Below are 57,671 nucleotides of genomic sequence, written 5' to 3'. Positions count from 1 at the left end.
ACGATAATTTTTCTAACCTAAACAATATGTATATTTGCATTAGGTGGAACATATTGCCACAAGTGCATTTTACATTATAATTCAATAAAAAATATTCTACAAATAGATTGGCCATAATTTTACAATGTTTTTTTTGATATTGAGGTGCTTACGTGTTAATTATAGGATTGACTGGTTCTATTGGTACGGGAAAAACAACGGTAGCAAAATTTTTAATAAAAGAAAAAATTCCAGTCATCAGTTCTGACGATATAGTTAATAAGCTATATCATCATGAAGCTGTAGATATAATTGGGAAAAATTTTCCTGGATCAATCCAAAATAGCAGGGTTAATAAATCTTATTTACTTGAAGTATTACAAAAATCACCTGAAAAATTAAAAATTCTTGAAAGAATCGTACATCCAATGGTTAGGATGTATGAAAAAAAACTTTTACATGAGATGTCCTGTAGGGGGGAAAAAATAGTTTTTTTCGAGACACCGTTGCTTTTTGAAACTAATAAAGAGCCTTTGTTTGATGCAGTAGTTGTTGTAACTTGTAATTTTGAAACTCAACGTAAGCGTGTTTTATCGAGAAAAACCCATACTGAGGAAAGTTTTCTTTTTATTTTATCCAAGCAAATGAACGAAAAAGATAAGGTATCTCGCGCTGATTATGTTATAAATACAGAAGGAAAAATTGAGGAAATAGAAAAGGAAATTAAAAAGATGCTGCAGTTTATTTTCAAAAAAAGTAATGTTAAAAAACAAAATGCGTAAAATAATATTTGATATAGAAACGACAGGTCTTGATAAAAAAAATGATCGAATAATTGAAATTGGCGCCGTTGAACTACTAGACTATTCTAAAACTGGTCGAACTTTTCAAGTTTTTCTTTCCCCAGATGGAAAAAAAGTCAATCCTGAGGCTCTTAAATTACATGGCATAACCGATGAATTTTTGAGGGATAAACCGTTTTTCTCTGCAATTTTTCCTGAATTTTGGGATTTTTTTAATGATAAAAATGCTGAATGGATAGCTCATAATGCTAAATTTGACGTTGGCTTTATAAATGCTGAATTACAAAGAATAAACAAGGATCCTTTAGATCCATCAAGAATCGTTGATACTCTGTCCATCGCACGACGTAAACATCCCTCTTCTAGAAATGATTTAAATTCCCTTTGTAAACGATATGGAATAACCATTTCACATCGATCAAAACATGGAGCTCTGTTGGACTCCCATCTTCTTGCAGATGTTTATGTTCAAATGATGGTTGGAGGATCACAGATAGATTTCGGATTTAAAGCTAACGAAGATTTTCTTTTTGGAAAAGATGAAAATATAGCTCAGAATATTTCTTTCCTAAAAAGAGAGAAACCCCTTTCTTTAAGAATAACAGAAGAAGAAATAGCGGAACATACCAAAACAATTCAAATGATCGGAAAAAATTCTATTTGGAATCGGTATACTTCATCTAATCAATAAATCTATATATCAGGTTATTCCTTGTTTTCTATCGAAGATTGTTTTTGTTGAAATAACTGTAGAAAATCAATCTTATCAATCATAAGAGGAGGAAAACCACCATCTCTTATAGTATTGGAAATAATCTGTCTTACAAAAGGAAAAAGGAGTTGAGGACATTCAACAAATAGAATTTGCGAAATGTGTTCTTTTGGAAAATTAAAAACTTGGAAAATACCGCTATACGCAACTTCTAAGCGAAAAATTATTTTTTCGTCGTTTTTAGCTTCAATATCAAATGAAAGAACAACATCAAAATTAGTTTCAGAAATAGAATTTACATTAACTTGTACATTGATTTGTATTGCGGGTTTTTTGTTTTGAATATCAGCAAAACAGTAAGGTGCATTAGGAGATTCGAAGGATAAGTCCTTAATATACTGATTTAAAACAGTAAAAACTTGCTGTCCTTTTTGGTTTTTTTTCCCATTTTTTATCCTTTTATAAAAATTAAACCCGAATGTTTAACATTTGAATTTGAATAACACAACCCTTGCCTATGGAAATAGAAACAGGTATTATAATGACACTTGTCTTGATAAGTTTGGATATGAATTTTTTTTTAAAAAGATCAATGTATTTGCAATCTTTTAAAACAAGAAATATTTTTTTTGATAACTTCTCACTTATTTTATATACTAAATTTAGAAGTTGTTGTTATGATCGGTATATTCAAGCTTTACAGAAATGGTTTTAATGATAATGTATTTAGGTGATTTTTTGATACTTTTATGTTTTTTTATAGCAGTTTTCGTTATTCTGAAGTTACGCAGTGCTTTAGGAAAAAGAACGGGACATGAAAAACCGTTATCAGGGTTTTCTCCTGAACAACGAAAAAAATCCATTTTTTCTCCAAAGGGCGATGGATGGAATGTTGTATCCTTAAATAAAGGGAAAAAAGAAGATGTCTTAGATTCCATCAATGGGTTATTCCCTGTTGGTACTCGGCTGAATAAAGTTTTTCGAGACATTGTGTCCATCTATTCTGGTTTTGATCCCAAGGATTTTCTAAATGGAGTTCGGGATTCTTACGGTGTAATAGTAGATTCTTTTTTTGAAGGAAATATTCTTAAAATTGAAAAATTAATTGATAGTAAGGTTTATCAAGACTTCGCCGATTCACTTTTAATACAAAAGTCCAGTGAAAAAGTTATTAAATCAAGTCTTGTGGGTTTAGATGACCTAAAAATTGTTAATGCAAGCGTAGAAGGAAATAATATTTACATCACAACTCGTATAGTTGGACAATTTATTTCTGCTTCCTATGATAAAAATAATGCTTTGATTGCTGGTGATCCTGAAATTTTCGGCAAAGTCGTTGATGTTTGGACTTTTGTTCGTAATATTTCTTCTAGCAATCCTAATTGGATATTAATTTCCACAAAACCAGGGGAATAATGTTTATTCCCCCTTTTTTTTGTTACGGCGTTTTGATTATACCAATCAAGTCGTTTTTTGAAGATTTGAAAGTTTCTAAAAAATATGAACAATAATATTCAAAACTCCAGTTACAGCGCTGATTCAATACAAATTTTAAAAGGTTTGGATGCTGTTAAGAAAAGACCTTCTATGTATATAGGTGATACAGACGACGGATCTGGATTGCACCATATGGTTTATGAGGTTTTAGACAATGCTATTGATGAGGCATTGGAAGGATATGCGGATATTATTAATGTTACGTTGAATATGGATGGTTCATGTACGGTAAGCGATAACGGACGCGGTATTCCAACGGATATTCATAAAGAAGAAGGGATTTCCGCTACAGAAGTTATTATGACTAGGTTGCATGCAGGAGGTAAATTTGATCAAAACTCCTATAAAGTATCAGGAGGGTTGCATGGTGTTGGTGTTTCTGTAGTTAATGCGCTTTCCTCATGGTTAAAATTACGAATTAAGCGTGAAGGAAAAATTTATGAAATGTCCTTTATTAATGGAATAGTTGATTCTCCATTGGTTGTTGTAGGTGATGCTGGTAAAGATACTGGTACAGAAATTACTTTTTTGCCTAACAGTGATATTTTTTCCATCCACGATTTTGATTGTGATGTTTTAAAACACAGATTGAGAGAGCTTTCTTTCTTGAATTCTGGTGTTCATATTTCTTTGGTAGATAAACGATGTTCTGATCCCCGTGAAATAAAATTGTTTTATGAGGGTGGTATAGAGGCTTTTGTTTGTTATTTAGATAGACACAAAAAACCATTGATACAAAATCCCATTAGAATCCAAGGAATGCGCGATGAAATTAGTGTTGATTTGGCAATGAGATGGAATGATGGGTATCATGAAAATGTTTTGTGTTTTACCAATAATATTCCTCAAAAAGATGGTGGAACCCATTTGGCAGGTTTACGTTCTGCGTTAACTCGTCAAATTACTTCTTATGTAGAAAAAAGTTTTGGTTCTAAAAAGGATAAAAGATCCGTCGTTGGTGATGATTGTAGAGAGGGATTTACATCTGTTCTTTCTATAAAAATTTCCGATCCAAGATTTTCCTCTCAAACCAAAGAAAAACTCGTATCTTCGGAAGTACGTTCTGTTGTAGAAGGTCTTGTTACTGATGGTCTTTCTTCTTGGTTAGAGGAACATCCATCTGAAGCAAAAATTATAGTTAAAAAAGTTTTAGAGGCTTCTATGGTGAGAGATGCAGCACGACGTGCTCGGGATCTTACGCGTCGTAAAGGTGTTTTAGATATAGCGTCTCTTCCAGGAAAATTAGCTGATTGTTCAGAAAGGGATCCTAAAAAATCAGAGTTATTCTTAGTTGAGGGTGATTCTGCTGGTGGTTCTGCAAAACAAGGTCGTTCACGCGAAAATCAAGCTATTTTACCCTTACGAGGAAAAATTTTAAATGTAGAGCGTGCTCGATTTGATAAAATGTTATCTAGTCAAGAAATAGGAACTTTGATTACCGCTCTTGGTACGGGAATAGGTCAAGATAGTTTTGATATAAAAAAATTACGCTATCATAAAATTATTATTATGACAGATGCTGATGTCGATGGAGCCCATATTCGAACTCTTCTTTTAACATTTTTTTTCAGACAGATGCCTTCTTTAATCCAAAATGGGTTTTTATACATCATAAAACCACCTCTCTATGGTATAACGAGAGGAAAATCCTTACAGTATGTTAAGGATGAAGAATCTCTTGAGGATTATCTCATTAATCAAGCTTTATCAGAAGAAATAGAGCTTTCTTTTGGTTCTACAAAAATAACTGGAAACGATTTACGTAGTTTTATTGATGATGCTTTAAAAATAGATAAGCTTATTAAAAGTTTTTATCCAAGTTATGATAAAATATTTATTGAACAAGTGGTAATTTCTGGTATTTTTAATTGCGAAAATACTCAACAAATTAATGAAGATCTTGCTTCTAAATTAGCAAATAGGTTAAATTTAATCGCAGAAAAATCTGAGGTTTGGTCTGGTAGTATTGTAGATAGTGGTAATATACTTGTTAAACGTGTTGTTCGTGGTGTGCAGGAACAATTTATTCTTAATGGATCTTCTATTTTTGCGTTTGGATCTCGATATAAAAGAATTTTTTCAAAAAGAATCGAAGAAAATTATTTAACGATTTCACATTTGATTTGTAATGGAAATAAAATAAAAATAGTAGGACCTTGTTCTTTGTTAGATACAATATTTTCTATAGGACGCAAAGGGGTTTCTATGCAGCGTTATAAAGGGTTAGGGGAAATGAATGCTAGCCAACTCTGGGATACTACACTAAACCCTGAAGCTCGTTCCCTATTGCGTGTTAAAATAACTGATGCTTCTCAAGCTGATGACGTTTTTTCCCGTTTAATGGGTGATGAAGTAGAACCACGCCGCGAATTTATACAGGAAAATTCACTATCGGCTACTATTGATATATAAATTAAGATATCTCACTTCTTTTCTTCTAGCTGTAAAAAATATTATATTTTTTATTAAAACAACTTTTTTATTACATCGTTGGAAATTATATTAGAAATAAATAAATTTATTGTAATTTAAAAATATAAATCAATTGCTTTTTCTTTTTTAAGATCATTAATAAGTTCCGTAATGGGTAATCCTACTACAGCAAAATAACTTCCTTTAATAGAACTAAATAGCTGAATACCATCCTTGTCAATTTGATAAGAACCTACGCTGAGTAAAGCTTTTTTCCCTATTTTTTTTAGATAAAATTTAATAAATTCTTGAGAAAATTTATACATAGTTAACTGTGCTACAGAAATATGATGGTGTAAAATCTTCCCATTTTTTACTAAGACATATGCACTGCCAATACGATGTTTTTTTCCTGATAATTGCAGTAAATTTTTCTCAGCTTCTTTCATATCTATAGGCTTATGATAAATAACATTTCCTAAAGACATTGTCTGGTCGCATCCTATAACAATAGATTGAGGGTACCGACTACTTACTTCCAAAGCTTTTTTTTCTGCTAGTATAAGTGCAATTTTTTCAGAATTTTTTTTATGAGATATTTCTAAATCTTTTTCTATTTTTCTTTCATCAATTTCAGGTTTTACAACCGAAAAATGAATACCAGAATTTTTCATTATCATTTTACGTGACAAGCTAGAAGATGCTAAAATAATAGATTTTGACATAATTCAATCATACATAAACCATTTATTAAGAATAAAAATATACAATAGTTTTATTCTTATGAATAGCGTTTTTTTCACAGGTATATTCTTTTTACATGAAAAGATCTTTCTAAAAAAATCCCTTCCTGTTAAAAACTAAAAAATTTATCCACTTATTTTCAATTTATTATATAAAAAAATAATTTTATGAATATATGTTAATAAAAAGTTATTTTTTTTCTTCACATCTTATTCACATAATTTAAACTATAAAAATGCACTAAGTGTTCGATTTTCCCTTTTTTATCGGGATCAAATGTGTTTATGATAAAAAAGTGTTTTTCTTATTGTTTATAGATTCTTGATCTTATAAATCTAATACAATGTGAATAAAAAATAATTCCCACTTTTTACACACTATAATAATAATAATAATAAATCTTTATAAAAATATTTAATTATTTATGAACAAGCAAAAACAAAAAATACTTCAAGTTTTAAAAGGAAATATAATTACTCCTCCCCCTATTTGGCTTATGCGACAAGCGGGAAGGTATTTACCTGAATATAGAGAAATACGTAAAAAAAATAAAAATTTTCTAAATATGTGTTATACACCTGAATATGTGGTTGAAATAACAATGCAACCAATACATCGATATAAATTCGATGCTGCAATTTTATTTTCTGATATTCTTGTTATACCCGATGCTCTTGGTAGAAATGTTCGTTTTATAGAAAATGAAGGTCCAAAAATGGATCCTATAACTGTCAAAGAAATTTACGGATTAAATCCCAATATTGATTTTATTTTAAATTATCTTTCATCAATATTTAAATCAATTTCTATTTTGCGAAAAAAATTACCAAATAATATAACTTTAATTGGTTTTTGTGGTGCACCTTGGACTGTTGCATCATATATGATATCTGGTTGTCCTACAAAAGATCATACAGAAACTAGAATTTTCGCTTACCAAAATAATCATGCATTTAATTGGCTTTTGGATTTTTTATCTGATATTTCGGCGGAATATTTAATAGCTCAGATTCGTTCTGGTGTTGATGTAATCCAAATATTTGATACACATGCTGGTTTTCTTGGTGAGTGTGAATTTGAAAATTATGCTGCTAAACCAGTTGGTCGTATAATATCTGCAGTACGCAAAAAATGTCCAAATGCTCAAATTATTACTTTTGCTAAAGGTGCTGGATATATGCTTAAAAACTATCGACAGTTGACTGATTCTAATGCTATAAGTTTAGATTGGTCTGTACCCTTATCGTTTGCATTTGATCTTCAAAAAGAAGGACCTGTTCAAGGAAACCTTGATCCAATGCGTTTAGTTGTTGGAAATAAAGTTATGAAAGATGGAGTAAAAGCAATTTTAGATACATTGGGTTCTGGTCCTCTTATTTTTAATCTTGGACACGGTATTACTCCACAAGTTGATCCTAAAAATGTTTTAGATTTGGTTGAAACCGTACGTTCAGGAAAGAATTAATGAAATTTTTAGTTTCGGATTCAACAGGGAAAAAAGCTCAAATTATAGCTTCTATTGCTTTATTTCTTTTTCTCGTTTTAGTTCTATTTTATTTCTTTTTTTTTACGCTTCAATTTAATTTATGTATTAAAAGTATACATATCATATCTATAATATCTTGGATGGCAGGATTACTTTATATGCCAAGAATTTTCCTCTATCATAGTTTAGCAAGTCCAGAAACAGACCAATACAAGACTTTTGGAATTATGGAAGAGAGACTTTTTAAGGTTATTATGAATCCAGCTATGATATTATCATGGATATGTGGTTTATATTTGATATGGACAGTACCTTACACTCAAATCGGATGGTTTCGTATAAAGATGATCTTTACTCTTTTGTTATCATCCTACCATGTTTATTTGGCGTTTTTAATAAGGGATTTTAAAAATAAGAAATCACGTTATAGTCCTAAATATTTCAAAATAATAAATGAAATACCAACTGTGATTATGATTGTTATTGTATTTTTATCTATTATAAAACCTTTTTGATTTTTTTGATATTTTTTTTGATTTTATGTTTTTTTTTTGTAGTTTAGTCAAAAATTATTATCAGTCAGTTTGTTTATTTGTTGATTGATATTTTTTAAATATGGATTTCTTTTCATATTTTCTTTCTTCCGTGTTTATACGTTTTTCGTATTGTTCTTAAATATATCTAAGGTGGTTTAATCTAATGTCTGAAATGAAGCTTCAAGAGCTTAAAAATAAGTCTCCAACTAAACTTCTTGCTTTTGCTGAATCACTTGAAATAGAAAATGCTAATGTTATGCGTAAACAAGAGCTTATGTTTTCTATATTAAAGGTTTTGTCTGGTCGGGATGTTGAAATTATAGGTGAAGGGGTTGTTGAAGTTCTTCAAGATGGTTTTGGATTTTTACGTTCTCCTGATGCTAATTATTTGGCAGGTCCAGATGATATTTATGTTTCTCCTTCCCAAATTAGAAGTTTTTCTTTAAAAACAGGCGATACGGTTGAAGGGCCAATTCGTGCTCCTAAAGAAGGTGAAAGATATTTTGCTCTTTTAAAAGTAAATTCTATTAATTTTGATGTTCCAGAAAGAGTAAGGAATAAGATACATTTTGATAATTTGACACCACTATATCCAGATCAAAGATTTAATATGGAGTTAAATGATCTGGAAAAAAAAGATATATCTTCTCGTGTTATTGATTTAATAGCTCCTATTGGAAAAGGGCAAAGAAGTTTGATAGTTGCCCCTCCCCGTACGGGTAAGACAATGCTTCTTCAAAGTATAGCTCATTCAATAAAAAACAATCATCCAGAATGTTATTTGATTGTATTACTTATTGATGAAAGACCGGAAGAAGTAACTGATATGCAGAGATCAGTACAGGGAGAAGTAATATCTTCAACATTTGATGAATCTGCTGCTCGACATGTACAGGTAGCTGAAATGGTTATTTCAAAAGCTAAGTGTCTGGTTGAATATGGACTTGATGTTGTTATATTATTAGACTCTATTACCCGTTTATGTCGTGCTTATAATGTTTTAATGCCATCTTCGGGAAAGATTTTAACTGGAGGGGTTGATGCAAATGCGCTCCAACGTCCAAAAAGATTTTTTGGTGCGGCGAGAAATATAAAAGAGGGGGGATCTCTCACAATTATTGGTACAGCATTGGTTGATACTGGAAGTCGTATGGATGAGGTAATATTTGAAGAATTTAAAGGAACTGGTAACTCTGAAATCGTTTTAGAAAGAAAAATAGCAGATAAGCGTATTTTTCCTGCTATGGATATTATTAAATCTGGAACTCGTAAAGAAGATTTATTGGTAGAGAGACAAGATCTTCAAAAAGTCTTCATGTTGCGACGTATTGTTTCTTCTATGAATAGTTCTGATGCTATAGAATTTTTAATTGATAAATTAAAACAAACTAAAGATAACAAAGAGTTCTTTTATTTGATGAACAAACAAAACTAATTTAAAAAATATTTTTAAGTGTTTTAATTGGTAGAAAAATAATCACTTATGAATTATGAAAAAAAAACAATTTTTGCTTTGTCGAGTGGTATTCTTCCTTCTGCTATCTCTGTAATTCGTTTATCTGGTTCTTCTTGTTTTCAAGTTTGTGAATTTATTTGCAAGAAAAAAAATCCTTTGCCACGTGTAGCATCTTTGAGATTTTTCTATGGTTTTGATGGTAGAATATTAGATAAAGGTTTGCTTATTCTTTTTCCTTCACCAAAATCATTTACGGGGGAGGATTGTGCTGAATTTCATGTTCATGGTGGAATTTCTGTTGTAGATGGCATTTTAGAAGAATTAGCAAAAATGCCGAATTTACGTCGTGCAAATCCTGGAGAATTTTCTCGTAGGGCTTTTGAAAATGGTAAAATTGATTTACTTGAAGCAGAAAGTCTAGCTGATTTGATTTCTTCGGAAACTGAGATGCAGCGTCGTCTTTCTATGGAAGGAATGTCTGGAAAACTCTCTAATTTATATAATGGATGGATAAACAAATTAACTTATGTACGTTCCTTTATAGAAGCTGATTTGGATTTTTCAGATGAAGAAGATGTTCAAAAATTTTCTTCTAAAGAAATTTGGAATGATATTTTATTACTTAAAGATGAGATTTCTTCCCATATATCCCAAGGGAAATTAGGGGAAATTATTCGTAATGGTTATAAAATTGTTATTTTAGGAAATTCTAATGCAGGGAAATCTAGTTTACTGAATGCATTAGCAAAAAGAGATGTTGCGATAGTTACTGATGTTCCTGGTACAACTCGTGATGTTATTACAATAGATTTAGATTTAGGTGGATATCTTGTTAAAATATCAGATACTGCTGGTATTCGTGAAACAAATAGCATTGTTGAAAAAGAAGGTATAAAAAGAGCATTTCGTGAAGTAGAAAATGCTGATTTAATTTTATTACTGGAAGAAATATCCTCAAAAACAGAAATTTTATTTCCAAAAAATATTGCTTTTATTTTTATTGGAACAAAAAGTGATCTTTATGATAACTCTTTTAAAGAGTATGATCATCTTATATCTAGCGTTACAGGAGAAGGGTTAGAAGAGTTGATAAATAAAATAAAAAATATTATTTCTAATAAATTTAAGACAAATTCTATGTTTATCCCAAGTCATAAAAGGCATTTAGATCATTTGTCTCAAGCTGTAAAATATTTAGAGGATGCTTCTTCAGGTGAAAAAGATTGTGGTTTAGATATTATTGCTGAAAATTTACGTTTAGCATCTATTTCTTTAGGGAGAATAACAGGAAATGTTGATGTGGAACAATTACTTGATATTATATTTTCAAAATTTTGTATTGGTAAATAATTACTTTTGGAATATGAGGTAAATTGTGTTAAAGTCATGTTATGATGTTATTGTTATTGGTGGAGGACATGCCGGTTGTGAAGCAGCATCTGCAGCGGCAAGGATAGGAGCTTCTACTGCACTTATAACTCATAAAATTTCTACTATAGGGTCTATGTCTTGTAATCCAGCTATTGGAGGGCTTGGAAAAGGACATCTTGTTAGAGAAATAGATGCTTTAGATGGTTTAATGGGACGTGTTGCAGATGCTTCTGGTATTCAATTTCGTATATTAAATATTAAAAAAGGACCCGCAGTGCGCGGTCCACGTACCCAAGCAGATCGAGAATTATATCGTTTAGCAATGCAAAGGGAAATTTTATCTCAAGAAAATATAGATGTAATTCAAGGAGAAGTAACTGATTTTAATGTAAAAGATGATAAAATTTCTTCTATACTAATGCAAGATGGGACTATGATACGTTGTTCTACATTAGTTTTGACGACGGGAACATTTTTAAGGGGTATTATTTATATAGGAAAATCAAAAATTCCAGCAGGTAGGATGGGTGATCCCCCATCAAATTGTCTATTTAATAGTTTTATGCAATTTGATTTTGATATGGGGCGTCTTAAAACAGGAACCCCTGCTCGACTTGATGGACGAACTATTATCTGGGAAAAAACTGAAAAACAATACGCAGATAAGAATTTAGTCCCTTTTTCTTTTATGACTGATAAAATAACTAATAAGCAAATTGCATGTGGAATTACTAGAACTAATTTTGAAACACATCGTATTATTACTGAAAATATAAAACATTCTTCAATCTATTCAGGTGATATTAAGTCGCGTGGTCCTCGATACTGTCCATCAATAGAAGATAAAATTATTAGGTTTGGAGAACGTAATGGTCATCAGGTTTTTTTAGAACCAGAAGGACTTTGTACTCATGTGGTTTATCCCAACGGTATATCTACGGCTTTACCAGAAGAAATACAACATCAATTTATTCGTACAATTCCAGGATTAGAAAAAGTAGAGATTATTTCTCCGGGATATGCAATTGAATATGATTATGTAAATCCAGAGGAATTATATCCAACTTTAGAAACAAAAAAAATTACCGGATTGTTTTTAGCTGGGCAAATTAATGGAACAACAGGATACGAAGAGGCAGCCGCTCAAGGATTAGTTGCGGGTATAAATTCTGCTCGAAAATCTAAAGGATTAGATTGTGTTTGTTTTAGTCGTACTGATTCTTATATTGGGGTTATGATAGACGACTTAACTTCTAAGGGTGTTGTGGAACCTTACAGGATGTTTACTTCTCGTGCAGAATATCGCCTTTCTCTTCGCACAGAAAATGCTGATAATCGTTTAACCCCTATAGGGATGGAGTTGGGATGTATTGGAAAGGAAAGAAGAGAACGTTTTAAAAATTATATACAGGAATATAATTTGCTGCGGGATCTGTTAAAATCAGTTATTATAACTTCTAAAAATATTGCTTCCACTTCCATACCTTTAAAACAGGATGGAAAAATTCGCAATGCTTATGATCTTTTATCGTATCCAGATTTTTCTATTAAAAATCTTTTTTCAATATACCCTGATGCTTGTAAATTTTCTTCAATTGTTCTTGAAAGACTTAAGATTGAATCTTCTTATGATGTTTATACAAAAAGACAAATGGTAGAGGCAAAAGAAATTAAATTTGAAGAAAAAAGACTTATTCCAAATGATTTTGATTATTCTTCTCTTCCCGCGCTTTCAAATGAATTAAAAGAAAAGTTATCTTGTGTAAAACCTTTTAATTTATTACAAGCTTCGAAAATTGAAGGTATGACTCCTGCTGCTTTAAATTTACTTTTGATTTATATTAAAAAGAACACTTCTATAAAAGAAAATAAAATGGTTTAATATGAAATATTACGATTCGAGTAATATATTGAGAACAAATTATTTTTTAAAAACATATAATGTTTCACGTGAAACATTAGAAAAATTAGAATATTTTTATTTTTATTTTTAAAATGGTCTAAAGTAATAAATTTGGTATCACCTTCTACAGTAGAAGATTTTTGGAAGCGTCATATTGAAGATAGTCTTCGAGTCTTTCAATTACATCCTTATTCTTCTGTTTGGGTTGATTTGGGTAGTGGAGGTGGTTTTCCTGGAATTGTTACATCTATCCAACTTGCGGAAATTAAAGGAGGGTGGGTTAATTTAATTGAATCTAATAACAAAAAAGCTGGTTTTTTGCGGTATGTTCTTAAACAAACTGAAGCTCGAGGCAAGGTTTTTTCTTGTCGTATTCAAGAAGCATCAAAACTAATTGAAAAATGTGATATTATATCTGCTAGAGCTTTGGCAAATCTTGATATTCTTTTAGAATATAGTTTTCCGTGGTTTTCTAAAAACAATAATATTAAAGCTTTTTTCTATAAAGGATGTAATTATCAGTTAGAAATTAATAAAGCACAATCTCGGTGGGATTTTTCTTTTATAAAACATAATAGTCTTATTGAAAATGAATCTGTTATTTTAGAAATATCTCGTTTGAAACGTATTTTAACATTTTGAATACGAAAAGGTATATACCATGGAAGAAAAAAATACTCGAATTATTACTATAGCTAATCAAAAAGGGGGTGTAGGAAAAACCACCACAGCTATTAATCTTTCTACTGCTTTAGCAGCTATTGGGGAAAATGTTTTGTTAATAGATTTAGATCCCCAAGGTAATGCAAGTACTGGTCTCGGGATTGAATTGCAGGATAGAGAATACTCTTCGTATGAAGTCTTAATTGGAGAAAAGGGAGTTGATCAAGTTTTGATTAATACTTCTATTCCCAACTTATCAATTATTCCTTCTACTATGGATTTATTAGGTATAGAAATGAGATTGGGTGGAGAAAAAGATAGGTTATTCCGCCTTGATAAAGCTTTGAATGTTAAGTTAAATAAAAAATTTTCTTATATTTTTTTAGATTGTCCTCCTTCGTTCAATTTGTTAACTATGAATGCTATGGTGGCGGCTGATTCAATATTAGTTCCACTTCAATGTGAATTTTTTGCTTTAGAAGGATTAAGTCAGCTTTTAGAAACGGTTGAAGAAGTACGTCGTACAGTTAATTTGGAACTTGATATACAAGGTATTATACTAACTATGTTTGATTCTCGAAATAGTTTATCTCAACAAGTTGTGTCAGATGTTAGAAAAAATCTTGGAGAAAAAGTATATAATACAGTTATACCAAGAAATGTTAGAATTTCTGAAGCACCTTCTTATGGTAAACCCGCTATTATATATGACTTAAAATGTGCAGGAAGTCAGGCTTATTTAAAATTAGCTTCAGAAATAATACAACAAGAACGTCAAAGAAAAGAAGATACTTAGTTTAAGGATAAGGAATGTCAAATAATAACTCTAAACGTAGACTTGGTCGTGGACTTGCTGCTCTTATAGGAGAAGTTAATCAACCCACTGATTCTTATGAAAAAAAAACAGAAAAACCTTCTGAATATCAAAATCATATATCTATTCACTCTATAGTTCCTAATCCTCACAATCCTAGAGATTGTTTTGATTCAGAAGAATTAGAAGAACTTTCTAAGTCAATTCTTTCTCATGGTATACTACAACCAATAATCGTACGGGAAGTAGACAATGGATTGTATAAAATAATTGCAGGTGAAAGACGTTTTCGAGCAGCTAAAAAAGCTTCTTTGTCGAAGATACCAGTAATTATTCGTGATATAGATGATAAACATTCTCTTGAAATAGCTATTGTGGAAAATGTACAACGTAAAGACTTAAACCCTTTGGAAGAAGCTTTAGGTTACGAACAATTGATTTCTGAATATGGATATACACAGAATGATCTTGGATCAATTATAGGAAAAAGTCGTAGTCATATTTCAAATATCTTAAGAATTTTAAAATTACCTGATTCTGTTAAAAAAATGATTCTAAAAGGAGAACTTTCTTTAGGACATGCTCGTGCTTTAATTTTAACTTCTGACCCTTTATCTCTAGCAGAAATTATTATTTCTAAAAAAATGTCAGTACGTGATACAGAAGAATTAGTCAAAGAAACAGAAAATAAAGGAATAAATTTAAAAAAATCTTTTAAAAAAGATGTTGTTCAAAAAAATGATTTTGCTATTTTAGAAAAAAAAATATCTTCTAAACTTGGTTTAAATGTGTCTATAAAACATCTAAATAATAGAGGACAAGTTTGTATTAAATATAAAACAAATGAGCAATTAGATCTAATATGTTCTTTATTAGAAAAAATTGAATCTTAACTATTTTTTAACGTTTCTGTATTTTGTGAGCTGTTTGTGAAATTAACAATATAATTTGAAATATAATACTTTTTTCAAGAGATCTTTTTTTTCGTAGAAGATGGATTTCTTGATTAATTTTATGTAATATTTTTTTTATAATATTTTTATTCCAAATTTGTAAAAACTTTTGTAATAATAATCTCTTTTTAGGAATACGAGTTTTTTCAAATTTTTGGATTGTTTTTTCAATAGATATTTCAAGAAATTCACTTTCTATATAAATTTTCTCTAACAATTGGAATTTTTGTAAGAATCCATTTAATAACGCATGTGGAGACATTTTTGATCCAAAAAAAAATTCAGCCATTATAATGGCATTATAGGTATCTCCTTGCATAGTAGTCTCAATAATTTCTTCAATATATAATATATGTGTATCGCAGATTATATCCTTTACATGTTTTTCTGTTATAAGAATATCTTCTAAGCAATAAGATGCTAGTTTTTGCAGTTCAATTCGAGAAGCAATACGATCTCCTCCTAAGTTTTCAAATAATGCTTGTTTTCCTTCTATTGATATTTGTTTTTGATCTAAGCAAAGTTCTTCTTTTATTAAATTTATTAAGTCTATAGGGCTGTCGGGATAACAAGATATAGAAAGAACAGATGTAAATTTTTCTGCTATTTTTCTTAGGATATTATATTTTTTTGGTTCGTTTGACGTAATAATAATCAGGTTATTATTTATATTTTTTGAAATAATTTCTTCTAAACAAGTTAAAACTTTTTTTTCAGCGGATAAGTTTTCAATTAAAATAATTTTTTTTCGTTAAATAAACTGATTGACTTTACTTCATTCCATAATATTTCTGGGTTTTCTTGAATGTCTAAAGCATTTAGAACAACAAAATAAAATTGATCATGGTGTAAAACACCTATTCTTTTTTTGAATTGATTAACTAATTCAAATATTAATCCTTTATCTGATCCATAAAAAATGAATACAAAATAGGAGGTCAGTAATTGATCAATAGATTTTTTTGTAAATTCATTGGATCTTATTGCAACCATTTTATTGATCTACGTTTTTTATAAAACTAACAATATCAATATGGATATTTTCTGCTAATTCTTTAATAGCTTTTGTTTCTGTATTTTTAATAGTTCGCATTTTAGCAAAATTTTGATTTGTAAAGGAGTACAAAGACGTTACAACCGTATGGTTTTTATATAAGATCTTTCCTGTAGACAGCTCTTTTAAAGAGTAATTGGCTTTTAAAACAATGCGTCCTATATTGTTAAAAAAAATATTATCAATAGAATTTTCTGTATTACTAATTACATTTACATTCAATTGGTATTTATTTTTTGTAAGGATGGCTGATGTTAAGAAATTTAAATTTCGATATATTTCTTGTATATTATCTTTAGAAGATACTAATATTTTTATTGGGTTAATATACGTAGTATTATCCTTGTTTTTAGAATAATAAAGTGGATATATTTTATAATCACAGCTAACAAGGAAAAAACAACTGGATAATATAGATATTATAGACGCTATATATATATTTTTAGACAACAATATTAACAATCCTTTTTGATACAATGATTATTTTTTTAGGAGTTTTCCCTTGTAATGTATTTTTTATTGTATTTAAACTTAATGCAGTTTGTTTAATAAAATCATCATCAGAATCTGTTGGAACTGTGATATAGGCCCTTTTTTTACCATTCACTTGAATAGGAATGATAATATTTTCATCAACTGTCAATAAATCATTAAATTTTGGCCATTTTTTCTGTACCACTAATCCTGTATTTCCTAACAATTGCCAACACTCTTCTGCAAAATGTGGTATCATTGGAGAAATTACAATGATTAATTTTTCCAAAATATCTCTGATAGTAAATTTTAAATCTTCACTACTATTTCCTTGTGCAATTTGTATGAGTGGCGTATTAATGATATTTACCAACTCATGAATATTAGCAACGACTTTATTAAAAGATAGTCTTTTATAATTTTCTTCAGCTCTTTTAAAAATTTTTGTAGATTGATCAATAAGAAATATATTCTCTTGTTTTGAGGATTTTATTGATATTTTATGTAATTCAGTTTTTGCATTATCAATCAAACGCCATATTTGTTGTATAAATCGATGGGTGGAATCTACCCCGGTATTAGACCATACAATATCGCGATCCGGAGGAGAATCTGATAAAACAAACAATCTAGCTGTATCGGCTCCGTAAGATTGGATGATTTTATAAGGATCTATTACGTTTTTCTTTGATTTTGACATTTTTTCTAAAAATCCTATAATTACTTTAGAATTATCAGAAATTCGAAAAGCGCAAACTTTGCCATCTATAGTTTTTAAGGCTATTTCTTCAGGCTTTAAATATCTCTTTTTTACTCCATCTAATTGATAATATGTTTCATGGGTAACCATTCCTTGAGTAAACAAACGTTTAAATGGTTCTTGAATTTTAGTATGGCCTATTTTTTTCATTGCATGGGAAAAAAATCGAGCATAGAGAAGATGTAAAATTGCATGTTCAATACCACCGATATATTGATCTACTGGCAACCAATAATCGATTAATTCTTTATTTGTAGGGACTTTTGCATGAGGATCCATGTATCTCATATAGTACCATGAAGAGTCTACAAATGTATCCATGGTATCGGTTTCACGTAACGCTTCTGATCCACATTGTGTACAAAAAACTTTTTTCCAAGTTGGATGATTGTCAAGCGGATTACCTGGAAGGTTAAAATTAACGTCTTCTGGCAATTTTATAGGTAAATCTTCTTTAGGAACCTCAACAATACCACACTTCTTACAGTGGATAATAGGAATAGGACATCCCCAATAACGTTGGCGCGAAATACCCCAATCACGTAAACGAAAATGAATTTTTCTCTTTGCCACAGGAGATCCTAGAAGCATTTTTTTCTCTAAATATAGTATAATGGCTTCAAAAGCTTCTGCACTTGTCATCCCATTGAGAAAAGATGAATTAATCATGATACCACTGTCGAGATATGCCTTTTCCTCTTTGAGAGTGGCTTTAGAATTAGCGTTATTTTGCTTCATGATAGGAAGAACAGGTAAGTTATATTTTGATGCAAAATCCATATCGCGTTGGTCAGCAAACGGACATCCAAAAATTGCGCCAGTTCCATAGTTCATGAAAACAAAATTCGCAATATAAACGGGGATTTCTAGATCAAGGATCAAAGGATGTTTGACACGAATACCAGTGTCAATTCCTTCTTTTGTAGTTTTGCTTAATTCAGAGAGAGAGGTTCCTCTTTGACTTTCTTTAATACAAAAATTTTTTATATCTTCTCTATTAGATGATAAGTTTTGAACGATTGGATGATCTATAGCTATTGCTATAAAAGATGCACCAAAAATCGTTTCAGGCCTTGTTGTGTATACTACAATTTCTTTAGTATGGTCTATCGTATTTGGAACAATTTCCCACCGAATTTCTACTCCTTCAGAGCGTCCAATCCAATTTTTTTGCATAATCTTCACTTTTTCTGGCCATTCAGAAAGAGTTTCGATAGAATCAAGTAATTCCTGAGAAAAATCAGATATTTTAAAAAACCATTGTGGTAAATTACGTTGTTCAACTAATGCATCAGAACGCCATCCACGACCATTTATGACCTGTTCATTGGCCAGAACTGTTTGATCCACAGGATCCCAATTTACCTGTGAGGTTTTTCTCACAACCAAATTGTTTTTCATGAAATCTAAAAATAGTAATTGTTGACAATGATAATAATCATCATCACAAGTAGCAAATTCTTTGCTCCAATCTATAGACAAACCTATAGATTTGAGTTGTTCTCGCATAACTTTAATATTATCATAAGTCCACTTTTTAGGATGAATGCCATTTTCTCGCGCTGCATTTTCTGCTGGCATTCCAAATGCATCCCAACCCATAGGATGTAAAACAGAATATCCTTGTGCCATCATAAATCGAGCTATGACATCACCTATTACGTAATTTCGTAAATGTCCCATATGAATATTTCCAGATGGATACGGAAACATTTCAAGAACGAAATATTTTTTAATGTTTTTTTGATCATTGGATTTGAAAATAGAGGTTTCGTCCCAAACTTTTTGCCATTTTAAATCGGTTTCTTGGGGATTATATTTTTTTTTTCCATCTTAAGGCCTCTAAACAATAAAAAGGATTTATAATTGTCAAAAATCCTAATTTCAATTAAAAATTAGCCAAAAATCTTCTCTTTATATCTTTAATATAGTTAGGATTTAATAATGTCAATTGTACATCAGGGTAGGTTTTATGTCTCTAGAACATAAATTACAGGCATTTAAGCAGAAAATTGCATATCATGAAATGCTTGCAAAACGTCTAAAAGGTAGTGTGTCTTTGGTAGCCGTTTCAAAAATGGTTGACATCCAAACTATTCAATCTGCTTTGTCTTGCGGACAAATAATTTTTGCTGAAAGCAAGTTGCAAGAAGCACAAAAAAAATGGTCTTTTTTGCGTAAAGAATGGGATATACAGCTGAGATTTATTGGTTCTTTGCAATCAAACAAGATTTCTGAAATTGTATCTTTTTTTGATGTTATTGAAACAGTTGATCGAGAAAAGATAGCATCTTTACTGTCTATTGAAATGGAAAAACAAAAATGTTTTTTACCCATATACATTCAAGTTAATACGGGGTGTGAGAAACAAAAATCTGGTGTGATGCCCAATGAAACAAAAGATTTTATTGTTTTATGTCGACAAAAATATAGGCTTAATGTTGAAGGGTTAATGTGCATTCCTCCTGTAACTTCTAATCCTGGACCTCATTTTTGTTTGTTGTCCAAAATTGCTAAAGAATGTGAAATTACGAAATTATCTATGGGTATGACAAAGGACTACGATTTGGCTATTGCGTTTGGCGCTACTAGTGTCCGGATAGGTTCGGGTATATTTGGAGAACGTTCGTATCAAATATAGAAGAATATGCGTAGAGATGATATTATATATCAAAAATACCACTTATATCCCAGAAAGAGATTTCTATCTTCTTTAAAGGTTAAGAAGATGAAGGCGAAAACATCTCATTGATGGTTTTGTTGTTTTTCTCGTCAGTACTTTTTGCGCTCTTTTTTATTTCTGCATCAAGATCAATTTGAGAACAGAGGCCTAATGTTACAGGATCCATAGGAGATAGACTTGATGAATTCCAATGCGTACGATTGCGAATTTGTTCAATAGTTGCACTTGTGGTTCCGACTAGATGGGAAATCTGCCCATCTTTAAGTCTAGGATGATTGTTAATAAGCCATAGTATTGCATTAGGTCGATCTTGCCGTTTTGATACGGGAGTATATCGTTTTTTTCTTTTTGTAGTTTCAGGAAGATAGACTTTTTGTTCAGACATTTGTAACTTGTAGTTGTCATCCTTCTCTCCCTTACTGATCTCTTCGGAAGATAATTGTCCAGCGGAGACAAGATTAAAGCCCTTTATACCTTGTAAAGCTTCCCCGTCAGCAATAGCTACTACTTCCAATAGATGAAGACCGCAGAATTCTGCTATTTGTTTGAAAGAAAGAGATGTATTGTCTATAAGCCATACAGCACTAGCCTTAGGCATTAAAGGTTTTTGATTCATTCTTATTATCCTTAATCCAATAAAATAAGGCTCATTTTTTATAAAACCAGATCTAAAAAATATTTATTCCAGATATCATAACAGGGAAGAGATAAAAATGGCAATATTAATTTTATATTTCCTTGATTCAAACTCTTTGAAACCAAGTTAGTGCCTTTTGAATATTTGAATAACCATTGATTGGTTCATTCGGTATTGAACAGATTTTATTTTTCTTATCACAAAAGATGAACTAATTTTTAACTTTAATAGATGACAAATAGATTTATGCGCTTTTTAAGGAACAAGCAGAGATAGTTTTTACGAACTAATACATTTAAAATTCAAAAAAATGGTTTTGTCATAATGTCTGAGAATATATCTTTCGTTATAGAAGATAAAAACAAGAGGTTTTTATTATCAAATTGGTACAAGAGAAAAGTAAAATTCTTTGCTGGATTGATATTGCTTTTCATGCTCTTTTCTATTGTTTTATCCTTAGCTACTTGGAATGTATATGATCCGAGTTTCTCGTATATCACTCTTAATCCACCTAAAAATTTTTTAGGATATGGTGGCGCTATCTTTGCTGATATTGCAATACAGTTTTTGGGAATTGCAAGTGTCTTTTGCTTAATTCCTCCCACTGCATGGTCTTTGGTATTATTATTTGATAAAATTTTTTATCGTTTTTCGCAACGATTCATTGCATGGATAGCAAATTTTTTAGTTTCGACAGCCTTTTTTGCTTCTTTTAAACCATCGCAATTATGGCCTATCCAAAATGGATTTGGTGGAATAATTGGTGATGTAATTATGCGATTGCCTATTCTTTTTGCCGAAAGTAGTCCAAAAGAATCAGGGATTTTCTTATTTAAAGTAGTATTGTTTTTTGCCATGATTTGGCTTTTACTTTTTGCTTCAGGTGCTATTAGTAATGGTAGTTATGTGATTCATGATGCAGAAGATAATCCGATCAATGAACAAAAAAAACAATCAAAGGATATTCAAGAATCCATTTTACTAAATATTTTACAATATCTTTGCAATATATCCAAGAATTGGATTAGTCATGTTTTTGGATTGAGTGTTTTCTTATCTTTGATGAAGAAAAAACCAGAAAATTGCAATTTATCTTTTCATGTTAGTAATGAAAAAATTGAACCTACTTTGGACATGAGTTTCTCTGATATAATGGATTTTGATCACGTGATAGAATCTCACAAAGATATCGCATATCCAGAAGATAATTTGTTCAATACTGATATTTGTCCAGATGTTCAGAATACTATTCCTTCATCAAATTCAATAAATTCTGGGACTGGAACTTTTTCTCTTCCTTCTGAAAAAATTCTTTCTACATCTAAGTCACTTGTAAATAATAGAGCTTTTTCTCCAGATGTTATACGTAGCAATGCATGTATGTTGCAAAGTGTACTTAGTGATTTTGGCATTCAAGGAGAAATTGTTAATATTTGCCCTGGTCCTGTTGTTACTCTTTATGAATTAGAACCTGCTCCAGGAATAAAGTCATCACGCATTATTGGTCTTGCTGATGATATTGCTAGATCTATGAGTGCTATTTCAGCACGTGTTGCAGTAATACCAGGACGTAATGCTATAGGGATTGAACTACCAAATGATGTACGCGAAACAGTTGTACTAAGGGATTTGATCTTCTCTAATGTTTTTGAAAAGAATAAATCTGATCTTGCTATAAGCCTTGGAAAAAATATAGCAGGAGAACCGATAGTCGCTGATCTTGCAAAAATGCCACATCTTTTGATAGCAGGAACCACTGGATCAGGTAAATCTGTAGCTATAAACACTATGATTTTATCTTTGCTTTATCGTATGAGGCCAGATCAATGTCGTTTAATTATGATTGATCCAAAGATGTTAGAACTCTCTGTTTATGATGGGATACCAAATCTTCTTACTCCAGTTGTTACTGATCCTAAAAAAGCTGTTGTTGCTCTTAAATGGTTGGTCTGTGAAATGGAAGAAAGATATCAAAAAATGTCTAAAATAGGGGTACGTAATATTGATGGTTTTAACTTAAAAATAGCACAGTATCATAATGCAGGGAAAAGCTTTAATCGTACAGTTCAAACGGGTTTTGATCGCGAAACGGGTGAAGCTATTTATGAAACAGAACATCTTGATTTTCAGCATATGCCTTATATCGTTGTTGTTATAGATGAAATGGCAGATTTAATGATGGTTGCTCGGAAAGATATAGAAGGCACTGTACAACGTTTAGCCCAGATGGCACGTGCATCAGGAATTCATGTGATTATGGCAACACAAAGGCCTTCAGTAGATGTTATAACTGGCACAATTAAGGCTAATTTTCCTACGAGAATTTCTTTTCAAGTGTCTTCAAAAATTGATAGTCGTACTATTTTAGGAGAACAAGGAGCAGAACAGCTTTTAGGGCAAGGTGATATGCTTTATATGACAGGAGGGGGGCGTATTCAACGTATACACGGACCTTTCGTCTCAGATATGGAAGTTGAAAAGGTTGTCTCACACTTGAAAAAACAAGGAGAAGCTCAATATATCGATATAAACGATAAAATGATGGCAAAGGAAAACATGAGTTTTTTGGAAAATTCCGTATCTGATGACTTATACAAACAAGCTGTGGATATTGTATTGCGAGATAACAAAGCCTCTATATCCTACATACAGCGTCGATTGGGAATAGGATATAATCGAGCAGCATCTCTCATTGAAAGTATGGAAGCAAAGGGCGTTATTAGTCCAGCTAGTAGCACTGGCAAACGGGAAATTTTACTATTTTCTACGGAGTAATATTAAAAAATTTCTTTTTGTTAAATGTTTTTAAGATGTTATATCTGCTATAGCTTTGTTATTCATTTTTTTGAGGAAAGTATTTACGTGCCTTCATTATTGTATAGAAGAAGTATTGTCGGATTTTTTGTTTTCTTTTTTTACAGTGTATTTTTTGTTTCTTTTGCATATTCTATTGTTGATATTAAAGAGCATGCTGTACAGAAAGCAATTGATCATTTTTTGTCGATTCAAACAATACAAGGAATTTTTGTTCAGGAAGATACTGTTGGCAATGTAATCAAGGGAGAGTTTTTTATGACTCGTCCTAGTAAGTTTTATTTTAAATATAGTTCTCCTTCTTCGGGAAGTCTTGTTTCAGATGGTAGAAATGTGGCAATATATAATGCCAAATTAGATGCATGGACCGTTTATCCTCTTCCTAATACGGCTTTTGGTATAATTTTTTCGAATAAGCGAAATGAAATGCAACAAAGTATACAACGTATTGAGACAAATAATGCGTTTATTACTCTATTTTTTAGGGAAGTTCTTACGAAAAATATGATTTCTTTGACTTTTGATCGATTATCTTATCGTCTTTTGAATTGGGAAATAACAGATAGTTCAGGAACGAGTATTCTTGTAAAAATTTTAAAATATAAAGAAAATATCACACTAAAATCCGAATTATTTGTGATTCCTTATGATAAGATTCATAATATAGAATGATTTTTTTTGTTGAAATACATTGTTTGCTTTTTCGTAATAAAAAAGATCTTGAAGAATATAGCAAATTATAAATTATGCAGGTTTCATAGATTTTCAAAGTTATAATCAGTGGTTATAGGGCAATGATCACTTAAGCGATATCCTCTCTTTTTTATATCTTCTTCTATATATGAAACTTCAGAGTAACTATTTTCAATCAAGTATTTATAGGCATTTTGATCCATAACAAAAAAATCGATCGGTTCTCGCTTTCTAATACTCTTATGCGCATTACACCATGATCTTTTTTTATTTGGCACACGAATCAAAATAGTATCTTTGCTTATTTTCCCCCACAACTCATCGTTATCCCCAAAATGGTTTATTTTTCTATTAAAATCACCGGCTATAATAAAAGGAATATTTGATCTTTTTTTTTGGTGAATCCATTTGTTAAGCCAATTAACTTGTAAATTCAGTGTATAACAGCTCAAAGTATAAGCATCTTTTAGACTATCTACAAAACAAAATGATTTTAGATGTATATCGAGAAGCCATATTTTAATTCCATTAACTTCAAATAAAATTTCAACGGATCGGCGTTTCCCCGCTTTTGAATCTAATTTGTTAGTATCCATTGAGAGATAAGATTTTTCAAGAACATGGACAGTGCCTTTTCGGGCAACTATTGCTGTATGCACAGTGTGTTCATCACTATCATTGCCAGAATATAAAATTTCCCAGGTGTCTTCAGGAAATACTCTTTTGATGGCGGCGTAACTCCCCATTTCTTGGAGGCATACAATATCAGCATTTAGTCTTTCAGCATATCTTCGCAATAAATCATAGTCAGCATCTTCCCGTACTACTGAATTTTTTAAGAGCGGCATACCAGATTTTTCAGAAAGAGTATTTATGTTCCAAGATGCAATGCGAATTCTTTGAGCAAAATTTTCATTGGGAATGAAGCAAAAAAATAAAACCAATGCCACGCTTCTTAGCAAGGAAAAGATCGTTTTTTCATATATGGACTTTATAAATAATTCAATCATCAAAACATGCCTTTTCAAAATCTATATTCTTTCATAAATATCTTTTAAAGGATATTTTTTTAAAGAAAAAATTATATTTTGCTTTTGAAAACAATGCTAGCCTCTCGTGCTATTTGATCAACTATCTCGTTTTCTCGATGTCCTGCATGGCCTTTTATCCAATATAATTCAATTTCATGTTTTTCTGAAGCTTTTACAAAGCGCTTCCAGAGATCCGCATTCTTTACGGGTTGTTTTTCAGAAGTTTGCCAACCATTTTGCTCCCATTTTTTAATCCATTGAGAAAATCCTTTATGGACATAGGAGCTGTCTGTAAATAAAGATATTTTGCAAGGATATTTAAGGGAAGTAAGCGCTGAAATAGCTGCCATTAATTCCATCCTATTATTGGTTGTATCTTTTTCGCCTCCGGAAAGTATTTTTCTTTTTTTTGTATCGTAATAATACTGCCCATCCTCCAGGACCTGGATTGCCAGAGCATGCTCCATCAATATATGCTTGAACTTCTTTCAAATTTTTAAAATCCATATTGTGATATAGAAGACATTGTTTTGTGAAATCGTATTTTACAAAGGTATTCCATAGGATCTTTTGTAATTGCAAGAGCGCCATATTGTATATTTTGGCTATCATAAAGCCGCGTTAAGAAAAAACGCAATGCTGCTCCGCGTAGCAGTATAGGAAGCGCTAGCAGTTCATTTTCTGAAATTTTTTGCACTCTATCATATCCATTAAAAATAGCATGTCCTTTAAAATGATTATAAGTAGCATTTTTATCAAAACACCAAGCATTAATACAAATGGAGAGATCATACATCAAAAAATCATTGCAGGCAAAGTAGAAATCAATTAATCCTGCAATTCGATTGTTATGGAATAAGACATTGTCTGGAAATAGATCTGCATGAATAATACCTGTTGGTAAATTTTTAGGCCAAAATTGTTCTAGAAAGTGGAATTCAGAATCTATCTCTTTTTTTAAATTCACATCTACTTTATCAAAACATTTTTTCCATAAAATTTTCCAATCAGGCAGGGATAGGGTGTTTTTTCGATAAGATTGAAAACTTTTTATTTTTTGATGCATAAGAGCAAGTGCGCTCCCAACCTCTTCGCAATGTATATCAGTGATATCATTTAAGAAGCTTCCTTTAATATAAGAAAAGATGTTTGCAGGTCGTTTAGAGAGAAATCCATAAAGTTTTCCATCATTTCTAGGAATAGGTTGAGGACACGATAATTTATTAAGAGAGAGGTGTTGCAATAATTCAATAAAAAAAGGAAGGTCATTTTCATCTATACGTTCTTCATAGAGAGTGAGAATAAAAGTTCCACTAGAAGTGTGAATGATAAAGTTAGAATTATCCACGCCATTCATTATAGGTTCAACTGAATCTAATTGCCCTATTGCGTATTCTTGTATGAAATGCTTGATTTCTTTTTGGGTAGGATAAGTATAAACGGCCAATATCTTAACTCATTATATTCAAGAAATATTTCTCGTGTACTATAGATACAAACTCTAATTTTGGATAATTGATTTTAGAAGCAAGAAGATTAAGCATGAGACATATTATTGCACAAAGCAAGAACGGTTTATGTATTTTTTGCATATTTTTTATAAGTTTTTTTAAAGAAATAGAGCATTCAAATACTAAAATGCGACAAGTTATTTTTAAAAAATCCAATTATTAGCAATATTATTTATATATAAAACTAGGATATTTATTCGCGTTTAATGGGAGAAGCCAACTATTTCACGGACATGTCTCATCGTTTTTTGAGCACGATAGCGAGCTCGATTTGCTCCTTTAATTAAAATATCATCAATATAAGATTTTTCTTTTAAAAGACGATGCATTTCTGTAGATATAGGTTTAATTTCAGCGATGATAACCTCAGCTAATGCTAACTTAAATTGAGAAAAATATTTCCCCCCAAATTGTTTGAGGACTTCTTCGGGTTTTATGTGTTTTATTGTTGCAAAAATGTCCACTAGGTTTTTTGCTTCAAGTCTATTTTCGAGTCCCGATACTTCTGAAGGCAATACATCGCCATCAGTTTTAGCTTTTTGGATTTTCTTTGCAATAGTATCTGCGTCATCAAGCAAATCAATGCGAGATGAATTAGCAGGATCTGATTTAGACATCTTTTTTGAGGCATTTTTTAAAGATTTAATGCGAGATGTTGAGCTTTCTATTAAAGATTCAATGATAGGAAAAAATCCTTTGCTATATTGTTCTTTATTTTGAGATGCCTGGGATATTTTTTTTATTTGATGTTCAAACTCCGCATTAAATCTTTGAGCTATGAGGCGAGTTAGTTCAAGATGTTGTTTTTGATCTTCTCCTACGGGAACATGAGTAGCGCGATATAAAAGTATATCTGCTGCCATTAAAACAGGATAAGAATACAGTCCGAGGGAGGCTGTTTCTCCATCTTTCCCGCTTTTTTCTTTGAACTGTATCATATTATTCATCCATCCCATGCGTGCAATACAACTCAAAATCCAAGCTAACTCACTGTGCTCAGAAACAGCAGATTGTTTGAACATAATATTACGAGATGGATCAATTCCTGCCGCTAAAAAAGAAGCTATAACTAAACGTGACTGATCAGGAAGATCTTCTTGAACAACCTTGTTAGTGATAGCGTGTAGGTCTGCGACGAAATATATCCCAGCCCAATTGCAGGTTTGTTGCCTTTTCACAACCTTGCGGATCATTCCTAGATAATTACCGAGATGCAGCCCTCCAGTTGGTTGGACTCCGGAGACAAACAAATTTTCAGATGAATTCATTGTATTACCCCCAACCATAGAAATGATGCTTTAAGACTAACTATCTAAAGAATTAAATACTTATCAAATTGAATTATTTTTTCATCATTTTTTTGAACGATGATACATATTTTTTTCCAATAAATAACGCAATTGAAGACAAATAAACTAATACTGCGCACGATAATATTGCGAAAAGGCTTGTAAACTGAGAAACAAATGTTTGTTCTATAGCAATATTGGAAAAGAAGTAGGGCTTAGACAATATGATAAAAGCCCCCATTAATCCTGAAGATATAAAAATTGATAGGATTCTATAAATAGTTTCCATTGGTAAAAAAAGTTGTTTGCGCCTCAATAAAGTCACTGTCAGAAGTATTGCGTTAACCCATCCTGACGCAACTTCTGCACAAGCAATACCGTATCCTCCAATGAATGGAAACGACACGATTGATATTACACAACTTACTGCGATCGATATCAAGGTGAAATGCATAGGAGTTTTCATATTCTTTCGAGCATAAAATATTGTTTGAAGAGTTTTTGATAGGATAAATGCTATAATTCCTATGCTATAGATTGATATAATTGAGGATACAAAGATGGTGTTTTCATGAGTAAAAGCGCCTCTTTCGTATAGTGTTTGAATAATTTCTTTCGAGAGTATATATAAAATAATAAAGGCAGGTATAGAAAGGAACAAGACACATTCAATTGCTTGGTTTTGAAGAGTAAAGGTTGTACTTTTGTCTTTTGATTTTAAGGCGCGAGATAATTCTGGCAATACTACCAGTCCCATTGCTACTCCAATAATTGCTATTGGTAATTGGTATGTACGATCTGCATATTGTAGAGCGGAAGCAAGCCCAAATTCTTTGGTGGCTAAAGCCCGTCCTATGATGCTGTTTATTTGGATAATAGTACCTGTGAAAATGAGTGGAAACGTCAACTTTAAAAACTTTCTGACATTATCTGTCAGGCGGGGGTATTGAAAGCGTATCTTGATTCCAGATCTGCGTATATAATAGTACGTTGCCCATAACTGAATTATGCTGGCTAAGGTCATTCCACAAGAAATAAAATATACTGTATCTTGTGGCTTAGAATTGTTTAATAGTGCGTATGTCAGCACAATAATGGAGGGAATATTGAGAAAAACTGGAGTGATAGACGCAACAAAGTAATGCCCTAAGGCATACAATGCGCCAGTTATTAATGCGGTGAGTGCTATGAATATGATACTAGGAAAAATTATTTGAGATAGTTGTATTGTTAGATAATATTCAGGTGATTGATAAGAAAATCCAGGGGCTATTACAAAATGGATGAGGAGCGGCAAGCTGAGTTCTACAACGATCGTTAATACTACGACAATAGTGAGTAGAACACTCCAAATTTCGGAAGAAAGGCGCTGGGCACCTTCAGTGCCATTTAGTTCTTTTTCATGAGAAAATAGAGGGACAAAGGAATTGTGAAAGGCTCCTTCAGCTACTAGTCGTCGAAAGAGAAAGGGGAGAGAGAATGCGATTACAAAAGCATCTGTTACTGCTCCGATGCCGAGGGTCGAAGCCATGAGAGTTTCGCGTATAAAACCAAGAATACGGCTACCTAATATTGATGTCCCCACTGTGAAAAAGTTCCGGATAATTTTCACAGATAGATCTCCTGTTCCCAGAATGGTTTTTTAAAACTAAATACAATGTTTATGTATGAACCTGTATTTTATGCTGGTTTTGGTAAAATACAACGATGACTGCTATATAAAAATAAAAGATTTTCCCATTGTTTTTTGGTTCATACAAGAAACTATCTGATATTTCAATTTTTTCTTTATGATATTCACAGCAAAATTGATAAGGGATTTTTCTTGGATTTAGAAGTTAATTCATTGTAAGATCATTTTTTACAAGGATTGTCTGGTATCATTAATGAAAAGAGGATTTTTATGGATAATAGTATTTCGTCTATCGCGCATATCGATGTAACCTTGCTAGAAAAGCTTGCAAAAGTTGCATTGCAGGTTGGTGTGCATATTAGAGAAGGGCAACATCTCATAGTCATGGCTCCAGTTGATGCATTACCTCTGACAAGATTAATAACTCAGCATGCGTATAAGCTTGGTGCTGGTCTGGTTAGTGTTTTTTATACGGATAGCGAATCTAGTCTCATGCGTTATAGATATGGAGCTCCTCATGCTTTTGATAGATCTGCGGATTGGTTTTGTGAGGGGCTTGCCAAGGCGTATACCGAGGATACTGCATTATTGAGTATTTCAGGGGATGATCCACTATTACTTGTTAATGAGGATCCTGCAAAGGTAAGTCGCGTCAATCGGTCATATTTAAAAGCATATAAGCCAGTTTTAGAGAAGATTTCTAATTTTGATATTAATTGGAGCATTATTCCTTATCCAAGTCTTGCTTGGGCAAAAGTTGTTTATCCTAATGATCCTGATTCAATTGCTCTAGCAAAACTAGCAAAAGCTATTTTTGTAGTATCTCGTTCTGACTGTGCTGATCCTATAATTGCTTGGGCAGAACATAATAATTTTCTCCATAAAAAATCTCAATGGTTAACTCAAAAAGATTTTGCGGAAATTCGTTTTTCAGGGCCTAATACATGTTTGAAAGTCGGTTTAGCGGATGGGCATCAGTGGTCTGGAGGAGCATCCTCTGCGCGGAATGGAATAATTTGCAACCCTAATATTCCTACAGAGGAGGTTTTTACAACTCCTCATGCTCAGAAAGTAGAAGGGTATGTATCTAGCACCAAGCCTCTCGTTTATCAAGGAATGTTGATTGATGATATTAGGGTACGCTTTGATCAGGGGCGTGTTGTTGAGGCGTCTGCGTCAAAAGGAGAGGATATGCTTAATAGAATATTGGACATTGATGAAGGAGCGCGCAGACTTGGGGAGGTGGCGTTAGTTCCTAATACTTCTCTTTTGTCTAAGATGAACACTTTATTTTATGACACTTTGTTTGATGAAAATTCAGCATCGCACATAGCTTTTGGACAATGCTATTCTAAATGTTTGAAAAAACCTTCAAATGCATCTTGTAATTGGATAGAGGAGAGAGGGGGTAATTCAAGTATGACGCATATTGATTGGATGATTGGATCTGGAGATATCAATGTTGATGGACTTACAAAAAGTGGTGTTCTTGTTCCAATTATGAGAGAAGGAGAATGGGTTTTTTAAAATAAACTTCCTTGATCTTCATGGTTTTTTTTCTTTTGACTATTATCTTTTCTTTTTCTTGTATATTTTTTCTCTATAGGAAGGACGGAGTGGTTTTTGTTTGTGATGATGGCACTGGCTTGTCCTTCAAAAAAATCAATCAATATGTTCGTTCCCGCGGATAATTTATTTGTTTTGGTTAGGAGGTTATTGTTCAGATCTCGAATGGTGGAGTATCCGCGTTTGAGTATGTTTCTATGAGCGAGGGATTTTAAGATTCGATTGGGAGTCGAGATAGATGTATGACAATTTTGTATTTTATACGACAACATAAGTTCAATACGGTTGATCGAATCTTTTATATGAGCGTGAAGGCGCGTTATTCTGCTTTTTGTTTGTTCGCATAGCATATGGAGCATCGTGCCTTTTTGTTGTGTTTTTAGGTGGATACAACGTAAATATTGTTCGATTTGATGTTCAATATATTCTTGTTTTTTTATAATATTTTGGCGATATTTTTGGATGTTGTGCATAGGAACATCTGATTTTATTCTAATAATTGTGTTGTTAAAATAACGGCATTTACGAAAAATGATAATTTCAAGATTGTGCTCTAATTCACGAGATAGCCTATCAAGTTGATAACGTGGGCAAGAAAGAATTTGGTCGGAATTTGGAAGGATTTTGATTAAAGAATTCAGGCAATTGACTTTGTTTTTCGTCAATCGCACGATGCTATGATTTAAACGAGATTCAAGGCTTTTTAGGGATGATGTCAAAAGATGTTTAACAGGGACAGCCATTTCAGCGGCTCCTGTTGGGGTGGGGGCTCGTAAATCTGCTGCATAATCAGACAATGTCCAATCGGTTTCATGCCCTATGGCGGATATGATGGGAATGGAGCTGTTCGCAATGGCTCTAACGATCGTTTCATCATTAAAATGCCACAAGTCTTCTATGCTGCCTCCACCGCGAGCAAGAATGATGATGTCTGGTCTGGGGCAGATACTTTCTTCTTTTAGTCCGTTTAATTGGATAATTGCATTAACGATTTCTCTGGGGCATTCATCGCCTTGTACTTTTGCTGGAAATACAATGACTCGAACGGGAAATCTGCAAGAAATCCGTTGTAAAATATCGCGAATCACCGCTCCGGTAGGTGATGTTATGACTGCGATGTTTTTGGGCATAAAGGGTATGGGATTTTTGTATTTATCGGAAAAAAGCTCTTCTTCCCTTAGTTTTTTTTTCCTTTCTTCTAAAATGGTCATAAGTGCACCTGATCCAGAGGGAATCAGAGATTCTATGATGATTTGATATTTAGAGGATCCTGGAAAGGTGGTTATTTTCCCTAATGCAAGAAATTCTATTCCTTCTTCTGGGGGATGCTCTATTTTGCTGAGCGTTCCTTTCCAAATGACGGCGTCAATTCGCGATTTATTGTCTTTTAAGGAAAAATAAGCGTGTCCTGACGCATGGATTCCTCGATATCCAGATATTTCCCCTCTTACAAAGACATAAGGGAATTTTGATTCAACGGTGTTTTTTAGATGATAGGATAATTCTGACACAGAATATTCTGGGAGAGTCAAAGAGTTTTTTTGAGGAGAAGAATTCATAATTTACAAATAATCTTTATTGATTGAACATGTGTTTAAAAAACAATTTTTAGGAGTAAATTATCATTGTAAAGGCAATATGGAAATAGATATTTTTTAACACTGAAATCCATCAACTTTTAGGTGTTAATCAATATAATCTAAAATATTGTTTTTATTAAGATTGAATGAGAACTATCTTTCGTAAATATGGATTTGTGCACTTTTTATAACATTATAATTGTTTTTTTATTGAAAATTTTCATGTTTTATTTGGGATTCTGACGAATTTTTTGTTATGAATAGGTTTTTTTGATCATTATCTTTAGGATAAAAAGATTATATTGTATGTTTTTCATGCAATTTATATTTTTTGTATAATCTATGTAGAATAAAAGAGTAAATTAGAAAAAATTTGTGAAAGATTCCATGTGAAAAAGTTGATTATTTTCATCATTAATATTTTTATTATTTTTTTGATAGACTTATTCGGATTTGTTTTATTGATGAAATATGGGGTTGATTCATTATGGAGTCGTAGGTTTTCTATGGCAATAGCGTTTTTAACAACATGGAAACCGAATCGTTTGTTTGTGTTTTTTAAGTTACGTCGTAGGTCTTTTGTTGAAACAGTTCGTTATGGGATTGTTGCTTTTTTTTCGTCTATATTAAATTATGTCATATACGTGAAATTACTGATAACTTTCCCAGGAATACAGCCTTTATTAGTGGTTATTGTATCAACAATACCAACCATGATATTTGTTTTTTTGTTATATTTTCGTTTGATTGTAAAAGGTTCTTATTTTATAAAAAAATAGTTTTTTGATTAATATTCAGGTAGGATTTTTCTAATGTTAAGCGTGGCTTTAAAATTTGCAAGTTATTGTATAGCGTTGTAGTTTGCAAGTTACTGTATGGCATGGTATAAGCATAGGAGTATTGACAATTCAGACAGGAGAGCGTTACTGTTTATGGCTGTTGGTACTTTGAGTACGATGGGAAGGGCGGGTTTATTTCCCGCTGTTTTTCGTTTTTTAAGGATTAGTTTTATGAGGGTAAGCGTTGGAAAGTACGCATGTTTTTTGCAGTAAATATGAGCCTCGGATTTTTGGGGATGTGGGATTAGGTCAGGATGTATCTAATATAATTCAGCCTGTTATTGAAGAAATGGGTTTTAGAATTGTGCAAGTATCTCTCTTAGAAGAGAGAAATCTTATATTGCAGATTTTGGTGGAGCGTGATAACGGAACCATGACATTATGTGACTGTGAAGAAGTTTCCAAGGCCATATCTCCGATTCTTGATGTAGAAAATATAATAGAAGAACATTATCAATTGGAGATTTCTTCTCCTGGAATTAATCGTCCAATGGTTAGAAAATCAGATTTTGAGCGATGGAATGGTCATATTGTTGCATGTGAAGTTGCTTCGTCTTCTGGGGATAAAAAAAAATTAGTCGGGAAAATTGTAGGGAAAAGTGACCTTGATTTTTTCCTTGAGAAAAAGGAAGAGGATTTGAAAGATGCGGGGGTATCTCAGATTGCGGTGTCATTTGATTCTCTTCTTTCAGCAAAGCTTGTTATTACAGATGAATTGCTATGCGCTTCCTTGAATAGAAAATGAAGGTTGTGTTAAGTGGTGAGAAATTAGGGAGATTTACATGGTGGTTTCCGCAAACCGACTTGAGCTTTTGCAAATTGCAGATGCTGTTGCTTGTGAAAAGTCAATAGATCGAGATGTGGTGCTCTCGGTTATGGCAGAATCTATTCAGAAAGCTGCTCGCTCTCTTTATGGGACTCTATCTGATATTCGTGTTGAAATTAATCGAGAGACGGGAAATATTTCTATTTGTCGTTCGTTAGAGGTAGTGGAAGAAGTAGAAAACTATGCCTGTCAAATTTCGCTACAATTGGCTCGTGATCGTGATCCTAACATTAATATAGGAGATGTTTTATTTGACCCTCTCCCTCCGATAGATTTTGGTCGAGTCGCGGTTCAATCTGCTAAGCAGGTAATTATTCAAAAAGTGCGTGAGGCCGAGCGCGATCGTCAATATCTTGAGTTTAAGGATAAAGTGGGAGAAATTATTAGCGGTACGGTTAAACGTGTTGAATACGGAAATGTGATTGTTGATCTCGGGCATTCAGATGGGGTTATTCGTCGGGATGAAACAATATCACGAGAAAATCTTCGTCTAGGAGATCGTGTAAGAAGTTACATATACGATGTGAGGCGTGAGCAGAGAGGGCCTCAAGTTCTGTTATCTCGTACGCATCCGCAGTTTATGGTAAAACTTTTTTATCTGGAAGTTCCGGAGATTTACAATGGAATTGTTCAGATAAAAGCTGTTTCTCGTGATCCTGGTTCTCGTGCAAAATTAGCTGTTTTTTCTAGTGATTCTTCTATTGATCCTGTAGGTGCTTGTGTTGGTATGCGTGGATCGCGTGTTCAAGCCGTTGTAGGGGAGTTGAGAGATGAAAAAATAGATATAGTTGTTTGGTCTCCGGATCCTGCAACGTTTGTGATTAATTCACTGCGTCCAGCTATTGTGACAAAAGTTGTTTTGGATGAAGATGTTGGGCGTATTGAAGTGGTTGTTCCTAAAGATCAGCTTTCTTTGGCAATTGGTCGTCGTGGACAAAATGTGCGTCTTGCTTCTCAATTAACAGGTTGGGCAATTGATATTGTCACAGAAGAAGAAGATTCTGTTAATCGTCAAAAGCACTTTAATGAACGTACTCAGTTTTTTATGCAAGCTATTAATGTTGATGAAATAATCGGACACCTTCTAGCTGCCGAAGGCTTTTCTGATATTGAAGAGCTAGCTTGTGTTAAGCTTAGTGAAATTGCTTCTATTGAAGGCTTTGATGAAGAGACGGCTTCTGAAATACAGGGAAGAGCCCGAGAATATATGGAGGGTTTGGAAGTTGCTCGTCGTGAAAAAATCAAGGGACTTGGTGTTTCGGAGGAGTTGTTTAGTATTCCCGGAATGAATACTGAGATTGGAGTGGCTCTTGGGGAGAATGGTATTAAGACTATGGAGGATCTGGCAGGCTGTTCGGTTGATGATTTGCTTGGCTGGGGTGAAGTCAAGAATGGTAAGGTTGAGAATTTTGAAGGATTTTTATCCCAATTAGGTGTTTTAAAAGAGCAAGCTGAAAGTATGATTATTCATGCGCGTTACCATTTAGGTTGGATTGTAAGGGAAGATATAGCAGATGAAAGCGTTGATTGTGCGGATGAAGATGCTACAGATTTGATTAAGAGTTGATAGATTTATTTATTTTCTTGACTGTATTGTGGTTTGATTTCTATCCGTATGGATTGTAAATTAAGTATAATGTTGTTATTTTTATCAAATTTTTCAATTATTTTGGACAATAAACAGTGTTTTACTATAGAAAAGCTTTGAAAAGTATTTCAGAATTATTTTGTAAGTATTTAAAATATGGATATATTGGATTGATGTAATAGGAATTTAAAGTGTACAGAAGGTTGATTGTTTGATTTTCTCCACGGTGGAACTAGAGGCTTATGACCGATAATAAAGATAATAAGACATCAAATGTGACAGAGAAGAAGATTTTGACTTTAAAAGCCTCGTCGTCGAGCGTTAGTCATTCTTCTTTCCCTAATCAAGGTGCGAACCAACAAGGTCGTGCTAGATCTGTTGTGGTGGAGACACGTAAGCGTCGTTCTTATATTCAAGGGGATGAAAAAGTATCAGTATTTCGGAAGAGTTCGAGAGTCATAGAATCCTCCTCTGATAATTCTCAAGATTTATCGCAGTCCAAAGCTAAAGATAATTTGAGAAGAACGTCACGTTCTGAAAAAGGATCTCTGCCAAAAAATGATTCTGCTTTTGGTGGTCTTTCTCAAAGCGAAATAGAAAGTCGTCGTCGCGCGCTTCAAGAAGCGCAGGTGCGTGATGAAGAATCACGAATAAAAAGGGAGCAGGAGTCCCTTGAGCAACGATATCAAGAAAAAAACATCATTCTTTCTGATTCTGGTGATGAAAATCAAGATTTTGAAAATGTTTTTGACAAAAAAGAAGTTTTTTCTAAGAAACAAACTGATCTTTCGGATGCCGATGTCGCTATAGAAGCGGGAACAGAAGCTTCTGTTCTTTCGTCACATGGTGTTAATGAGAGAGGTTTTTCTGTTGTAGAAGGTTCAGAGCTTGTTAGTAATAAATCGCGGAAATCTTCAGACGATTCTAGTGGTAGTCGTGGTAAATCTCGAGGTGGATCTAGTAAGCATCCTTCTGTAAATCCATCCAAGCTTGCGGTGCGTAATAAAGCGGGAGATGATGAGAAAAGGTGTAAAAAAATAAAGATTGTTGCGTCTGCTGATATTGATGAAGAAGGTGATTCTTCCCGAGGAAGGTCTCTTTCCGCGATGCGCCGTCGTCAAGAGAAGTTTCGTAGAAGTAAACGACAAGAAAAGAGAGAAAAAATTTCTCGTGATATTGTGGTTTCTGAAACAATTACGATACAAGAACTATCACAACGTATGTCAGAGCGTTCGGCAGATGTTATAAAGTTTTTGATGAAGGAAGGGGGGCAGATGATGAAGCCAGGAGATGTCATTGATGCTGACCTTTCTGAAATCATAGCTAATGAGTTTGGGCATGTTGTTAAACGTGTTTTGGAATCAGATGTTGAATTAGGTATTTTTGATGTTGTAGATAGTGAGGAGCACTTAGAGGTTCGTCCTCCTGTTGTGACAATTATGGGGCATGTAGATCACGGAAAGACGTCTCTTCTGGATGCTATACGTAATGCTAATGTTGTAAAAGGGGAGGTAGGGGGTATAACCCAGCATATAGGAGCGTATCAAGCTGATTATCGCGGGAAGAAGATTACCTTTATTGACACTCCAGGTCATGCTGCTTTCTCTGAAATGCGTGCTCGTGGTGCTCGTATTACAGATGTTGCTGTTCTTGTTTTAGCGGCAGATGAGGAAATAATGCCTCAAGCTATTGAATCTATAAAACATGCTAAATCTGCTGATGTTTCGATTGTTGTTGCTATTAATAAAATCGATAAAGCAGGTGCCAATGCGCAAAAAGTTCGTATGGATCTGTTAAACCATGATGTTTTTGTTGAAAGTATGGGGGGGGAGATTTTAGATGTTGAAATTTCTGCTAAGGACAATCTCCATTTAGATAAATTGCTTGATTCCATTCTTTTGCAAGCTGAAATTCTTAATTTGAGAGCTAGCACGAATCGTAAGGCAGAGGGTGTGGTAGTTGAAGGTCAGCTTGATCGTGGAAAAGGCCCTGTAGTGACTGTTTTAGTGCAAAAAGGGACCTTGCGTATAGGTAATATTTTAGTTGTCGGTGATCATTGGGGAAAGATCAGGGCATTGTTTAATGATAGAGGACAGAATATTTCAGAGGCTCTCCCATCTATGCCGGTTGAGATTCTTGGGCTTCAAGGATTGCCGATGGCTGGAGATAGATTTGGTGTTGTTGATAGTGAAAGTCGTGCGCGAGAAATTACGCAATATAGAAAGCGTGTAACACGGAACAAGTCTATGGCGCGTCGATTGGGATCGCGTAGTTTTTTAGAGAATTTTATGAGAAATGCCGATATATCCTCTAAAGTAAAAGAATTTTCTGTAATTATAAAAGGTGATGTTCAAGGTTCCGTTGAGGCTATCGTGAATTCTTTGAGCGAATTAAAAACAGATGAAGTTTGTGTTTCAATTGTTCATTCTAGTGTTGGGGCGATCAATGAAACGGATGTATCATTGGCTAAAGCCTCTGATGCTGTGATTTTTGCTTTTAATGTTAATGCAAGTTCTCAAGCGCGAGCGCTTTCTACAAGAGATGGTGTAAAAATACTTTATTATAAAATTATTTATGATCTTATTGATTCAATTAAAGATTTTATGTCGGATCTTTTACTCCCAGAAGTTCGGGAAACGTTTTTGGGTAATGCTGAAGTGTTAGAGGTTTTTTCCGTTACTAAGCTAGGAAATGTGGCTGGTTGTAAAGTATTAGAAGGGAAAGTTGCACGCGGATCAGGTGTACGGCTTATGCGCGATGGAAAAGTGATGTATGAAGGGAAGCTTAAAACGCTGAAGCGTTTTAAAGATGAGGTTTCAGAAGTTTATATGGGGCAAGATTGTGGTATGGCTTTTGAAAAATATGATAACATGCAAGCTGGCGATATGATTGATTGTTTCAGTATAGAGCATGTAAAACGGTCTCTATGATTGATTTTTATTGGACTTAAGTATTGAGGATGAGGATATTGTGCTTTGAAAAATAAGAGTTCAGTCCCTTCTAGGCGTGCATTACGTGTTGGGGAAGAGGTTCGATCTGCCCTGATGTGGGTTATTTTGAACAATGAATTTCAGGACAATTTGATTCATAGGGATATTATATCTATTTCAGAGGTTTGTATGTCAGTGGATTTGAGGGTTGCCACGGTGTATGTTTCCTTGCCTCCAGATGTTTCTCCGGATGTGGTCATTGATGCTTTAAAATGCAATAATAAATTTCTTCGGGGACGTATCAGTCAATCTCTTCGAAACCTAAAATATATTCCGGAGCTGCGATTTCGGTATGATACATCATTGCAGAATTATTGGAAGATTGATACATTGATGTGTTCGTCGAAAGTAGTGCGTGATTTGAAAAGTGACGGTGTTGTTTAATTATTCAAAGCGTATGGGGTTTTGTAAAATAATTTTCCATTGTTATTGGAAAAGAAGTAAGATCATGGATATTATATCTTACAATTGATTCTTTTTTACTTGTCCAAAAGTAAGAGAATTAAAATTAACGTTTTTTATATGTTTCTTTGAAAAGGGGTGTTTATGTCAATAACTTTAGAGCGTAAAGGACAGCTTATAAAGGAATACGCTATTTCACCGGGGGATACTGGTTCTCCAGAAGTGCAGGTTGTCATTTGTACTGAACGAATAGCAAATCTTACAATTCACTTTAAAAATGCTAAAAAAGATGTGAATTCTAAAATGGGTCTTAATGGATTAATTTCCTTAAGAAACTCTCTTTTAAAGCATCTTAAAATGAAAGATGTGAAAAGATACAAAAAGTTAATTGAGAGTTTAAAGCTTCGTCGATAATTTTTTTGTTTTTCTTATATGTTGTATTAAAGTAAGCTTTTGTATTAGTATTCAGGTAAGTTTAGTCTTTTCTATTCTTTTAAATGGCTTCAAATTTCGATGAGGATAGTTGGAATTTTATTTGTACAGCTCATTTTTCTTTGCGTACTTCTTTGAGCGCATGCTTTTAGTTGGTCTTTATAATTAGGGATATATAATATGTTCGATGTGCATACAGTTGAAGTTGATTGGGCTGGGCGTCCACTTAAATTGGAAACTGGTAGGATTGCCCAACAATCTGACGGTGCTGTGTTGGCAACTTATGGAGAAACAGTTGTTTTGGCTACTGTTGTTTTCGATAGAAATCTTAAAAAAGACCAGGATTTCTTTCCTTTGACTGTTAATTATCAAGAACGGACATATGCTGTTGGTAAGATTCCAGGAGGTTATTTAAGGCGCGAATCTCGTCCTACTGAAAATGAAGTTTTGATTTCTCGTATGATTGATCGTTCTATTCGGCCGTTGTTTCCAAAACATTATAAAAATGAGACTCAAGTAATCATTAATGTTATGCAGCATGATTTGGAAAATGATCCTCATGTTGTTAGTATGGTAGCTGTTTCGGCTGCGTTAATGTTGTCGGGGCTGCCGTTTGAAGGTCCTATCGCAGGTGCACAAGTAGATTATGTTGATGATAAGTATGTTTTAAATCCACCGTTAGATGGAGAAAAAGGATCTCTGGATCTTTTTGTTTCAGGAACTCGAGATGCTGTACTTATGGTTGAATTAGAGGCTAATCAGTTGTCGGAAGATGTTGTTCTTGATGCTATCATGTTTGGTCATGCTGAATGTAAACCTGTTATTGAAGCTATTTCAAAGCTTGTAAAGATGTGTGCAAAAGAACCGATATTTTTCGATTCGAAAGATTTGTCAAAATTAGAAGAGGAAATGTTTCATATGTTTGGGGCGGATCTTCGGAATTCTAGTTTTATTCCTGAAAAATCTGTGCGTTGTGAAGCTATTAATGACATTAAAGAAAAAGTTTTTTCTCATTTCTGTACTGAAGATTCTTCTTGGACTGAAGAGGAAGTTAGTTCTGTCTTTGAAGATATGCATGCCAAAGTTGTTCGAGCAAGTATCGTTGAAAATAAAATTCGTATGGATGGGCGTGATGTTGAGACGGTGCGTGATATTAGTGCGCAAGTTGGTCTTTTACAACGCACACATGGTTCATCGTTTTTTTCACGGGGTAGTACTCAAGCGATAGTTGTTGTTACTCTTGGAACAAAAGAAGATGAACAGTATGTTGATTCTTTAGCGGGAACGCAAAGAAATGATTTTATGATGCACTATAATTTTTTCCCTTTCTCTGTTGGGGAAGTTGGTCGCATAGGTGCTCCTAGTCGGCGTGAGATTGGTCATGGTAGATTGGCACGACGTGCTATTCATCCTATTTTGCCGCAAGCTGCGCAATTTCCTTATACGTTGCGTATAGTTTCTGAAATAACAGGGTCTAACGGTTCTTCTTCAATGGCGACGGTGTGTGGTGCTTCGTTAGCGTTGATGGATGCTGGAGTTCCTATATCTAAACCAGTCGCTGGAATAGCTATGGGGCTTGTCAAAGAGGATGATCAATTTGTTGTTTTGTCTGATATCTCAGGCGAGGAAGATCATTTTGGGCATATGGATTTTAAAGTTTCAGGGACGGATTCAGGCATTACTGCTATGCAAATGGATATGAAAATAAGAGGTATTTCCAAGGATATTATTATGGTTGCTTTGCAACAAGGGAAAAGAGGTCGTCTTCATATTCTTAATGAAATGTCTAAAGTTATATCAGAAAGTCGTTTGCAACTTGGTGAATTTACTCCACGGGTCGAGATTATGGTTATTCCTCCTGATCAGATACGAAACGTTATTGGAGTAGGGGGTAAAGTAATCCGTAATATAGTTGAAAAGACAGGGGCAAAAGTTAATATAGATGATGATGGTACTATAAAAATAGCATCGTCTTCTCCTGCAGAAATAGAAGCTGCTTGTGAAATGATACGCTTAATTACTGATGTGCCAGAGGTTAATAAGATTTATAAAGGACATGTGGTTAAGGTTATGGACTTTGGTGCTTTTGTTAATTTTTGTGGTGCTCGTGATGGGCTTGTACATATATCTCATCTTTCCACCGAAAGGGTCGCTAAGACGAGTGATATAGTAAAAGAAGGTGATGTCGTATGGGTGAAATTGTTGGATTTTGATGATCGGGGAAAGATTAAATTATCTATGAAAGTTGTGGATCAGAATACAGGTAAACCTATTTCTTGATTATTAAATTTTCTTTAAAGTTATTTGTATGGAATACTTAAGGAATAATTTTTAATATAAATTAGTAAAGTTTTATTTTTTCTTTTTATTGAAAAAGAAAAATTGGTTTAATTTATGATTTTGATATATGTAGTTTGATATTTTTTATATAAACATGAGCGCATTATTTAGTGTATGTAATATATTTTGTATTTGCTATAATTCGTATCAAAATCTTTTTCATGTGTTTTATATTTCTTTTTATTGTATTGCCAACTACGAATGATGTTTATATGATGAATAAAAATATTTTTTATAAACAAAGGTGTAAAAGTAATAAGTAATTTTTTTTTAATGATAAAGAAACATTTTTAAAAGTATTTTTTGTTAAATTATAGAATAATAATAATTGTAATTATACGTTTGTTTTTTATGATAGAGAGTATTTTTGGATATTTTTACTATGAAGTATTTTGTATTATAGAGCTTTTTTTGAAATTAAAAAAGATATGTATGGCTTCGCAATTGTAATTGCGTGAGAAATTTTTTTGTCGTTTGGTTTGGTTTTATATCTAGGTGCATGTGTCTTCCTTTGTTTGGTATGCCTACGCCTTGTCCTATGTAAAGAAGAGATTCGCCATAAAAAAATAGAGGAGGTAATATATGGATGATGACGCTACTTTTGATGGTTCTGAGAAGATTCTAGAAATGACTGTTAATATAGTTGCTGCGTATGTAGGTAATCATGTTGTTCCGATGGGTGATATCGGATCTCTTGTTGCAGATGTACATACTGTACTTAGGAACTTAATTTCTCATAATCCTGGCCAGGATAATTTGCCGACAGAAAGGCTTAAGCCTGCAGTACCAATACGCAAATCTATAGAAAATGGACTTTTATATTGTCTTGAAGATGGTATGAAGTTTAAATCTTTGAAACGTCATCTTATGACGCATCATAATATGACCCCTGAGGAATATCGTATTAAATGGAATTTGGCTAGTGATTATCCTATGGTTTCTCGGGAATATGCCAATACTCGTTCTAAACTTGCTAAAAATATGGGCCTTGGACGTGGACGTAAGAAACGATAGTTTTGCCTTTCGGAAGTGTAAAATATGGTTTTGGGATCAGGTTGTACTTATCTTGAAAATATGATTTTTTTAGCTGTATTTTTCTAAAAGTAATAGTATTTATGGCTAGCACTATATTCGTGTGATAGTGAAAAATATTTTCGAAATTATGGATTCTATTTTTTTATAATTTATAAAAATAGAAAAATATTTTTTGATTAACAAATATATAATATAAGTAAAAAATACTATTTTTTACATTTCTCCTTTTTTCTTATCATCTATAAGATTGTTCGGAATTTAGTATCCAATTTTAGAGGCTATAAGGCGAGAATTTTTAATTCCCAATCGTACTCTGTCTGCTCCTTTAGTATATATCTCTGCTTGAGATACAGTTTTCCAACCATATCCGGCCATGAGCTCGTGAGTTGTAGCTCTCGCTTCAGCTTGAAAAGTGTAGCGGAAAGTTTTCTGACGCCATGAGCAGATTTCTTAATTCCTGCCTTTTTATCTTTTTCTTTCAACCAAAGGCTGAATTGAAAAGCATTCATCTTTTCTTTCTCTCTCTTGAGGATGAAGGTTTCTCTACCTGTTGGTGTTATTTCAAGAATTTTCATGAAGCTATCGGGTAGTTCAATTGTGACTGTTGTCTCTACTTTTTGAGTTTGGATAGAACAGATATTGCCTTTAAGGTGTTGGTATCCAGCTCTGCATGCATTCGAACATCTTAATCCAGAAAAAATTAGAAATTCAAAAGCAAGGCGGGATTGTGATCCAAACCTTTTGAATTGGAAGGATTCTTCTTTTGTCCATGCCTTAAAACCATCGCTTTTGTATCTTGGATTTTCTATCCCGCTGCATGGATTGATTTCAAGGTATTCTTGTTTGCATGCCCATTTGAAAAAGCCCTCATGGAAGCAAGGAACTGGACAGCACTCGCTGGTGTATCTTTACGGTCTACAAAATGTGCTTTGAAGTTAGTTTTTTATAATAAAAATCCCCTGATTTTTTAATAATTTGATCAAAATAAAGGTCCAATCGCTTCCTGGAATTGAGTGTTAAACTCGCCCAATGAGCGCTTTTACGATATTGAGATATAAACCATCTAAGGGTCTGAGGCTCTTTTTTCTGTGGTTTAATGTATCCTTGCTCTATCGGTATTCCTGATAGAGCGGATAAGTAAGCGGGCATGAAGTTAGGTTCTAGGATAAGGTAGACAGATGCGAGCAGCTCCGTTTTTCCTGAAATAGAAAACCAACTTTCCATGCCGAGTATATTGTTTGACTACATATGGTAGAAGTTTTTTCTTATACATTACGCTTCGGGAGTCCTAAAGGATTACTATTATCTTCTTCTGCGGGTGGATTTTTCCTTTTACTTAAAGGCTCAAACCGATAGATAGTTCCATCCCGTTCAATCTCAATTCTAATATTGTTTTCTTTGGCTATACGGGCGGTATCACGGATACTGATACGTCCTTTGTTAGGATTAATAGGTTTTTCTTGGACCATTTTCTCACTCCTCAAATTCAATCCATGCATTAGGACTTTCTACTGGTTAGCCATGTTCTTGTTTGTCGACACTTGCATTCTATTGGTGAAACTAGTATTATTCCATGCTTTTGGGACGCATATCAGACCTCTAGAAATATATTTAATAGTCTTTGAAATATTAAATTTATTCTTTAGTAGTGAGAACCTTCTATTTTTTGGATGGAAGAAATACTTTTTAAGCTAGCCTTGTTTTCAAAAAAAATTAGAGAATTGATGATTTGTATAGACTCTGCCTTTTGACTCTTTTGATCTTATTCTATTAAGAGATGACATCACGTTTACGTTTTCTTTCATCTTCCCAACACTAGGTCGCGGTGATGATTGGCAAAATTGATACTTCTGTGTGGTTTTTCTTCTTTGCCATTTCTTAGGTTTTTAATATTCTCGCTAAAAGATCTGCTTTTTTTCTCTAAAAATTCATACTTGATAAGGGATGTCCTAAAATCCATCACAACACAGTCTTGTTTGATAAACTGGCTTATTTATTAACATTATTTTTATGTGATTGAGGTTTGTGGCTTTATTCGATTGATAGGGATGAGCTTATGAACCAATTGTGAAGAAAATCCTCATATATGCAAGTTAAATCTTCAAGGTCTTTGAGAAGTACGTTTTCATTCACTGCGTGAATTGTTTTTCCTACAAGTCCAAACTCTATAACTGGGCAGTGATCTTTGATAAAGCGGGCATCAGACGTTCCTCCAGTTGTAGATAATTGGGGTGTTCCCCCAGTTACACGATGGATACTTTCGCTTAACAAAGAGGTTAGTGTCTTGTTATCTGTTAAAAAAACAGGGCTTACAGGTGATGAAAAGTGTAGGTTATAAGATAATTTTGGCATATTTTGTAAGCTTTTTGTTAGTCGAGATTCTATTTCTTTTTTTAAGGTTTGTTCGTTCCATAGATTGTTAAAGCGTATGTTAAAAGAGATTTTTACTTTTGCTGGGATAATGTTTTTTGCAGGATTTCCTACGTCTACTGTCGTTATTTCTAGATTTGTTGAAGGAAAATCAGTATTACCGGTGTCAAATTCTATGGTTGTTAATTGATGCAGTAATGGGATAAGTCCTTTTATTGGATTGTTTGCTAGGTGTGGATAAGCTACATGTCCTTGTGTTCCATGGATTATGATTTCACCGGAGAGACTGCCTCTGCGTCCTATTTTTATTGTATCTCCGAGGATATGGCTACAGGTTGGCTCTCCTACTATGCATGCATCCCATTGTTCTCCGTTTTTTTTTGCCCATGAAAGCATCTTTTTTGTTCCATTTATTGCAGGGCCTTCTTCGTCTCCGGTAATTAGAAGGGAAATAGATCCGAAATTTGTATGTTTTGGAATAAATCTAGAAACGGCGGCTATAAAACAAGCAATGCTTCCCTTCATATCAACAGCTCCGCGTCCATATATTCTTCCTTCTGCAACGGTAGCTGAAAATGGTGGATACATCCATTCATCAAGATTCCCAGGAGGAACGACATCAACGTGTCCAGCAAACATTAAATGGGGTTTTTTTACACCAAAACGAGCATAAATATTCTTAACGTCGGGTGTATTTTCTTCTTGAAAAATTTGTTGTTTGATGGAAAAGCCAAGAGGTTTTAAAGTATCAGCAAGCATGGACATTGCTCCTCCATCTTGCGGGGTGATTGAAGGGCAGTTTATTAATTTTATGAGATTTATTAGATAATCATGAGTCATTTATTAGGCATCCTTTAAAATTATGAATAATCACGTAATAATGTATTGATACTTGTTTTGGATCTCGTCTTTTCATCTACTTTTTTAATAATAACCGCACAATAAAGATTTGGTGCTACAGTGTTATTTTTTAAATCCTTTCCAGGATAGCTACCAGGAACGACAACAGAATATGGGGGTACTTCGCCATAAGTAATTGTTCCGGTACTGCGATCTATGATTTTAGTAGATTTTCCAATGAACACACCCATCCCGAGCACAGAACCTTCTCGGATTATACACCCTTCCACTATTTCAGAGCGCGCTCCAATAAAACAATTGTCTTCTATGATTGTTGGTCCTGTTTGTATTGGCTCAAGTACGCCACCAATGCCTACTCCTCCAGAAATATGGACATTTTTCCCGATTTGAGCGCACGATCCAATGGTTGACCAAGTATCAACCATTGTTCCTTCATCAATATAAGCGCCAATGTTAACAAAAGATGGCATTAAAACGGTTCTGGGGGCTATGTATGCAGAGTGACGAATTATTGCTCCAGGAATGGTGCGGAGATTATGTTTTTCAAAATCTTTTTTTGTCCACTTTGCAAATTTTGCAGGTATTTTATCCCACCATATCGAGTGTCCATTCCCGCCTGAAATAATTTGCGTGGGATTAATTTGAAATGATAATAAGATAGCTTTTTTTATCCATTTATGTGTGATCCAGCGACCATCGCTATCACATGATGCAACGCGTATCGAACCATTATCTAAAAGATTTAAAGTAGATTGAACGGCGTCTTTTACTTCTTTTGAAAATGAGCTATTTTTAGAATCAAATCTGTTAAAGTGGGAATCAATGATTTTTTCTAGGGTGGTAACAGTGATTGCATTCATGGAATGTATTCCTTGAGTCAAGAAGTAGCCTAATACTTTAAATAAGAAAGATTCAAAGCCTTAGAGTAGAGAATTTTTATGGCGCACCTATACTATTTTTTCAAGGATGATTTTTCTTCAGATACGTGCAGTTCTTTTCGAATTTTTTGTGCATTAAAATCTAAATTTTCCAAAGTTTCTGTTTTTTGTGTGGGATGGATATTGGTGTGAAGGGTATTGTCCCCGCTTTTGCAAGGGATGACATGAAAATGCAAATGAGGTATTGTTTGTCCCGCGGAAGTACCATTAAATTGCATGATTTGAATTCCATCTGCTTGAAAAGCGTTCTTGCAAGCTTTAGCAATTTTTTTGACAACAAGTATTATCTGGGAAAGCACTTCTGGAGGAACCTCAAAAATATCTCTTGCACGACATTTTGGGATAACCAAAACATGTCCTGGGCTATGCGGCATAATATCCATTAGAGCAATCAACGCATCGTCCTCGTAAACACGACATGCATTTATTTCTCCGCGTATGATTTTTATAAATATGTTTTGATCGTCATATTGAGGAGAAGATTTTTCTACCATGAGTATGTTCTCCCTATTGTTTAGTCAGTGATTTTAGTTAGATTGATCATAATATTTTAGCAAAATTTGTGAATTGTAATGGGATTGAACTTAATTCAAAAAACAAATACTGTGCATTATAACAGTTTATTTGGTTCCTGCAAATAGGTGATAAGATTCTTTTATGGTTTTGAATATCTATTCATAGATATGTTTTCAAGGAAAAGAAAATAATTTTTAAGTAATTTAGCACAATGTCTAGGGGATTAGCTTGATTTTATGTTGAGTCGAGTGTATCTCCATAAGGTATTTAAATATTTCGCACGCAAAGATACGGAGTTGTCAGCTTTACTTGGTTGATGACTTTTCCGGTGGCATAGTGCTTTAGCATTGTGATTCACGTTTTGCGGAGGACAAACCGGATTATAAAAGGATTTTTTTAAGTTATGGCTATTCCAAATTTTACTATGCAGCAGCTTTTAGAGAGCGGGGTTCAATTTGGTCATCGGAAGTTTTTATGGAATCCGAAGATGAAACCTTATATTTTTTGTGAACGTAGTAATACTCATATTATAGATCTTTCTCAGACAGTTCCTATGCTCCATAAGGCGTTGCAGGTTGTTTCTGATACTGTTGCACGAGGAGGTCGTATTCTTTTTGTGGCAACGAAACCACAAGCATCTAATGTTGTAATGGAAGCTGCCAAGCGTTCGGCTCAGTATTGTGTGAATTCTAAATGGCTAGGTGGCATGATGACCAATTGGAAGACTGTCTCTCAATCTATTCAGAAGTTACGAGATCTTGATGAGCTTCTTAGTAAAGAAAACCAAGACTTCACAAAAAAAGAACGGTTAAATATTGAGCGTAGACGCGACAAGCTTAAAAGAGCTTTGGATGGTATTCGTGATATGGGCGGATTGCCTGATTTAATGTTTATTATAGATACTAATCGAGAAAAGCTTGCCATTGAAGAAGCACGTCGTTTGCGTATACCTATAGTAGCTGTAGTTGATAGCAATTGTAATCCCGATTTGATAGACTATATCATACCGGGAAATGATGATTCTGCTCGATCCATTGCATTGTTTTGTGATCTTGTTGCATCTGCTGCTATTGATGGTATTGCGCGACAACATAGTTATATGGGTGGGGATACGAAACCCTTAGATAATGATGTAAAGAGTTTAGAGGAAGATTCGAAAAATTTGGAAGGTGAAGTTGCTCCTTCTGCAAATTTGGAAGGTGAAGTTGCTCCTTCTGCAGATTCAACTTCTAATGATAAAGAGCAGGGCGTTGTTTCTGAATCAGTGGATTGATGTTTATAGTTATATATAGGGAAGGTTTTTTTAATGGGTACAATATCTGCTGTTGCAGTAAAAAATTTGCGTGAGAAAACCGGCGCCGGTATTATGGACTGTAAGAACGCTCTTGCTGAAGCTAAGGGTGACAGTGAATTGGCAATTGATATTTTGCGTACTAAAGGGTCTCTTGCTGCGAATAAAAAATTAGGCAGGACTACTTTAGAAGGGTTGATAGGAATTACTCATGATGGTTACGAGAAAGCTGCTATTGTAGAGGTTAATGTCGAAACTGATAGTTTAGCGAATAATGCTGATTTTCAAGGTCTTGTTTCTAATATCGTCAAGGTCGCTGTTTCTACAGATGGAACTTTGAAAAATATTCTTGCAGCGCCATTTGATAGTACTGGAATTATCGTAGAAGATCAGATTAAACATTACATAGCGATTACTGGAGAATGTATCAAGTTAAATCGCTCGGGCCTCCTTTCAGTTTCGGAAGGAGTGGTGTCTTCTTATATCCATTCCTCTCCCTCTAAAGGATTGGGGACAATCGGTGTACTTGTAGCTCTGCAATCTTCTGCTAAAGACAAAAAAAAGCTTTCCGCTATTGGAGAGCAGATTGCGTTGCATATAGCGCTTGCTTCTCCATCAGTGATTTCCGTTCAAATGCTTGATTCTTCTATTGTTGCAAATAAACGCGCTTATTATATGACGGAAACTTTTAATTCTGGGAAATCGGGGAATGTTGTTGAAAAGGTAGTAGATGGAAAGATGCAAAAGTTTTTTAAAGAATGCGTTCTTTTGCATCAAGACTTTGTTGTTGAGCCTTCTAAGACTATATCTGATTTTTTGAAAGAATCTGAAAAATTAGTTGATGCTCCAATTGAAATTATTGGTATGTTGCATTTTGTTGTGGGAGGTGAAATAGAAGAAGATTCTAGGAGTTGATATTATCCTTAGGTTTTGATTAAGGAATGTTTTGTGGAAGATATGATTTTCCGTTGTATTTTTGTCATTTAAAGATTTTGATTAGAGAGAAATAATTGTCTGATTTACCCTATAAACGTATCCTTTTAAAAGTTTCAGGCGAAGCTCTTGCTGGTGATTCAGGGTTTGGAATTGATATGGATTCTGTTGATCGGATATGTGCGGATATAGCTGAAGTGCATGCAAGAGGTGTTGAGATCGGAGTCGTTGTAGGTGGGGGAAATATATTCAGGGGCAGTAAAATTATTGCGGAAAATTATCAGCCAAGTGAACGCTCTACCGCCGATTCTATAGGTATGCTGTCCACGGTTATTAATGCTTTGGTATTAGATGTCGCTTTGCGTAAAATAAACGTGCCTACTGCAATTTTATCCTCTATATTTATGCCTCAGGTTTGCGAAGTATTTTCGTGTCGCAATGCTGTTTCGTATCTTTCTCAGGGCCGTGTTGTTATATTTTCCGGGGGAACTGGCAACGCTTTTTTGACGACTGATTCGGCGGCAGCATTACGAGCAAGTGAGATAGGGGCTGACGTAATTTTAAAAGGAACGCAAGTGGATGGCGTATATTCTGCCGATCCCAAGAAAGATTCATCTTCTACACGATATGATAGTTTGACGTACAGTCAGATTCTCGAAAAAGGATTAAGGGTGATGGATTTTGCTTCTATCGTTTTGGCACGTGATGGCGCTATTCCTATCATTGTTTTTTCTATACATTGTCCAGGAGGAATGCTGGAGGTATTGTCGGGATTGGGGCGTAGAACTATTATATCTGGAGAATAATTTCTCATAGAATTAAGTGGTTTGTATGAAAGGTAGGAATGATTTATGAATCAAGCTATTGATTTAAAAAGCATCAAAGATCGTATGAATGATGCTATCTCTTTTTTAAAAAAGGATATGATGACTTTGCGTACGGGAAGGGTTTCTACCTCTATGCTTGATCTAGTAAAGGTTGATTCTTATGGCTCACGTGTCCCGTTAAACCAGGTAGCCAACGTTACTGTATTAGATCCTCGTACGCTTGCAGTTTCTGTTTGGGACAGCTCAATGGTTTCATCTGTAGAGCGTGGTATTCATGATTCTAATCTTGGCTTTAATCCTATTGTTGAAGGTCAGGTATTACGAATACCTGTCCCTGAAACCACTGAAGAGAGACGTCTTGCGCTTGTTAAAGTTGCTCATAATTATGCTGAAAAAAGCAAAATTTCAGTTCGCAACATTCGTCGTGATGGTATGGATTATTTAAAAAAATCTAAGAAATCCGGCAAAATAAGTGAGGACATTGCTGAAAGTTTAGAAAATGATGTTCAAAAGATGACAGACGCGACGATAAAAGATATTGATTCTTTTTTTGAGGAAAAAAAGAAGGAGATTATGCGTTTTTGATATTTTTTGAAATATTCTGGATTTTTTTGGTAGCGATGTTATGACGTTTTTATTAGTTCCCGATCATATTGCCATTATTATGGATGGTAATGGGCGTTGGGCACGTGAACGAGGTCTTCCGCGTTATGCTGGGCATCGCAAAGGCATAGAGGTATTCAGTGAGATAGTTGTTGTTGCCACTGAAATAGGTGTAAAGAATCTTACCATCTTTGCTTTTTCGATTGATAATTGGCGTAGACCTAATTCTGAGATTACGCAAATTGTAAAATTAATTAATTCCTTTATTAATAAAGGATTTGATGTTTTGAAAAAAAACAATGTGAAAGTTCGTGTTATTGGAAATCGTTTAAGCTTAGATGATGATATTTTGCTTTTATTAAAAGAAATTGAAGAAAAAACGCAATTTAATACAGGATTGAAATTATTTATTGCTTTTAATTATAGTTCGCGTGATGAGATTTCTCGGGCTTTCAAAGGTATTTTAAAGGATATAGAATCTGGCTTTTTATGTTCGCATGATATGAGCAGTTCTTTGATTGCTAGATATTTAGATACATCAGATATTCCTGATCCAGATCTTATTATTCGCACAGGTGGCGAGAAGCGTTTGTCTGACTTTTTGCTTTGGCAGGCAGCTTATTCAGAATTTGTTTTTATACCAGAGTATTGGCCTGATTTTTCCCGAGAATTATTTTTATATGCGGTAGACCAATATGCTCTCCGTGACAGGCGGTTTGGTGGTTTATCTAAAAAAGAGATGGATGTTATTTGAATGTCACAAGAGCTGAGATTGAGGATTATTACCGGATTTTTGATGGCGTGCAGCTTGATCTTAATAGCTTGGATAGGCGGCATATGGTTTCGTCTGTGCATGATAATGATAGGTCTGTGCATTTACTATGAATGGCTACATATCACCAATTCATCGTTTTTAAGTTTAGGCGAAAAAATCATGAGGTTTATCGTTTTTTCTTTTGTTTTCTATATGATAATCATTGGTTTTTTTAAATTAGCTGCTTGCTTATTGATTTTATATTCTTTCGTAGATTGGATTATTTCTAGGGTGAAGAGTAGAGGTTTTTGGCATTCTTTAGGAATCGTTTACTCTGGATTGCCGCCAATTGCGCTTGCTTCTCTTCGTGGGGATGGTTTTGAGGGCTTTGTTATAGTTTTTTTTATTTTTTCTGTTGTATGGAGTACGGATGTTTTTGCATACTTTGTTGGTCGTTCTATAGGTGGAGCTAAAATAGCTCCAAATATTTCTCCTGGAAAAACTTGGTCGGGATCTTTAGGGGGATTGTTTTTTGGTGTTGGTATCGGCGTAGCTCTATTGTCTTGGTTTTATTCAAATTCCCTCCAGTCAGCGTGGGTTCTTTCTATGATGATCTCTATATCTTGTCAATTGGGTGATCTGTTTGAATCCTATGTTAAGAGGTGTTTTGGCGTTAAGCAATCGGGATGGTTGTTCCCGGGGCATGGTGGTGTGATGGATAGATTTGACGGGTTGATTTTTTCTTGTTTGACTATATCTGTGATCTCTTTTTTAGGAGATAGTAAGGGATATATAGGATTTTTTTAATAATATTTTTAAGTATATTGATGCAATCAGACGGTTTATTTGATTAAATATAGAGGGGTATATGATGTTTTTATTGGATTATTTACTATTATACTTTGGTTCTATTTTTATAATCGTTTTTATACATGAATTTGGACATTATATTGTAGCACGCTTGTGTAATGTGAGGGTGATTTCTTTTTCTATAGGATTTGGAGCTGAACTTATTGGATTTACGAGTCGTTCTGGTACGCGTTGGAAGGTTTCTGCTGTTCCTTTAGGGGGATATGTCCGTTTTTCAGAGGATGATCAGGATGTCCGTTCTTTTGTGTGTGCTGCATCGTGGAAAAAGATTCTGATTATATTAGCCGGTCCATTTGCAAATTGCATTATGGCTATTTTAATAAGTACATTTTTTTTCTATAAAACTGGAATGATAGAGTCAGTTATATTTGATGTATATCCTAATAGTCCTGCGGCTATTTCTGGCGTCAAAGCTGGAGATCGGATAGTATCGCTTGATGAAATGCCTGTCTCAACGTTTGATGATATTGCGCCTTATATAAGGGAAAATGTTTCGAAGGAAATAGTTGTCGGGGTCCATCGCGAATATGTCGGTATATTAAAGTTGAAAGTAGTGCCTTCTTTTCTTGATTTTGTTGATCGTTTTGGTGTAAAACGGCGAATTCCATCAATTGGAATTTCGTTCAATTATGATAAGACGCGATTGCAATATAGGACGGTTTCACAGTCTTTTTTGAGGGGATTAAAAGAGATGGGTTTGATAACGCAAAGGACTCTTAGTGTCTTGTCTAATATTTTTTCTCGAGATATAAAATATCAAATATCTGGGCCAATAGGTATTGCAAAGGCTGCGAAAGACTTTTCTGATCAGGGGTTTGATTCTTATATTGGATTTATATCTTTTTTTTCTTGGATGGCGGGTTTCATGAATTTATTGCCTATCCCGATTTTGGATGGCGGGAATGTAGTGATTTTTATTCTTGAAATGATAAGAAGGAAACCTCTCGAGGTTGCTGTTGCAAGAGTTATTACCGGGATTGGAATATGTATAATTTTAGTGTTGTTTATGCTAGGTATACGCAATGACATTTATGGGCTAATAAAGTAATGTAAATTATTATTAATTTTTAGTTTTCTCATATACATAAAGATGGCATTGGATAAAGGAATATATTTATTCGGATTTAGGAGTGGGTAAGTGGGCAAAGACAAAAAGGACTCGTATGGGGGTAAAGAGCAGTTGAAACAATATTTTCCAATATATCTCCGAATGGGATTTTTCCTTCTTTTTTGTTCTATTATTAGTGTTTCTGCGGTTCATGGTGCCAACGCATTTTCTGTCAGTAAAATTGAGGTTCAGGGTGCTACAGATATCGGTAGAAAGCTTGTTCTTTCCCGCATTCCTATAGTAGTAGGAAAATATTTTTCTGATAACGATTTAGATGATTCTGTAAAGCTAATTTATTCTACGGGATATTTTTCTGATGTAAAAATTAAGGTTATAGATTCTACACTTTTTATAGATTTGGTGGAAAATAAAATTATAAATGGGCTTGTTTTTATTGGGAACAATAACGTAAAAAACACTTATTTAGAGAGGTTGGTACGATCTCGTCCTACTACTGCGTATGATAAGGGTATCGTCAGTTCTGATGTGGTTAGAATCAAACAAGCCTATGCTTCTATAGGTTATTTGAATGTTTCGGTAGATGTGCAAGCTAATGTAGTTTCTCCGACAATGGTTTCCCTTGTTTACACCATTCAAGAAGGCGTTAAAACAAAGATCAATACAATTAGTTTTGTAGGGAATAAGGCTTATTCTAATACTAGATTAGAGCGAATTATTTCTATGAAAAAATCAGGTTATTTTTCATCTGGTGGGGTAGATATTTATAATGAAGATAAGTTGAGATTCGATGAGAATGCTATTCGTCAGTTTTATTACAATAGAGGATATGCGGGGATTAAAGTTTCTTCTCAAGCTATATTGGACAACAAAAAGAATTTATATGACTTGATTTTTAAGATTGATGAAGGTGAAATTTACAGGGTTGGGAATGTTACTATTCGATCTTCTTTGGAAGAAGCCAAGGATGAGAAATTACTTAGGTTGATTCAAGCTAAATCTGGTGCTGTATATAATCCTCAATGGATTGAAAAAACGATTAACAATATTTCAAAGTATTTTTTGTCTATCGGCAAATCATTTGTGCGCATGGATTCGCGGATTAATCGGGATGTTGCGAAAGGTATTGTAGATGTTGAATACCTTATTGATCAAGATTCCCCTGTGTATATAGCGCGTATAGAAATCGAAGGAAACGACGTATCGCATGATTTTGTAATTCGTCGTGAGCTTGGTTTTAGTGAAGGTGATCCTATTAACGCAATGATGATTGAGCGTGCTAAGCGTCGTATCAAGAATACAGGTTTTTTTTCTGAGGTGAATGTTTTTCAATTGCCAACAGATGTGCCTGATCGTGTGGTTTTGAAGATTCATGTAAAGCAATTGGATTCTACTTCCATAGGTATATCTCTTAATTATGGCTCAAACAAAAATTCCTCTGATTTAGAAGTTTTTTTTTCTGACAACAACTTGTTTGGGCGTGGTTATAAGCAGAGTATTGCGTTATCTTTAACCAATAAGGCTTATAGCTTTGAAAATCCGTATTTCTTGGGGAGTCGTATAGCGGCTGGTTTTGATCTTGGTCAATCAAAGCTTACGGAGTCTTTTGGAAACGTAGATAAACAACTGCATTCTGCACATGTTACGCTTCCTATCACTGAAACTATATCGGCAACCTCTAGCTATAGTTATAGATCGTTGCAATATCAGAGCGCTCCAGGAAAAGAAGTCTCTAGCGTATACAAATCATTAATAAATGGTAAAAAATTCATAACGCACGCTATATCTCAACATTTTGTATATAGTACGTTAGATAATCAGATCATGCCACGTGAAGGTTTGATGATGGTGTCCTCTTATGATTATGGGGGCTTTGGAGGGGATTCTAGATATCATCGGATAGGATTTAAAAGTTCGTTATTTCATCTTCTTTCAGATAATTTGGATATTATTGGTTCTTTGAAATTGGGATATGGATATATTATTCCTACCAATAAATATTTACAAATTTTTGACCAATTTTCGATAGATACAGATGATTTAAGGGGATTTGCAGATAAGGGTATAGGTCCGCGTGTAGATGGAGATGCTATTGGGGGTAAGATTTCTTTATCTGCGAGTGCGGCGATTAGTTTTCCTATGCCTTTCATTCCTCCTTCGATTGGTTTACGTGGTTCTTTTTTTGTTGATTCGGCTAATCTTTACGGAAATAATTTTCCTTGGCGTACAGTTGGTGGTAATTTAGAGGGCAGTGAGGGTTTTTTGCGTATTTCTACTGGAATAGGAATAAGTTGGGATCTTTCGTATGTAACAGCAGGTGTTTATTATGGTATACCACTACGCAAAAAATCGTATGATAAGAGTATGCGTATAGGTTTTTATATCGGGAATGCCGCAAGATAGATATATCTATTATTTGGAACAAAAGGGATGTTTTAAGTGCAAAGGTTGAGTTTTTTTTCATCCCATAAGGGTATATCCCTCATGAAATTAGCGGAAAGTATAGGTGCGTCTCTTTCAGATGGGGATTTTGGTAAAAGATTGGTTTTTTCGCTTTCCCCTGTTATGCGTGCATCGCAAGGAGATGTTTCTTGTATTTTCTCACGTAAATTTCTTAGTGATGTTGAGGAATGTAAAGCATCTGCAATAATTTGTAGTGTAGATATTATGCCATATATTCCAAAGCATATACCATGTTTGTTGTCGGACAAGCCCGAAGTTTCTTTTGCAATTGCAGGATCTATTTTATATCCTCAAGCGATGCGAATGGGATCGTCTTCTGATATTGTGGGAGGAATAAGTCCTAAAGCTTTTGTTGCAAAAGATGTTAATCTTGAAGAAGGGGTTGTCATTGAACCAATGGCGTTTATAGATTCTGGTGTTGAAATTGGACGTGGAACGTATGTGGGCCCAGGATCTGTTATAGGGAAAGGGGTTAGAATTGGGCGTGATTGTAGTATTGGCGCAGGTTCCAGTATTTATTCTTCGTTAATTGGGAACAATGTCATTGTACATTCGGGTGTAAGAATTGGGAATGATGGCTTTGGATATGCTCGTGATATGTCAACTATACATAAGATAGTTCATATTGGACGTGTGATTATTCAGGATAAAGTTGAAATTGGTGCTAATAGTG

49 protein-coding genes and 3 pseudogenes (1 of these 52 only partly in view) are annotated in these 57,671 nt (G+C 33.7%); 34 read left to right on the top strand and 18 right to left on the bottom strand.

The window, feature by feature from the left end; all coding sequences use genetic code 11:
• Window positions 1–152: 152 nt before the first annotated feature.
• Window positions 153–761 (top strand): dephospho-CoA kinase, encoded by a 609-nt coding sequence (gene coaE / locus CKC_RS01385; protein WP_013461699.1) that lies wholly within the window; start codon window positions 153–155, stop codon window positions 759–761.
• Window positions 754–1,473 (top strand): DNA polymerase III subunit epsilon, encoded by a 720-nt coding sequence (gene dnaQ / locus CKC_RS01380; RefSeq protein ID WP_044054219.1) that lies wholly within the window; start codon window positions 754–756, stop codon window positions 1,471–1,473. The genes coaE and dnaQ overlap by 8 nt, the downstream gene beginning before the upstream one ends.
• A gap of 14 nt (window positions 1,474–1,487) precedes the next feature.
• On the opposite strand, the gene secB is transcribed toward dnaQ, so the two are convergent.
• Entirely contained in the window at window positions 1,488–1,949 is a 462-nt protein-coding gene (secB, locus tag CKC_RS05905) for a protein-export chaperone SecB (RefSeq protein WP_080551005.1), read from the bottom strand.
• A 283-nt stretch (window positions 1,950–2,232) separates the two neighbouring features.
• Here secB and CKC_RS01370 point away from each other — a divergent pair, with 283 nt between their 5' ends.
• Entirely contained in the window at window positions 2,233–2,910 is a 678-nt protein-coding gene (locus CKC_RS01370) for a Tim44/TimA family putative adaptor protein (RefSeq protein WP_244391972.1), read from the top strand.
• A gap of 84 nt (window positions 2,911–2,994) precedes the next feature.
• Window positions 2,995–5,403 carry a DNA topoisomerase (ATP-hydrolyzing) subunit B gene (gene gyrB, locus CKC_RS01365; RefSeq protein WP_013461694.1) on the top strand — a complete coding sequence of 803 codons (2,409 nt, stop codon included), beginning with the start codon at window positions 2,995–2,997 and terminating at the stop codon, window positions 5,401–5,403.
• Window positions 5,404–5,519: 116 nt separating this feature from the next.
• On the opposite strand, the gene CKC_RS01360 is transcribed toward gyrB, so the two are convergent.
• Window positions 5,520–6,128 (bottom strand): Maf family protein, encoded by a 609-nt coding sequence (locus CKC_RS01360; RefSeq protein ID WP_013461693.1) that lies wholly within the window; start codon window positions 6,126–6,128, stop codon window positions 5,520–5,522.
• A 443-nt stretch (window positions 6,129–6,571) separates the two neighbouring features.
• Here CKC_RS01360 and hemE point away from each other — a divergent pair, with 443 nt between their 5' ends.
• The 8 genes and pseudogenes from hemE to CKC_RS01320 all read left to right on the top strand — a co-directional run bounded on the left by hemE (window position 6,572) and on the right by CKC_RS01320 (window position 15,269).
• A complete protein-coding gene (gene hemE, locus CKC_RS01355) occupies window positions 6,572–7,612 on the top strand; it encodes a uroporphyrinogen decarboxylase (protein WP_013461692.1) in 1,041 nt (346 codons plus the stop codon).
• Complete coding sequence (gene hemJ / locus CKC_RS01350) at window positions 7,612–8,148, top strand: protoporphyrinogen oxidase HemJ (protein ID WP_013461691.1); 537 nt, start codon at window positions 7,612–7,614, stop codon at window positions 8,146–8,148. Before hemE ends, hemJ begins: the two co-directional genes overlap by 1 nt.
• 184 nt (window positions 8,149–8,332) lie before the next feature.
• Window positions 8,333–9,604, top strand: coding sequence for a transcription termination factor Rho (rho, locus tag CKC_RS01345; protein WP_013461690.1), 1,272 nt, complete (start codon window positions 8,333–8,335; stop codon window positions 9,602–9,604).
• A 48-nt stretch (window positions 9,605–9,652) separates the two neighbouring features.
• A complete protein-coding gene (mnmE, locus tag CKC_RS01340) occupies window positions 9,653–10,975 on the top strand; it encodes a tRNA uridine-5-carboxymethylaminomethyl(34) synthesis GTPase MnmE (RefSeq protein WP_013461689.1) in 1,323 nt (440 codons plus the stop codon).
• Window positions 10,976–11,000: 25 nt separating this feature from the next.
• Window positions 11,001–12,878 carry a tRNA uridine-5-carboxymethylaminomethyl(34) synthesis enzyme MnmG gene (mnmG, locus tag CKC_RS01335; protein WP_013461688.1) on the top strand — a complete coding sequence of 626 codons (1,878 nt, stop codon included), beginning with the start codon at window positions 11,001–11,003 and terminating at the stop codon, window positions 12,876–12,878.
• A 1-nt stretch (window position 12,879) separates the two neighbouring features.
• Window positions 12,880–13,541, top strand: a pseudogene (gene rsmG / locus CKC_RS01330) (16S rRNA (guanine(527)-N(7))-methyltransferase RsmG).
• 19 nt (window positions 13,542–13,560) lie between these two features.
• Window positions 13,561–14,358, top strand: coding sequence for a ParA family protein (locus tag CKC_RS01325; RefSeq protein WP_013461686.1), 798 nt, complete (start codon window positions 13,561–13,563; stop codon window positions 14,356–14,358).
• Window positions 14,359–14,372: 14 nt separating this feature from the next.
• Window positions 14,373–15,269, top strand: coding sequence for a ParB/RepB/Spo0J family partition protein (locus CKC_RS01320; RefSeq protein ID WP_013461685.1), 897 nt, complete (start codon window positions 14,373–14,375; stop codon window positions 15,267–15,269).
• A 7-nt stretch (window positions 15,270–15,276) separates the two neighbouring features.
• Here CKC_RS01320 and CKC_RS06260 read toward each other — a convergent pair whose 3' ends face one another.
• The 4 genes and pseudogenes from CKC_RS06260 to leuS form a co-directional block, all read right to left on the bottom strand.
• Complete coding sequence (locus CKC_RS06260; RefSeq protein ID WP_013461684.1) at window positions 15,277–15,618, bottom strand: hypothetical protein; 342 nt, start codon at window positions 15,616–15,618, stop codon at window positions 15,277–15,279.
• Between the two features lie 443 nt (window positions 15,619–16,061).
• A complete protein-coding gene (locus tag CKC_RS06255) occupies window positions 16,062–16,322 on the bottom strand; it encodes a DNA polymerase III subunit delta (protein WP_013461683.1) in 261 nt (86 codons plus the stop codon).
• Between the two features lies 1 nt (window position 16,323).
• Window positions 16,324–16,833 (bottom strand): hypothetical protein, encoded by a 510-nt coding sequence (locus tag CKC_RS01310; RefSeq protein ID WP_244391971.1) that lies wholly within the window; start codon window positions 16,831–16,833, stop codon window positions 16,324–16,326.
• Window positions 16,826–19,450 (bottom strand): annotated as a pseudogene (gene leuS, locus CKC_RS01305) (leucine--tRNA ligase); the annotation flags it as partial. The gene CKC_RS01310 and the pseudogene leuS, both read right to left, overlap by 8 nt.
• Window positions 19,451–19,589: 139 nt before the next feature.
• Between leuS and CKC_RS01300 the strand changes: the two are divergent.
• Complete coding sequence (locus CKC_RS01300) at window positions 19,590–20,258, top strand: YggS family pyridoxal phosphate-dependent enzyme (protein ID WP_013461680.1); 669 nt, start codon at window positions 19,590–19,592, stop codon at window positions 20,256–20,258.
• A gap of 79 nt (window positions 20,259–20,337) precedes the next feature.
• Here the strand turns inward: CKC_RS01300 and CKC_RS01295 are convergent, their stop codons facing one another.
• Window positions 20,338–20,916: a DUF1013 domain-containing protein gene (locus tag CKC_RS01295; protein ID WP_013461679.1), complete on the bottom strand. Its 579-nt coding sequence runs from the start codon at window positions 20,914–20,916 to the stop codon at window positions 20,338–20,340.
• A gap of 345 nt (window positions 20,917–21,261) precedes the next feature.
• Here CKC_RS01295 and CKC_RS01290 point away from each other — a divergent pair, with 345 nt between their 5' ends.
• Window positions 21,262–23,712: an FtsK/SpoIIIE family DNA translocase gene (locus CKC_RS01290; RefSeq protein ID WP_013461678.1), complete on the top strand. Its 2,451-nt coding sequence runs from the start codon at window positions 21,262–21,264 to the stop codon at window positions 23,710–23,712.
• Window positions 23,713–23,799: 87 nt separating this feature from the next.
• A complete protein-coding gene (locus CKC_RS01285) occupies window positions 23,800–24,423 on the top strand; it encodes a LolA family protein (RefSeq protein WP_013461677.1) in 624 nt (207 codons plus the stop codon).
• Between the two features lie 83 nt (window positions 24,424–24,506).
• Here the strand turns inward: CKC_RS01285 and CKC_RS01280 are convergent, their stop codons facing one another.
• The 5 genes and pseudogenes from CKC_RS01280 to murJ form a co-directional block, all read right to left on the bottom strand.
• Window positions 24,507–25,454 carry an endonuclease/exonuclease/phosphatase family protein gene (locus CKC_RS01280; RefSeq protein WP_013461676.1) on the bottom strand — a complete coding sequence of 316 codons (948 nt, stop codon included), beginning with the start codon at window positions 25,452–25,454 and terminating at the stop codon, window positions 24,507–24,509.
• A 71-nt stretch (window positions 25,455–25,525) separates the two neighbouring features.
• Window positions 25,526–25,967, bottom strand: a pseudogene (rnhA, locus tag CKC_RS01275) (ribonuclease HI).
• Window positions 25,968–25,971: 4 nt separating this feature from the next.
• Window positions 25,972–26,922, bottom strand: a complete 951-nt coding sequence (locus CKC_RS01270) for a homoserine kinase (RefSeq protein WP_013461674.1) — start codon at window positions 26,920–26,922, stop codon at window positions 25,972–25,974.
• A 267-nt stretch (window positions 26,923–27,189) separates the two neighbouring features.
• Window positions 27,190–28,254, bottom strand: coding sequence for a tryptophan--tRNA ligase (trpS, locus tag CKC_RS01265; RefSeq protein ID WP_013461673.1), 1,065 nt, complete (start codon window positions 28,252–28,254; stop codon window positions 27,190–27,192).
• A 73-nt stretch (window positions 28,255–28,327) separates the two neighbouring features.
• Window positions 28,328–29,887: a murein biosynthesis integral membrane protein MurJ gene (gene murJ / locus CKC_RS01260; protein WP_013461672.1), complete on the bottom strand. Its 1,560-nt coding sequence runs from the start codon at window positions 29,885–29,887 to the stop codon at window positions 28,328–28,330.
• Window positions 29,888–30,178: 291 nt separating this feature from the next.
• Between murJ and CKC_RS01255 the strand changes: the two genes are divergently transcribed.
• Complete coding sequence (locus CKC_RS01255) at window positions 30,179–31,435, top strand: aminopeptidase (protein WP_013461671.1); 1,257 nt, start codon at window positions 30,179–30,181, stop codon at window positions 31,433–31,435.
• Here the strand turns inward: CKC_RS01255 and xseA are convergent.
• Window positions 31,432–33,033 carry an exodeoxyribonuclease VII large subunit gene (gene xseA / locus CKC_RS01250; protein WP_013461670.1) on the bottom strand — a complete coding sequence of 534 codons (1,602 nt, stop codon included), beginning with the start codon at window positions 33,031–33,033 and terminating at the stop codon, window positions 31,432–31,434. The two genes, CKC_RS01255 and xseA, sit on opposite strands and share 4 nt — an antisense overlap.
• Before the next feature lie 485 nt (window positions 33,034–33,518).
• Between xseA and CKC_RS01245 the strand changes: the two genes are divergently transcribed.
• From CKC_RS01245 to CKC_RS01210, 8 genes are all read left to right on the top strand, one after another.
• Window positions 33,519–33,833 (top strand): GtrA family protein, encoded by a 315-nt coding sequence (locus CKC_RS01245; protein ID WP_240535931.1) that lies wholly within the window; start codon window positions 33,519–33,521, stop codon window positions 33,831–33,833.
• Between the two features lie 244 nt (window positions 33,834–34,077).
• Window positions 34,078–34,638, top strand: a complete 561-nt coding sequence (gene rimP / locus CKC_RS01240; protein ID WP_013461668.1) for a ribosome maturation factor RimP — start codon at window positions 34,078–34,080, stop codon at window positions 34,636–34,638.
• A 37-nt stretch (window positions 34,639–34,675) separates the two neighbouring features.
• On the top strand, window positions 34,676–36,286 hold the full coding sequence (gene nusA, locus CKC_RS01235; protein WP_013461667.1) for a transcription termination factor NusA: 1,611 nt from the start codon (window positions 34,676–34,678) through the stop codon (window positions 36,284–36,286).
• A gap of 263 nt (window positions 36,287–36,549) precedes the next feature.
• A complete protein-coding gene (infB, locus tag CKC_RS01230) occupies window positions 36,550–39,237 on the top strand; it encodes a translation initiation factor IF-2 (RefSeq protein ID WP_013461666.1) in 2,688 nt (895 codons plus the stop codon).
• Between the two features lie 45 nt (window positions 39,238–39,282).
• Window positions 39,283–39,681: a ribosome-binding factor A gene (locus CKC_RS01225; protein WP_013461665.1), complete on the top strand. Its 399-nt coding sequence runs from the start codon at window positions 39,283–39,285 to the stop codon at window positions 39,679–39,681.
• Window positions 39,682–39,843: 162 nt separating this feature from the next.
• Complete coding sequence (gene rpsO / locus CKC_RS01220) at window positions 39,844–40,113, top strand: 30S ribosomal protein S15 (RefSeq protein WP_013461664.1); 270 nt, start codon at window positions 39,844–39,846, stop codon at window positions 40,111–40,113.
• 198 nt (window positions 40,114–40,311) lie between these two features.
• On the top strand, window positions 40,312–42,411 hold the full coding sequence (gene pnp / locus CKC_RS01215) for a polyribonucleotide nucleotidyltransferase (protein WP_013461663.1): 2,100 nt from the start codon (window positions 40,312–40,314) through the stop codon (window positions 42,409–42,411).
• Between the two features lie 642 nt (window positions 42,412–43,053).
• Window positions 43,054–43,485, top strand: a complete 432-nt coding sequence (locus CKC_RS01210) for a MucR family transcriptional regulator (protein WP_013461662.1) — start codon at window positions 43,054–43,056, stop codon at window positions 43,483–43,485.
• A 299-nt stretch (window positions 43,486–43,784) separates the two neighbouring features.
• On the opposite strand, the gene CKC_RS06250 is transcribed toward CKC_RS01210, so the two are convergent.
• Complete coding sequence (locus CKC_RS06250) at window positions 43,785–44,207, bottom strand: site-specific integrase (protein ID WP_338028865.1); 423 nt, start codon at window positions 44,205–44,207, stop codon at window positions 43,785–43,787.
• Here CKC_RS06250 and CKC_RS06245 point away from each other — a divergent pair.
• Window positions 44,146–44,439: a hypothetical protein gene (locus CKC_RS06245; protein WP_013461659.1), complete on the top strand. Its 294-nt coding sequence runs from the start codon at window positions 44,146–44,148 to the stop codon at window positions 44,437–44,439. The genes CKC_RS06250 and CKC_RS06245 overlap by 62 nt on opposite strands.
• Window positions 44,440–44,771: 332 nt before the next feature.
• On the opposite strand, the gene CKC_RS01200 is transcribed toward CKC_RS06245, so the two are convergent.
• From CKC_RS01200 to CKC_RS01185, 4 genes are all read right to left on the bottom strand, one after another.
• Window positions 44,772–44,975 (bottom strand): hypothetical protein, encoded by a 204-nt coding sequence (locus CKC_RS01200; RefSeq protein WP_013461657.1) that lies wholly within the window; start codon window positions 44,973–44,975, stop codon window positions 44,772–44,774.
• A gap of 562 nt (window positions 44,976–45,537) precedes the next feature.
• Window positions 45,538–46,716: a succinyl-diaminopimelate desuccinylase gene (gene dapE, locus CKC_RS01195; protein ID WP_044054056.1), complete on the bottom strand. Its 1,179-nt coding sequence runs from the start codon at window positions 46,714–46,716 to the stop codon at window positions 45,538–45,540.
• A gap of 20 nt (window positions 46,717–46,736) precedes the next feature.
• On the bottom strand, window positions 46,737–47,597 hold the full coding sequence (dapD, locus tag CKC_RS01190; RefSeq protein ID WP_013461655.1) for a 2,3,4,5-tetrahydropyridine-2,6-dicarboxylate N-succinyltransferase: 861 nt from the start codon (window positions 47,595–47,597) through the stop codon (window positions 46,737–46,739).
• A gap of 92 nt (window positions 47,598–47,689) precedes the next feature.
• A complete protein-coding gene (locus CKC_RS01185; protein WP_013461654.1) occupies window positions 47,690–48,169 on the bottom strand; it encodes an HIT family protein in 480 nt (159 codons plus the stop codon).
• Window positions 48,170–48,594: 425 nt separating this feature from the next.
• On the opposite strand from CKC_RS01185, the gene rpsB reads away from it, so the two are divergent.
• From rpsB to lpxD, 9 genes are all read left to right on the top strand, one after another.
• Window positions 48,595–49,464 (top strand): 30S ribosomal protein S2, encoded by an 870-nt coding sequence (gene rpsB, locus CKC_RS01180; protein WP_013461653.1) that lies wholly within the window; start codon window positions 48,595–48,597, stop codon window positions 49,462–49,464.
• 33 nt (window positions 49,465–49,497) lie between these two features.
• Window positions 49,498–50,397 (top strand): translation elongation factor Ts, encoded by a 900-nt coding sequence (tsf, locus tag CKC_RS01175; RefSeq protein ID WP_013461652.1) that lies wholly within the window; start codon window positions 49,498–49,500, stop codon window positions 50,395–50,397.
• Between the two features lie 95 nt (window positions 50,398–50,492).
• On the top strand, window positions 50,493–51,221 hold the full coding sequence (gene pyrH, locus CKC_RS01170; protein WP_013461651.1) for a UMP kinase: 729 nt from the start codon (window positions 50,493–50,495) through the stop codon (window positions 51,219–51,221).
• A 45-nt stretch (window positions 51,222–51,266) separates the two neighbouring features.
• The gene (frr, locus tag CKC_RS01165) at window positions 51,267–51,827 is read left to right on the top strand and encodes a ribosome recycling factor (protein WP_013461650.1); all 561 of its coding nucleotides are present in this window, start codon (window positions 51,267–51,269) and stop codon (window positions 51,825–51,827) included.
• A 40-nt stretch (window positions 51,828–51,867) separates the two neighbouring features.
• A complete protein-coding gene (gene uppS, locus CKC_RS01160; RefSeq protein ID WP_013461649.1) occupies window positions 51,868–52,599 on the top strand; it encodes a polyprenyl diphosphate synthase in 732 nt (243 codons plus the stop codon).
• A complete protein-coding gene (locus CKC_RS01155) occupies window positions 52,600–53,406 on the top strand; it encodes a phosphatidate cytidylyltransferase (RefSeq protein ID WP_013461648.1) in 807 nt (268 codons plus the stop codon). It abuts the gene before it with no gap.
• A gap of 61 nt (window positions 53,407–53,467) precedes the next feature.
• Window positions 53,468–54,517 (top strand): M50 family metallopeptidase, encoded by a 1,050-nt coding sequence (locus CKC_RS01150; RefSeq protein WP_244391967.1) that lies wholly within the window; start codon window positions 53,468–53,470, stop codon window positions 54,515–54,517.
• Between the two features lie 90 nt (window positions 54,518–54,607).
• Complete coding sequence (gene bamA / locus CKC_RS01145; RefSeq protein ID WP_013461646.1) at window positions 54,608–56,938, top strand: outer membrane protein assembly factor BamA; 2,331 nt, start codon at window positions 54,608–54,610, stop codon at window positions 56,936–56,938.
• Between the two features lie 36 nt (window positions 56,939–56,974).
• On the top strand, window positions 56,975–57,671 hold the 5' portion of the coding sequence (gene lpxD / locus CKC_RS01140) for a UDP-3-O-(3-hydroxymyristoyl)glucosamine N-acyltransferase (RefSeq protein ID WP_044054054.1). It continues 368 nt past the right edge of the window; 697 of the gene's 1,065 nt are visible here — the first part of the coding sequence; the start codon lies at window positions 56,975–56,977; its stop codon lies off the right edge, out of view.

The sequence above is a fragment of the Candidatus Liberibacter solanacearum CLso-ZC1 genome, assembly GCF_000183665.1.
In the GTDB taxonomy this organism is placed as follows: domain Bacteria; phylum Pseudomonadota; class Alphaproteobacteria; order Rhizobiales; family Rhizobiaceae; genus Liberibacter; species Liberibacter solanacearum.
The sequence above is the reverse complement of the archived record's forward strand: the minus strand, read 5'-3'. Positions and strand labels throughout refer to the sequence as shown.

Bases quoted from the DNA above. Each gene is read 5' to 3' on its own strand.
- dnaQ (WP_044054219.1), top strand. From the start codon at position 754: ATGCGTAAAATAATATTTGATATAGAAACGACAGGTCTTGATAAAAAA.
- gyrB (WP_013461694.1), top strand. From the start codon at position 2,995: ATGAACAATAATATTCAAAACTCCAGTTACAGCGCTGATTCAATACAA.
- CKC_RS01360 (WP_013461693.1), bottom strand. From the start codon at position 6,128: ATGTCAAAATCTATTATTTTAGCATCTTCTAGCTTGTCACGTAAAATG.
- hemE (WP_013461692.1), top strand. From the start codon at position 6,572: ATGAACAAGCAAAAACAAAAAATACTTCAAGTTTTAAAAGGAAATATA.
- hemJ (WP_013461691.1), top strand. From the start codon at position 7,612: ATGAAATTTTTAGTTTCGGATTCAACAGGGAAAAAAGCTCAAATTATA.
- rho (WP_013461690.1), top strand. From the start codon at position 8,333: ATGTCTGAAATGAAGCTTCAAGAGCTTAAAAATAAGTCTCCAACTAAA.
- mnmE (WP_013461689.1), top strand. From the start codon at position 9,653: ATGAATTATGAAAAAAAAACAATTTTTGCTTTGTCGAGTGGTATTCTT.
- CKC_RS01325 (WP_013461686.1), top strand. From the start codon at position 13,561: ATGGAAGAAAAAAATACTCGAATTATTACTATAGCTAATCAAAAAGGG.
- CKC_RS01320 (WP_013461685.1), top strand. From the start codon at position 14,373: ATGTCAAATAATAACTCTAAACGTAGACTTGGTCGTGGACTTGCTGCT.
- CKC_RS06260 (WP_013461684.1), bottom strand. From the start codon at position 15,618: ATGGCTGAATTTTTTTTTGGATCAAAAATGTCTCCACATGCGTTATTA.
- CKC_RS06255 (WP_013461683.1), bottom strand. From the start codon at position 16,322: ATGGTTGCAATAAGATCCAATGAATTTACAAAAAAATCTATTGATCAA.
- CKC_RS01300 (WP_013461680.1), top strand. From the start codon at position 19,590: ATGTCTCTAGAACATAAATTACAGGCATTTAAGCAGAAAATTGCATAT.
- CKC_RS01295 (WP_013461679.1), bottom strand. From the start codon at position 20,916: ATGAATCAAAAACCTTTAATGCCTAAGGCTAGTGCTGTATGGCTTATA.
- CKC_RS01290 (WP_013461678.1), top strand. From the start codon at position 21,262: ATGTCTGAGAATATATCTTTCGTTATAGAAGATAAAAACAAGAGGTTT.
- CKC_RS01280 (WP_013461676.1), bottom strand. From the start codon at position 25,454: ATGATTGAATTATTTATAAAGTCCATATATGAAAAAACGATCTTTTCC.
- trpS (WP_013461673.1), bottom strand. From the start codon at position 28,254: ATGAATTCATCTGAAAATTTGTTTGTCTCCGGAGTCCAACCAACTGGA.
- CKC_RS01255 (WP_013461671.1), top strand. From the start codon at position 30,179: ATGGATAATAGTATTTCGTCTATCGCGCATATCGATGTAACCTTGCTA.
- xseA (WP_013461670.1), bottom strand. From the start codon at position 33,033: ATGAATTCTTCTCCTCAAAAAAACTCTTTGACTCTCCCAGAATATTCT.
- CKC_RS01245 (WP_240535931.1), top strand. From the start codon at position 33,519: ATGAAATATGGGGTTGATTCATTATGGAGTCGTAGGTTTTCTATGGCA.
- nusA (WP_013461667.1), top strand. From the start codon at position 34,676: ATGGTGGTTTCCGCAAACCGACTTGAGCTTTTGCAAATTGCAGATGCT.
- infB (WP_013461666.1), top strand. From the start codon at position 36,550: ATGACCGATAATAAAGATAATAAGACATCAAATGTGACAGAGAAGAAG.
- rpsO (WP_013461664.1), top strand. From the start codon at position 39,844: ATGTCAATAACTTTAGAGCGTAAAGGACAGCTTATAAAGGAATACGCT.
- pnp (WP_013461663.1), top strand. From the start codon at position 40,312: ATGTTCGATGTGCATACAGTTGAAGTTGATTGGGCTGGGCGTCCACTT.
- CKC_RS01210 (WP_013461662.1), top strand. From the start codon at position 43,054: ATGGATGATGACGCTACTTTTGATGGTTCTGAGAAGATTCTAGAAATG.
- CKC_RS01200 (WP_013461657.1), bottom strand. From the start codon at position 44,975: ATGGTCCAAGAAAAACCTATTAATCCTAACAAAGGACGTATCAGTATC.
- dapE (WP_044054056.1), bottom strand. From the start codon at position 46,716: ATGACTCATGATTATCTAATAAATCTCATAAAATTAATAAACTGCCCT.
- dapD (WP_013461655.1), bottom strand. From the start codon at position 47,597: ATGAATGCAATCACTGTTACCACCCTAGAAAAAATCATTGATTCCCAC.
- CKC_RS01185 (WP_013461654.1), bottom strand. From the start codon at position 48,169: ATGGTAGAAAAATCTTCTCCTCAATATGACGATCAAAACATATTTATA.
- rpsB (WP_013461653.1), top strand. From the start codon at position 48,595: ATGGCTATTCCAAATTTTACTATGCAGCAGCTTTTAGAGAGCGGGGTT.
- tsf (WP_013461652.1), top strand. From the start codon at position 49,498: ATGGGTACAATATCTGCTGTTGCAGTAAAAAATTTGCGTGAGAAAACC.
- frr (WP_013461650.1), top strand. From the start codon at position 51,267: ATGAATCAAGCTATTGATTTAAAAAGCATCAAAGATCGTATGAATGAT.
- uppS (WP_013461649.1), top strand. From the start codon at position 51,868: ATGACGTTTTTATTAGTTCCCGATCATATTGCCATTATTATGGATGGT.
- CKC_RS01155 (WP_013461648.1), top strand. From the start codon at position 52,600: ATGTCACAAGAGCTGAGATTGAGGATTATTACCGGATTTTTGATGGCG.
- CKC_RS01150 (WP_244391967.1), top strand. From the start codon at position 53,468: ATGATGTTTTTATTGGATTATTTACTATTATACTTTGGTTCTATTTTT.